Raw genomic sequence first — 46,660 nt, forward strand, 5'->3', positions numbered from 1 at the left:
TGTGCCTGATCCTCAGCCTGACGCTGCTGTGGTACGACGGCCTCTTCGCCATGCCGGAATGGCTGGAAGATTTCGTCGGCTACCTGTGGTTGCTGCTGTTTCCCGAGGCTTTTATCAACGGCATGGTCGTCAGTGCATTGGTGGTGTTCTGCCCGGAGTGGCTGGAGACCTTCAACCGCACCCGTTACCTTTCGGCGCCGTGGAAGGACGACGATCCGAAGTCTTGATCCACATCAAACCGGCCATGCCGCAGAGATTTCATGCTCGCGCAAATTCCTTCAGGAGCAGTGGCATGGGCGTTTATGAATGGGCGCGGCAGGAAACCCGGCAGAGTCTGGAGCTGGCGCAGGAAGTGGGCTTTGACCCGGGCCTGAGTTTGCGCGCCCTGCTCAGCGCCGTGGTGCAGCAAAGCAAGGCAGTGCGCAATGCCGAAGACCTGGCCGACGAGTTGCGCTTTCTCGCGGAGAACCTCGACGACAGTCAGGACTACGGCTTTATGCGGCCCTGATCAGCGATCAGTGACGCGGATCGAAATCGCCGGAAAACAGCTCGTCCTCGGCATCCGGGGCGACCGGAATCTTGTGTTCTTCCGAGGCCCAGGCGCCGAGGTCGATCAGTTTGCAGCGATCGGAGCAAAACGGACGGAATTTGTTCGCCGGGGTGAATTCGACGGGGGCGCCGCAGGTTGGGCATTCAACGGTTGGAATCTGGCTCATGCTTGGCCTCCGGATAAAGTCAGATAAAAGTGATGCAGACGCTCGACCTCGCTGTGCAGCCAGGCGAGGTCGCGGTCGTTGACGATCACGTCGTCGGCACGGCTCACGCGGTCTTCACGGCTCGATTGCGCCTTGAGGATCGCCTGCACCTGCGCTTCGCTGGTCTGGTCACGCTGCAAGGTGCGTTCGATCTGCAGTGGTTGCGGCGCATCGATGACCAGAATGCGCTGGGTCATCGCGTATTGCCCGGACTCGATCAGCAACGGTGAAACCAGAATCGCGTAAGGCGATTTTGCCTGCGCCAGATGATGAGCGATTTCTTCGCCGATCAAGGGATGCAACAGCGCCTCTAGCCAACGCCGCTGTTCAGGGTCTTCAAAAATCAGTTTGCGCAGGGCGGCGCGGTCCAGCGTGCCATCGGCCTGCAACACGCCGGAACCGAAATGCTCGGCGATTTTCGCCAGCGCCGAACGCCCCGGTTCGACTACCCAGCGCGCCGCATGATCGGCATCCACCACATGCACACCGAGATCGATGAAGTGCTGCGCCGCCGCACTTTTGCCGCTGCCGATGCCGCCGGTCAGGCCGAGAATCCAGGGTTTTTCCACAGGGGTATTCATTTCAAACCGACAGACTGCCAATAGAAGTCGGTTATTTGACCACCCCAGAGCAAGGCAATCCAGCCGGCAATTGCCAGAAAGGGTCCGAAGGGGATCGGCGTCGAGGTTTCCTGGGCGCGCAGACGCAGCATGACAACGCCCAATATCGCCCCCACCAGGGAAGATAGAAGAATCGTCAGCGGCAGAATCTGCCAGCCACCCCATGCGCCGAGCAAGGCCAACAGCTTGAAATCGCCATGGCCGATACCGTCCTTGCCGGTGAGCAGTTTGAACAGCCAGAACACCGACCACAGCGCCAGATAACCCGCGACCGCGCCCCACAACGCATCGGGCAACGCCACGAACACGCCGAAGCTGTTGACGATCAGCCCCAGCCACAGCAGCGGCAGCACCAGCACATCGGGCAGCAGCTGATGTTCGCAGTCGATCAGACTCATCGCCAGCAAGCCCCATGTCAGCAAGATCAGCAGACCTGCCGGCCAACCGAAGCCGAGATGCCAGGCAATGAATGCCGAGAGGACGCCGCAGGCCAGTTCGGTCAGCGGGTAACGTTTGCTGATCGGCGCCGAGCAGCCTGAGCATCGCCCGCGCAGCCACAGATAACTGAGCAGCGGAATGTTTTCCCAAGGGCGGATCCGGTGTCCGCAATGCGGGCACGCGGAGTGCGGCAGCATCAGGTTGTAGGTCGGCACAGGCGTTTCAGTGGGCAGGCCGAGCACATCATGGGCCTGCTGGCGCCAGTCGCGCTCGAGCATCTTCGGCAGGCGCCAGACCACTACGTTGAGGAAGCTGCCGACCACCAGCCCGAGCAGCAGCGCGCTGACCACAAAGGCCAGCGGATACACGGCAAACAGTTCGTCGATAGGCATGTCAGATCGCTGAGCCAAGCTGGAAGATCGGCAGGTACATGGCCACCACCAGTCCACCGACGATGACCCCCAGCACCACCATGATGAACGGCTCCATCAGGCTGGTGAGGTTGTCGACCATGTTATCGACTTCCGCTTCATAAAAACCGGCGACCTTGTCGAGCATGTCATCCAGCGCGCCCGATTCCTCGCCGATGGCGGTCATCTGCACCGCCATGTTGGGAAACACACCGGTGCTGCGCATGGAGAAATTCAGTTGCATGCCGGTCGAGACGTCTTGCCGCACGCGCAGCACCGCGCGCTTGAACACCACATTGCCGGTGGCGCCGGCGACCGAATCCAGCGCTTCCACCAGCGGCACACCGGCTGCGAAAGTGGTCGACAGGGTGCGGGCAAAGCGGGCGACGGCGGACTTGTACATCAAGGTGCCCACCAGCGGCAGCTTCAGCAGCCAGGCATCGCGACGGTCGCGCAGGGCCTGGGATGTCTTCAACGCGTGGCGAGTGCCGAAAAACGCTGCCACCAGCGCAAAAAGAATCGCCCACCACCACTGCTGCATGAACTCCGACAGGCTGATGATCATCAGGGTAAAGCCCGGCAGTTCGGCGCCGAACCCGGAGAATACCGACTGGAACTGCGGCACCACTTTGACCAGCAGAATGCCGGTCACCACCGCCGCCACCAGCACCACCGCAGTAGGGTAAGTCATGGCTTTTTTGATCTTGGCCTTGAGCGCTTCGCTTTTTTCCTTATAGGTCGCGACCCGTTCAAGCAAGGTGTCGAGGGCGCCAGACTGTTCGCCGGCGTCGACCAGATTGCAGTACAACTCGTCGAAGTATTGCGGTTTCTTGCGCAGGGCCGTAGCGAAGCTGTTACCGGCCGCGACCTCCTGTTTGACCTCGTCGACCAGTTTGCGCATGGCCGGGTTTTCGAAGCCTTCGCCGATGATGTCGAAGGACTGCAACAGCGGCACGCCGGCCTTCATCATGGTCGCCATCTGCCGGGTGAACAGGGCGATGTCCTGCGGTTTGATGCGTTTGCCCAAGGTCAGCAGGGAGGCGGATTTCTTGCGCACCTTGCCCGGGTTTATCCCCTGTTTGCGCAGTTGCGCCTTGATCAGTGCGGGGTTCTGTCCGCTCAACTCGCCGCTGACTTTACTGCCTTTGCGGTCGGTGCCTTCCCAGGCGTAAACGCTGACTTTCGCTGCCTTGACCGCCATGTTCAATCCTTGGTGACCCGGTTGATTTCCTCAAGGCTGGTGATGCCTTGCATGGCCTTGTGCAGCCCGGAAGTGCGCAGATCGGCGAAGCCGTCGCGGCGCATCTGAATATCGATTTCCAGCGAATTGCCCTCGGCCATGATCAACCGTTGCAGGTCCGGTGTGTTCTTTACCACTTCATAAATCCCCACGCGTCCTTTGTAACCGCCATTGCAGTGATCGCAACCGACCGGCTCGTAGATCGTGAAATGGCCGATGCGTTCCTCGGGGAAGCCTTCCTTGAGCAAGGTTTCGTGCGGGATTTCGAGCGGCCGCTTGCAGTGTGCGCACAACTTGCGCGCCAGGCGCTGGGCGATGATCAGGCTGACCGAGGTGGCAATGTTGAAACCGGGAATGCCCATGTTGTGCAGGCGCGTGAGGGTTTCCGCCGCGCTGTTGGTGTGCAGGGTCGACAGCACCAGGTGGCCGGTCTGCGCAGCCTTGATTGCGATCTCGGCGGTTTCCAGGTCGCGGATCTCGCCGACCATGATCACATCCGGGTCCTGACGCAGAAACGAGCGCAGCGCCTGGGCGAAGTCCAGCCCTTGGCGGGGATTGACGTTGACCTGATTGATGCCTTCCATGTTGATTTCCACCGGATCTTCGGCGGTGGAAATATTGATGTCGACGGTGTTGAGGATGTTCAGCCCGGTGTACAGCGACACGGTTTTACCGGAACCGGTGGGGCCGGTGACCAGAATCATCCCTTGCGGCTGTTTCAGTGCGGCCAGGTACAAGGCCTTTTGTTCGGCCTCGTAGCCCAGCGCATCGATGCCCATTTGCGCACTGGACGGGTCGAGAATCCGGATCACCACTTTTTCGCCCCACAGAGTCGGCAGGGTGTTGACGCGGAAATCGATGGATTTGCTTTTCGACAGGCGCATTTTGATGCGGCCGTCCTGAGGTTTGCGCCGTTCCGAGATATCCAGACTGGCCATTACCTTCAAGCGCGCGGCAATGCGCCCGGCCAACTGGATCGGCGGCTTGGCCACCTCGCGCAGCATGCCGTCGGTGCGCATGCGCACCCGATAGTTTTTTTCGTAGGGTTCGAAATGCAGGTCGGAAGAGCCGCTTTTGATCGCATCGAGCAGCATCTTGTGCACAAAACGTACGACCGGGGCGTCGTCGGCATCTAGGCCGCCAATCACGTCCTGTTTGTTGTCATCAATGGACTCGACGTCGAGGCCGTCGAGATCGACATCGGCCATTTCCTCCAGGCCCGAGGCATGGCTGTCGAAGAACTTGTCGATGGCGTCGCTGAGCTTGTCGTCCTCCACCAGAATCGCTTCTGTGCTCAGGCCGGTGCTGAACTGGATGTCGCTGATCGCCTGCTGATTGCTTGGGTCGGAAAGGCCCACGAACAATTTGTTGCCGCGCCGCCAGAGGGGCAGGGCGCAGTGCTGGCGAACCAGTTTCTCACTGACCAGGCCCTTGGGCTGAGTCTCTTTGTCGAGGCAATGTAGATCGAGCAGGGCCATGCCGAAATGTTCCGAGGCGATCTCGGCAATTTGCCGGCTGTTGACCAGTTTGTTGTGCACCAGGTAATTGACCAGCGACACGCGATTGCGCTGGGCCTGCGCCCAGGATTGCCGGGCGCTTGTTTCCGTGAGCAGTTCGGCCTGGACCAATTGCTTGGCCAGACCGCTCAGAGCGATGTCATTCATGGGGATTCCGCACGCTTGCCGTTCATGACTTATAGCCTAGTCAAGTGACAGCGCCAAACACGGCCGGTGCAGGTGACAAAAAGTGTCAGATAGTGCGGTTGCGGGTTGTAGGAAACGGCACAGTGGATTGCGCGCGCCCAGCAGGCGGGGGCAAAAGGGCGTTGGCATGGGCTGTGCTGAGCCTTGTTCAGATCATGAGATTTCGACTCATGCATGGAGCGTGTCTATGAAAAAACAACAAGGTTTCACATTGATTGAGCTGCTGATCGTCGTGGCGATCATCGGCATTCTGGCGACGATCGCTTTGCCGCAGTATTCGAAGTATCAGGCGCGGTCGAAGGTGACGGCGGGGCTGGCGGAGATCAGCGCGATGAAGGTGCCGTTTGAAGACCTGATCAATCAGGGGACAAATCCAAGCTTGGCGGCGGTGAAAGGCGATAACGTCACCACTACCTCCAATTGCGCTCTGACTGCCTCAGGTACCGCTGCAGACGGAGCTGGAACGATTGTATGTACGTTGGCCAACGCGCCAGCGCCTGTATTGGGCAAAACCATCACGCTGACTCGTACGGCGGCCGGCGGCTGGAGTTGTGGCACTACGGTCGCTCCTGACTATTCGCCAAAAGGCTGCGCTGCCAGTGGGACTTGATCCATTTGTTGCACCCAGAATGCCCCGCATCGCGGGGCATTTTCATATCCCGACCACTTAACAAAAGCTCCAATAATTTCAGCAGCTTATGAACTTTCCAAAAAACCGCAACTTGCATGCGAAGATTGAGCGAGTCATGCATTTTGCATGAAAATGAAAATTGGCATTTTTCATAACTCATTGTTTTTAAAAGAATTTATATGGAAAAAAGTTGGCACAGCGTTCGCAATATATCCGGTAACCCTGCTGACAAGCGTTACAGCAGACTTCCAGTAAAAACAGGAGTTACTCGTATGAAGAAGTTCGCTATCACTGCCGCTGCTACCGCTCTGACCCTGACCATGGCTGGTGGCGCTTTCGCCCAGTCCGCTCAGGCTACCCAGTCGCCAATGGTTCTGGCTGCCGGTGAAATGACCAAGGCTAAAGAAGAGACTTCCGATACCTGGATCACCACCAAGGTCAAAGCTGATCTGGTCACCGAAAAAGGCATTCCAGGCACTGATATCAAAGTCGAAACCAACAAGGGTGTAGTTTCCCTGTCGTCGACCACTGCGGTAACCGAGTCGCAGAAAGAAGTCGCCGTAGGCATCGCCAAGAAAATCAAAGGCGTTAAAGCGGTCTCCGCTGACGGCCTGAAAGCCGAGTAAGGCAAGACTTCTCGCCTGAACCGGGAGAAGACGCGACAGACGGGCCGAGCAATACGTCTGCCGCAACTTTAGAGTTCATGCGAACGGTCACACGGATGTGACCATTACAGGCCCCGGCACTTGTGTCGGGGCCTGTTCTATTTTGGGCAATACCAATGTGGGAGCGAGCCTGCTCGCGAATGCGTAGTGTCAGCCGACAAGTTCGTCAGTAGACAGACCGTATTCGCGAGCAGGCTCGCTCCCACAGGGTGAATTTCGTTCGGCTTAGTTACCGCGTTTGCTGTTGATCTGCCTCAAGCGATTACCTTCAAAGCGCAGGTACTGGTACATGCCGTTGTTCGGCCCGTAGGTCCATTCCTCGACCTGAAACTCTTCGCGGCGATTGGCACTGCGCTTGTAGCCGAGCACATCGCGACTGACCGGCTCACCACATTTTTGCAGCACTTCGCTGGCGCGGTCGCCGAGGCTGATCAATTGGCTGCCGCAGCGCAATGTATCCGAAGCCGACGCATGGCCGGCGGCGCACGTGAGAGCGAGCGCCATCAACCAGTTACGCACGGTCATTCGGCATCCAGGTGCATTTGCGTGACCACGCGGCCATCGCTTTCGGCCTCGCCGAGGTTGGCGTCGATGAAATACACGCGGTCATCCTCGAGCTTGCCCTTGTCGACCAGGTAATCCTTGATGGTGCTGGCGCGGTCCTGGCCCAACTGTCGCAACAGCACGTCGCTGCCACTCCAGAATGCGATCACGCCTTGGCGCATTTTCGCCGTGCGTTCTTCTTTGCCGAGGTCTTTCCATTCTGCCGGTGGCTGGGTTTTCAAGCGGGTGCGGTAGATGCCTTCGAGCAACGCGCCTTTCTCGCTTTCGGGCACTTGCAACAGCGAGGCCTGGGCCGGGACTTTGTCGCCACGGCGCTGGAGCATCTTGTAGTAGTTGTACTGATATTCGCGTTCCAGACGTTGCTCGGCCAGCAGTGGCCCATCGCTGCTCTTCGCAGCAGTGCCTTCGATTTCCAGGCGCAGCGCCGGACGTTCCTTGAGTGCCTGCGACAGTTTCACCAGCGCCGCTTCGGCGTCTTTGCTCAGATCGCTGGAGCCCGGCGCGAAGGACACCGTGCCGAGGTCTTCGGAGCCGCCGCCACTGACCAGCCCGCCGATCATTTTGAACGGTGCGGCGGCCGCTTTGACGATCAAATTGCGCAGGGTTTGCCAGACGATCGGCATCACGCTGAACTGTGGATTATTCAGGTCGCCGGTCACCGGCAATTCGATGGAGATCTTGCCGTCGACGTCCTTGAGCAGGGCGATCGCCAGTTTCAGCGGCAGACTCACTGCATCAGGGCTGTCGACCTTCTCGCCCAGTTGCAGCTGCTCGACGACGACCTTGTTCTCGGCTTTCAGCTGGCCTTTGGTGATCAGGTAGTGCAGATCGAGGTTGAGCCGGCCCTTGCGGATGCGGTAGCCGGCGAATTTGCCGGAGTAGGGCGTCAGGGTCGTCAGTTCGACGCGCTTGAAGCTGGTGGCGATGTCGAGGCTGGCCATCGGGTCGAACGGATTGACCGCACCCTTGATGGTCACCGGCGCATAACGGTCGACCTTGCCTTTGATATCGACGCTGGCCGGCTTCGCCTGACGACTGTCAATGGTGCCGATCTGACCGTTGAGCTGCTGCACGGCGGTGGCGAAATTCGGCGTCAGGCTGAAGTCGGCGAAGTTGGCCGAGCCGTCGTTGATCGCAATCGCGCCGATGTGAATGCCCAGTGGTTTGTCCTTGCCGGCCGGTTTGGCTGCGGTGCTTTTTGCTCCGCTGTCGGCCGGTTGCGGGATCAGCAGGTCGTCGACGTTGGTGGTGCGATCGTCGTTGATCATGAAGCGCACATACGGCTGCAACAGATTGACCTTGTCGATCGACAGGCTGTCGCCGTGCTGATAATTGATGCCGTCGACCACGACTTGCTGCCATTTGAGGAAGTCGCGGGTCTTCAGCGTATCGAGGGTGTGCAGTTGATCAATCTGCGCGCGGCCGGTGACGCTGAGGGCCAGTGGCTCGGTGCTCTTCAGGTTGACCTTGAGGTCACTGCCGAGCATGCCGCTGCGCAGTTCCAGGCGAATGAACGGGTTGATATAGGACTGTGCGACACGCAAGTCGACGTCCTGGGTTTTCACGTTCAGCTGTGCGTTGACCGGGGCCAGATTGACCGTGCCGTCGGCGCTGATCTTGCCTTGCTTGCCCAGGCCGCTGTCGAGCTTGAGCTTGAAAGGCGAGCCGTTGAGGCTATCGAAATCCTGCAGATCGACGTTCAGCGGGGTGATGTCCAGCGCCACCGCTGGTTGCGCCGAGCGGTCGGCGAGATGAACCGTGTAGTTGCGCAGTTGCACATCCTTGACCAGCACCTGCCATGGCTTGCTCGGGGCGCTTGGCTCAGGTTTCGGCGAGTCGGCGGCGGCCGGTGCATCCGCCGGTTCGGCAGCGGCTTTGGCAGCCGGTTTCGACGGCTGGCTGGCGAACAGCTTCTGCCAGTCCAGTTGGCCGTCAGCTTCCAGCGCCGCCCAGGTTTCCAGTTTGTTGCTGCGGATCTTGCCGACCACCACTTGCTGCTTGGCCAGGTCCAGCGAGGTTTCGCTGACGTCGAGGCGTTCGAGCCTGGCCAGCGGACGTCCGTCCGGAGCCTTGATGGCGAACGGCGCAATGCTCACCGCGACGTTGTTCAGCAGCAGTTCGGTTTGTTTCGACAGGTTGAGTTTGTACTCAGTGCTGAGGCTGACCACGCCGTTTTCCAGCACCAGCGGCACGGCGTCACGCACGTAAGGCCAGAAGGATTTCATCTGGCCATCGGTGACTTTCAGGGTGCCTTCGGAGGTGAACGGGATCAGGCTGAAATTGCCGGTCCAGTCGATCCTCCCGCCAGCGGGGCCGATGGCGACGAGGGTCATGTCGGCGCTGTCCTCGGGCAAAGTGCTGAGGTTTTTCAGCTCGAAACTGAGGTCGTCGTAAAGAAATTCGATCGGCTCGCTGGGCCGCATATCCTCGAAATGCACCACGCCGCCGGCCAGTTTGATGTTGTCGATACGCAGCGGGAATGGCTTGGCGTCGGGATCGGCGGGTGTCGGCTCGCTCGGCGGCACGTTGAACAGGCCCAGCAGGTTGAGCTTGCCGTCCTTGGCGAAGAGGATTTCGCTTTTGGGTTTGTCCAGTTCGATGTCGGACAGATGCAGCGCTTTGGTCCAGAGGCTGTCGATTTGCAGATTGGCATAGAGGCGATCGAAGCCGACCTGCTCCTTGCCCGGCTCGCCGATGACCAGGCCCCAGAGGGTGACCTCAAGGCTGAACGGGTTGAGTTCGATGCGCTGCAGATGCGCCGGCACCGTCGCGTAGTTCGCCAGTTGCTGGTTGGCCACGCGCAAGGCAATGCCCGGCAGGATCAGAAACCCCAGCAGGCTGTAGAGGGCCAGGGCTGTCAGCAGTGCGCCAATCGCGCGAATCAATCCTTTGGGCATGTGCGGCTTCATCTGTCTGAATCGGAGTGCCTTGGAGTATGGCACGCGATTCTGGTTCCGAAGTGCTTGATGTGGGACAGGATTGTTCAGAAATTTCTGTAGGAACAGATACCCATTGTAGGAGTGAGCCTGCTCGCGAATGCGCTGGTTCAGTGAAAAACAAGTCGACTGACACTGCGCTTTCGCGAGCAGGCTCGCTCCCACAGGGGAATGTAATCGCTCATGCTTGAGGGATTAGAGCTGCAAAATCAGTGTCTTCAACGGTGGCTGCTGGTCCCGCGAGGGGAAGTCCGCACCCGGGGTCATCACGCTCCATTCGCGCACCGGGCGGCCGGCCTTTTCGGCGCAGCGCAGTACTTGTTCGCGCCAGTCGTCCATGCTGACTTTCGCCAGGTTGTTGCAGCAGATCAGTACGCCATTGTCGGCGGTGGTCAGCAGCGCGGGTTTGAGCAGGCTCTGATAATCGCGCAGCAGATCGACGGTGCCGAACGCACTTTTGGCCCACGCCGGCGGGTCGAGCAGGACCAGATCGTATTGGCGCTGTTCGAGGCGCTGATAGCTCGGCAGCTTCTGCCCGCGCCGCACGCTGATCGGCAGGCCAGCGAGCTGGCGGATCGCCGGGAAGTAATCGGACTGAATGAATTGCATCTCCGGCAGTTGCGGGTTGAGCAATCCATTCTCGCGACCGACCGCCAGATTGCCTTCGGCAAAGTCCAGGTTGCACACCTCGCGCGCACCGCCTGCCGCAGCACTGAGACCAACGCCACAGGTGTAAGCGAACAGGTTGAGCACGCTTTTGCCTTGCGCGTGGTCCTTGACCCAGCCACGGGTGTTGCGCAGGTCGAGGAACAGCAGCGGATCCTGCCCGGCATGACGCCCGCGCACGCGGTAGTTCAGACCCCATTCATGCCCGACCAGATCGGCCAGTGCAGCGTCATCGGCTTTATAGACGCTGTCTTCGCGATCGATCCGCGAGTTGCCATGGGAACGGTCGTTGTAGACCAGCAGGCTGTCGAAGCCCAGCGTCTGGTTGACCATGGCATGCAGTTGCAGCAGGTCGTCACGTTCGAGCGTCTGGTGAAAACTCTGTACCAGCAATTGCGGGCCGTAGCGGTCGATGGTCAGGCCGCCGGCGCCTTCCTGGCTGCCGTGGAACAGCCGATAGCAATCGGTGCCCTGGCTGTGCAGCACAGCGAGCAGGTCCTGGCGTTGATCGAGGGCGGCGCGCAGCGCCTGATTCAAGGAAGACATGCGGGCGCCTTGCTGAAAAAACGCGAAGCTTAGCAGTCGCGGAGCTACAAGCGGCAAGTTTCTAGCTGCAAGCTAAAAGCGAAAAGCGAAAAGCTGCGCGGACCGCTTTAGCTTGCAGCTTGTAGCTAGAAACTTGCAGCTCTCAAGTATTGAGCCGTTTATCAACGAGGTCCTGCACCACACTTGGATCAGCCAGAGTCGAAGTATCGCCCAGACTGTCGAGCTCATTGCAGGCAATCTTGCGCAGAATACGCCGCATGATCTTGCCCGAACGGGTCTTTGGTAGCGCCGGCGCCCACTGGATCAGGTCCGGTTTGGCGAAGCTGCCGATCTCCTTGCTGACATGCGCCAGCAGGTCTTTCTTCAGCTCTTCGTTGGCCTCGGTGCCGTTCATTGGCGTCACGAATGCGTAGATGCCCTGGCCTTTGACGTCGTGGGGATAACCAACCACGGCGGCCTCGGCGATGCTGTCGTGCAGCACCAGTGCGCTTTCCACTTCGGCGGTGCCGATGCGGTGGCCGGAAACGTTGATCACGTCGTCGATGCGTCCGGTGATCCAGTAATCGCCGTCCTCGTCACGGCGGGCGCCGTCGCCGGTGAAGTAATAGCCGGGGTAGGGTTTGAAGTAGGTGTCGATCATCCGCTGCGGATCGCCGTAGACGCTGCGAATCTGCGCCGGCCAGCTGGATTTGATCGCCAGCACGCCGCTGCCGGATCCTTTGATTTCCTTGCCGGCTTCGTCAAGCAATACCGGTTGCACGCCGAACATCGGTTGCGTCGCGCAGCCGGGTTTGATCCGTTGGGCGCTGACCAGCGGGCTGAGCATGATGCCGCCGGTTTCGGTCTGCCACCAGGTGTCGACGATCGGGCAGCGCTGTTCACCGACGGCATTGAAATACCATTCCCACGCTTCCGGGTTGATCGGCTCACCGACGCTGCCGAGCAATCTGAGGCTGGCGCGCGAAGTTTCCTTCAATGGTCCGGCGCCTTCGCGCATCAGCGCGCGCAGGGCGGTGGGTGCTGTGTAGAAAATGTTGACCTTGTGCTTGTCGATGACCTGCCAGAAGCGCGAACTGCTCGGGTAGCTCGGCACGCCTTCGAACATCAGTGTGGTCGCACCGTTGGCCAGCGGCCCGTAGACGATGTAACTGTGGCCGGTGACCCAGCCCACGTCGGCGGTGCACCAGAACACTTCGCCGTCGCGGTAATCCAGCACGTACTTGAAGGTCATCGCCGCTTGCAGCAGATAGCCGCCGGTAGTGTGCAGCACGCCTTTGGGTTTGCCGGTGCTGCCGGAGGTGTAGAGGATGAACAGCGGATCTTCGGCGTCCATCGGTTCCGGCGGGCAGTCGTCGCTGACCTCGCGCACGGCCTGGTGATACCAAAGGTCACGGCCTTCGACCCAATCGACTTGGCCCTGAGTGCGCTCGACGACCACCACGGTGCTGACGTTCGGGCAGCTTTGCAGGGCTTTGTCGACGTTGTTTTTCAGTGGCACGAAGCGGCCGCCACGTACGCCCTCATCGGCGGTGATCACGGTACGGCAGTCGGCGTCGAGAATTCGATCACGCAGGGAATCCGGGGAAAATCCGCCGAACACCACCGAATGAATCGCGCCGATTCGCGCGCAGGCGAGCATGGCGTAGGCGGCTTCGGGGATCATCGGCATGTAGATGCACACCCGGTCGCCTTTCTTTACGCCACGGCTTTTCAGCACGTTGGCCAAACGGCAGACGTGGTGATGGAGTTTGTTGTAAGTGATCTGCGCCGACTCGGCAGGATCGTCGCCTTCCCAGAGCAGGGCGGTCTGCTCGCCGCGTTGCTTGAGGTGACGGTCGATGCAGTTGTAGCTGACGTTGAGCTTGCCGCCGGCAAACCAGGCGGCTTCTCCGGTTTTCAGGTCATAGCGCTGAACGGTCTGCCACGGCGTGCTCCAGTCGAGGAAACGCGTGGCCTGCTCGGCCCAGAAGGCGCTGGGGTGTTCAATCGATTCGCGGTACAGGCGCCGATACTCGTCCTGGCTCAACTGAGCGGCCTGGCGCACGGCATCGGCTTTGGGGAACGTGCTGATATCGAACATGACGGTTCCTTATTCTTGTGGTGCGACACGAATAAAGATGCGCCGAGCGCTGCACAGGTTCAAGTCATGTGCCAAAACAACTGTGGGAGCGAGCCTGCTCGCGAAGGCGGAATGTCAGTCAACGAAGGTGTTGAATGAAGAACCGCTTTCGCGAGCAGGCTCGCTCCCACAGGGGAACAGCGTTGTGCCAGAAGGCTTTTATCAGCCGCGATGGCGCCCGCGGAAATAGTTGATCAGGCCTTGAGTCGAGGCATCGTCAGCCACGGTCTCGTCGCTGCCGACCAGACGGTTGTATACGCCTTTGCCCAGCTCCTTGCCCAGTTCCACACCCCACTGGTCGAAGGCGTTGATGCCCCAGACCACGCTTTGCACGAACACTTTGTGCTCGTACATCGCAACCAGGGCGCCGAGGCGACGCGGGCTGATGCGTTCGACTACCAAGGTGTTGCTCGGGCGATTGCCCGGGATCACCTTGTGCGGCGCCAGTTTGCGCACGTCGTCTTCGCCCATGCCTTTGTCGCGCAGTTCGGCTTCGGCTTCCGGCAGGGTCTTGCCGAGCATCAGCGCCTGGCTCTGCGACAGGCAGTTGGCGTACAGCCACTGGTGATGGTCGGAAACCGGGTTGAAGCTGACGATCGGCACGATGAAGTCGGCCGGGATCAGTTGGGTGCCCTGGTGCAGCAGCTGGTGATAAGCGTGCTGACCATTGCAGCCGACGCCGCCCCAGATCACCGGGCCGGTATCGGTCGACACCGAGGTGCCGTCCTGACGCACGCTCTTGCCATTGGACTCCATGTCCAGCTGTTGCAAGTGCTTGGTGATGTTGCGCAGGTAGTGGTCGTACGGCAGGATCGCGTGGCTCTGCGCACCCCAGAAGTTGCCGTACCACACGCCGAGCAGGGCCAGCAGCACCGGCATGTTCTGTTCGAACGGCGCGGTCTGGAAATGCTGGTCCATGGTGTAGGCACCGGACAGCAGTTCCTTGAAGTTGGACATGCCGATGGCCAGTGCGATCGGCAAACCGATGGCCGACCACAGCGAGTAACGCCCGCCGACCCAGTCCCACATCGGGAAGATGTTTTCTTCGCGAATCCCGAAAGCCACAGCGGCGGCGTTGTTGCTCGATACGGCGATGAAGTGGCGATACAGCTCGGCTTCCGAGCCGCCCTGCGCCAGGTACCAGGCGCGTGCGGCCTGTGCGTTTTTCAACGTTTCGAGGGTGTTGAACGACTTCGACGAAACGATGAACAGCGTGGTCTCGGCGCGCAGTTTTTGCGTCAGCTCATGGAACTCGCTGCCGTCGATGTTCGCCAGATAGTGGCAACGTACGCCTTTCTGCGCGTAGGACAGCAGTGCTTCGGACACCAGCTCAGGGCCGAGGAACGAGCCGCCGATGCCAATGTTGACCACATCGGTGATCGGCTTCTCGGTGTAACCGCGCCACAAGCCATCGTGAATTCGGCCAACCAGATCGGTGATCTGGTTCAGCACCTTGTGCACTTCCGGCATCACGTTGACGCCGTTGACCGACAGTTTGTCGCCGACCGGGCGGCGCAGGGCGGTGTGCAGTGCCGGGCGGCCTTCGGAGGCGTTGACGATTTCGCCGTCGAACAGCGCCTTGATCGCGCCCTTCAGATCGACTTCATTGGCCAGGCCCACGAGCAGGTTGCGGGTCTCGGCGTTGATCAAATTCTTCGAATAGTCGAGAAACAGACCGCAGCTACTGAGGGTGAACTGATTGAAACGCTGCGGATCGGCGTTGAAGGCTTCGCGCATGCTGAAATCCTGCATGGCTTGGCGGTGGTCTTTCAACGCTTGCCAGGCGGGCAGAGCGGTAACGTCGTGAGGAGTGCGGTAGTACGCCATCGCTGCGGTTTTCCTTTTACTTGAACGGCCTTTTGAACACGGTACAGATCAACCACGGGTTTTTAGCGCATGGGATCAACTGCGTCGACACGAGATCTGGACACAGGGCGAATACAGTAAACCTCGCGCTGCGTTCTGTCTTGACTTTGTCTGACCAGATCCCTGTACTTTTTTAACATCCGCAGAGGAATCTGGCCGACAAACGGAGGTGCCCGGAAGACTTTCGCCCAACCGGCATGCACCGGAAACACATGTGGGAGCGAGCTTGCTCGCGAAGGCGTGGTGTCAGGCAACTTATAAGTCGCTGATACACCGCCTTCGCGAGCAGGCTCGCTCCCACAGGGAAATTCGTTGCTGCTTAAATCGGGCTATCGAGATTCAGGTGCAGGTTGTCGATCAACCGCGTGGTGCCGAGGAACGCCGCTACCAGAATCACCAGATCGCGATCCTCCGCCGTCGCCGGACGTAAGGTCAGGCCATGACGGATTTCCAGATAATCCGGACGCAGCCCCGCCGCTTCCAGCACCTGCAACTGCGCAGCGATCAGCGCCGGGTAATCACGCTCACCTTGTTTGATCGATTCGGCGATGCTGCTCAGCACGCGATACACCACCGGTGCCACGGCGCGCTGGTCTTCACTGAGGAAGCCGTTGCGCGACGACAGCGCTAGACCGTCCGCAGCACGTACGGTTGGCTCGCCGATGATCTGGATCGGCATGTTCAGGTCATGCACCAGTGCGCGGATCACCGCCAGTTGCTGGTAATCCTTCTGGCCGAAAATCGCCAGGTCCGGCTGGACCATATTGAACAGCTTGCTGACCACCGTCGCCACACCTTCGAAGTGCCCCGGACGGCTGGCACCACACAGGCCTTCGGACAATTGCGGCACGCTGACCCGGGTTTGGCCGGCCATGCCGTCCGGGTACATCTCTTCAACCGTCGGCGCGAACAACAGGTCGCAACCGGCTTCGAGGAGCTTTTCCTGATCGGCGGCGAGGGTGCGCGGGTATTTGTCGAGGTCTTCGCCGGCGCCGAACTGCAGCGGGTTGACGAAAATACTCGCGACGACGAAATCGACTCGCTGCGTAGCCTTGGTGATCAATGCGACGTGGCCGCTGTGCAGGTTGCCCATGGTCGGCACGAAGCCGATGCGCTTGCCTTCACTGCGCGCGCGGGCGACGGCGGCACGCAGTTCGCGTACGGTTTTGACGGTGTTCATGCAGAGAATCCGTGTTCGATGCCGGGAAACGTGGTGGCTTTGACTTCACTGACGTAAGCCTTCAGCGCGGCCTGGATGCTGTCCTGACCTTGCATGAAGTTCTTGACGAATTTGGGTACGCGGCCGGTGATCGACAGGCCGAGCATGTCGTGCAATACCAGCACCTGGCCGTCGGTGGCGTTGCCGGCACCGATACCGATCACCGGAATGCCCACGGCCTGGCTGATTTCTGCCGCCAGTTCGCTCGGCACGCACTCAAGCAAGAGCATGGCCGCACCGGCCTGCTCCAGCGCGATCGCATCGGCACGCATCTGCCGCGCCTGGTTCTCATTGCGGCCCTGCACCTTATAGCCACCGAGGATGTTCACCGCTTGCGGGGTCAGGCCCATGTGCGCGCACACCGGCACACCGCGCTCGGCGAGCAGGCGGATCGACTCCGCCAGCCACAGCTGACCTTCAACCTTGACCATGTGCGCGCCGGCCTGCATCAGCATGGCGCTGTTGTTCATGGTCTGTTCGAGGGTGGCGTTGGCCATGAACGGCAGGTCGGCGAGGATCAGGGCATCGCCATTGCCACGCTTGACGCTGGCGACGTGATAGGCCATTTCCGCCGTGGTCACTGGCAGGGTGCTGTCGTGCCCCTGCAGGACCATGCCGAGGGAGTCGCCGACCAGCAGCACTTCGACACCGGCCTCATTGCAGGCATGGGCGAAGGTCGCGTCATAGCAGGTCAGCATGGTGATTTTTTCACCTTTCTGCTTGAGGCTCTGGAGCGTGGTCAGGGTGATGGCTGGCATGTAAAAATCCTCGTTCAGGCGCTCTGGAAACTGCTGCGAGTCACGCGCGTGATTCTTCATCTACTCAGGCGCACGGTCTTGTGTCGTGCTTTGAAAGGCCTGGATTGCGCCCGTTCATGCCGGGTTGGCGGCAGCGGGACGCCTATAGTCGTGATGAGCCAACAGGAAGTCAATTGCGTGTGTTACCGCCTTGTTACGCGGGCGGTGTTACCGGCGTTACTGATGCGATTCAGCGGCTTGGCGGGCCTGATTCGAAGGATTTTTGTCTGACAAAAATTGAATGTTGAACGCTGCATTTTGTAGGAGCTGCGGAACGCTGCGATCTTTTGATCTTGATTTGAAAGATCAAAAGATCGCAGCCTCGTTTCACTCGACAGCTCCTACAGGGGATTTGTGTCAGGCGTGGGAGATGCGTTCGAGGCCGACGAACGGGCAGGCGGCCAGCAGGTCTGTCAGCGTGCGGCCATCGGCGAGACGCAGATCCTGCGGCGCCAGCTCAGCCAAGGGATAGAGAACAAACGCCCGCTCCTGAATCTGGTAATGCGGGACCTTCAGCCGTGGCTCATCGATCAGGCGATCGCCGAACAGCAGAATATCCAGATCCAGCGTGCGTGGTCCCCAGCGTTCCAGACGTTCGCGGCCCTGAGCGTTTTCGATCGCCTGCAAGGCGTCGAGCAACTCGATCGGTGCGAGCGAGCTGTCGAGGGCGGCGACAGCGTTGGTGTAGCGCGGCTGGCCCGGCAACAGTGAATCGCTTTGATAAAAGGCTGAAACGCCGGCAAGACTCGTCTGCGGCAATTGCCCCAGTGCCGCGATGGCGCTGCGCAACTGGTCGTCCGGGTCAGCGAGGTTGCTGCCCAGACCAATGTAGATGCGTTCCATCGCTTACTCGCCCGTCGCGCTCGAGGCGCCGGCGCGCTTGCGCTTGGAACCGCCGCTGCGGCGACGTTTGCGTGGCGCGCCGCTGGCATCGTCACCCTTGCCGCTGAGGTCGCGGATCATGTCGCGACGCTCGCTGTCGTTGGCGTCCTGATAATCGGTCCACCATTCGCCGAGGCCATCGGTCTCCTCACCGGCGCTTTCACGCAGCAGGAGGAAATCGTAGCCGGCGCGGAAGCGCGGGTTGTCCAGCAACAGATCGGCGCGTTTGCCACTGCGCCGTGGCAGGCGTTCCTGCATGTCCCAGATTTCGCGGATCGGCATGGTGAAGCGCTTCGGAATCGCGATGCGCTGGCACTGTTCGGCAATCAGCTCGTGAGCGGCTTCCTGCATCGCCGGAATCGGCGGCATGCCACGTTCCTGCAGACGCAACACGCGGGCCGGCAGTGCCGGCCAGAGCAGGGCGGCAAACAGGAACGCCGGGGTCACCGGTTTGTTCTGCTTGATGCGCAGATCGGTGTTGGTCAGCGCTTCGCTGATCAGCGTGTGGGTGTATTCCGGGTTGTATTCCAGCGCCTCGGCACTGGCCGGGAACAGCGGGGCGAACAGTTGCAGATCAACCAACATTTCAAAGGTGATCGCGCCGTGCCCGGAGAGGAACAGCTTGAGCACTTCTTCGAACAGCCGCGCCGACGGAATCTCGCGCAGCATCGGCGCCAGCTCACGGATCGGCTGCACGGTGTGCTTCTCGATGCCGAAGTTGAGCTTGGCGGCGAAACGCACGGCCCGCAGCATGCGCACCGGGTCTTCCTGGTAACGCTGCTTCGGGTCGCCGATCAGACGGATCAGGTGATTGCGAATGTCGTGCACGCCATTGGCGTAATCGAGAATGCGCTCGCTGACCGGATCGTAATACAGAGCATTGATGGTGAAGTCGCGGCGTTGCGCGTCTTCTTCCAGGGTGCCGTAGACGTTGTCGCGCAGAATCCGCCCGCTCTCGTTGCGCGAAGACTGGTTGCTGTCTTCCTCGTCTTCGTTGATCGGGTGATTGGCGCGGAAGGTCGCGACTTCAATGATTTCGCGACCGAAATGGATGTGCACCAGTTTGAACCGGCGACCGATGATCCGCGCATTGCGGAATTCGGCACGGACCTGCTCGGGGGTGGCGCTGGTGGCGACGTCGAAATCCTTGGGCGTGATGCCCAACAGCATGTCACGCACGCAACCACCGACCAGATAAGCCTGGTAACCGGCACCTTGCAGGCGTTCGACGATATTCACCGCATAGCGGCTGAACTGCGTTTTCTGCAGCGAATGTTGGCCGCTGTTGAGCACTTCAGGGGTGCTGCGGATGTGTTGCGTACGACGCACGGGAGTTCGGAATGACTGGAACAGCTTCTTCAGCATGGGATGCACTGTTTGAAGGAATGTTCGGCCATACCAAAAGAATGACCGCATGATGGGCGCAGATTCTAGCATTTAGTCGGGGGATGGTGTAGGACGCCGCAGATATGAGCTGCAAGCCGCAAGCTGCAAGGGTCGAACGCGGGAAACGGGGGATTTCACGGAGGGGAGAAACTACAAGGGGAGCCGAAGCTCCCCAAGAAGTAGTTGCGTGCTCTTTTTATTATTGATTCGGGCTTCTTGTTTTTGTTGAGTGCCCTCGCCACGAAGCGTTTCCTTCGTGACCCTCCCAATCGGGAGCCAAGAGCAAACGGATTGCTTTGGTCGCTGAATTGCAGTGATCTGTCGATCCAACCAGTACAGGCTCTGTCTTAGGACAGTTTTTGTTGTTCTCGGCCTGGTCGTGGGGCAAGCCCCAAATACAACGCCTCTCCAAAAGAATCAGTTAGCTGCGCCTCTCGCCGTCTTGTTTTTATTGTGCGTGAGTCGATTCGTCTTATTTTTATTGTCTTGTGCATTGCTTGTTATTGTTCTTGTACCAAACATATAGCAGGGTGCGTGCCAACTTTCGCCAAGCCCAGTAAAACAAGGGGTTAGGTCGATATAACCGTTTTGCAGGGGCGAAAAAAGCCGGGGTTGCGTTACCGATAACCCCGGCTTCTGTTACGTGAATCGACTGCGGTAACAGTTTTTTCACATTGTCATGCGTTACCCGCGCACGCGGTGGGTAACGCTCAGCTTTCGCTGGCGACCCCGGTCTTGCGTCGTGGAATGCCCAGACGCTGGCGGCGTTCCCACAGGCATTTGCGGCTGACGCCCAGTTTGCGTGCCAGTTCGGTCTCGGTCATGTGGTCCTGATGCTCGAGGACGAAGTGCTGGAAATAGTCTTCCAGCGACAGATCCTCGGTCGGCTCATGGCTGCTGTTGCTGGCGTTACCGCCGGTTTGCGGCGGCAGACCGATGAACTCGTCGTCTTCCAGATCGCTCAGCTCGATGTCGATGCCCAGCAGGTCGGCCGAAATCTCCGGGCTTTCGCTGAGAATCACCGCGCGCTCAACCGCGTTTTCCAGCTCACGCACGTTACCGGGCCACGAATAGTGCCGGATCGCCTGTTCGGCATCGGCAGCGAATTTCAGGTCGGTGCGATTGATCCGCGCGCTCTGGCGAGCGAGGAAGGCATTGGCGATTTCGTTGACGTCGGCGCCACGCTCGCGCAGCGGCGGCAGCTTCAGGGCAATCACGTGCAGACGGTAATAAAGGTCTTCACGGAACTGGCCGATTTTCGCCAGGCTCTTCAGATCTCGGTGCGTTGCAGCGATCAGGCGCACATCGACTTTCTGCGACTGCACCGAACCTACTCGGCGGATCTCGCCCTCCTGCAGAACCCGCAGCAAGCGAGCCTGGGCTTCGAGGGGCAGTTCGCCGATCTCATCGAGGAACAGGGTGCCGCCGTCCGCCGCTTCGACCAGACCGGCGCGACCGGCGCTGGCCCCGGTGAACGCGCCTTTCTCGTGGCCGAACAGTTCGGACTCGATGAGGCTTTCCGGAATCGCCGCGCAGTTCACCGAAATCATCGGCGCCTTGGCGCGTTTCGACAGATTGTGCAGGGCGCGGGCCACCAGTTCTTTACCGGTGCCGGACTCACCCTGAATCAATACATTGGAATCGGTTGGCGCGACTTTGCGGATCTTGCTGTACAGGTCCTGCATCGGCGGGCAGGAGCCGATGATGCCGATTTCGCCATTGCTGTTATCCACAGCGGCTTTGCCATTGCCGGCGGCAGGCTTGCTCGCCGTGGTTTCGCCGGCAGCTGGCGCCGACTGACGATCACGCAGGATCCGCGCAACCGCCTGGAGCATTTCATCGTGGTCGAACGGCTTGGCGATGTAATCGACCGCGCCCATTTTCATCGAGTCGACCGCCGAGCGCAGGCTGGCGTAACTGGTCATGATCAGCACCGGTGTGCCTTGCCCGAGCTTGATCAGCTCGGTGCCCGGAGCGCCCGGCAGGCGCAGGTCGCTGACGATCAGATCGAACGTAGGAATGGTGAAGCGTTCTTGTGCTTCCTGCACTGATCCGGCTTCGCTGACCTGATACTGGTTGCGTTCCAGCAGGCGGCGCAAGGCGGAGCGGATAATGGTTTCGTCTTCGACGATCAAAATGTGCGGCATTGATTCGATACTCTCGACGGTCTCAGTTCACAGCGGACGTCGCTTCGACATGACGCGGTAAGGTCACCCGGATACGGGTGCCGCGTTGGCTTTGTACATCAGCCGGGCTGTCGATGGTGATTTGTCCATAATGCTCTTCAACGATGGAATAGACCAGTGCAAGGCCCAGACCGGTGCCTTCACCCGGATCCTTGGTGGTGAAGAAAGGTTCGAACAATCGGTCCATGATGCTCGACGGAATACCGCTGCCTTCGTCTTCGACGATCAGATCGACCGTGTGTTCGCCGGCTTCGCTCTTGACCCGTACCGCACTGTGCGGCGGCGAGGCGTCGCGGGCGTTGGAGAGCAGATTGATCAGCACCTGGGCGAGCCGTTGCGGGTCGCCTTCGACCCAATGATCGGGATCGCACAGGTTGTAGAACTGCACTTCGAAATTGCGCCGGTTCAGCGCCAGCAGGCCGATGGCATCCTGCGCGACTTCGGCCAGACACACCGGTTCGTCGTTGTGCTGATGACTGCCGGCATGGGCGAAGCTCATCAGCGACTGGACGATGCGCGAGACGCGTTTGGTCTGCTCGAGAATCTGCCCGCTGATTTCCGTCAGCTCGCCGTCGTCTTCGCGCTCTTCGCGCAGGTTCTGCGCCAGGCAGGCGATGCCGGTGATCGGGTTGCCGATTTCGTGGGCCACCCCGCTGCGAGTCGACCGATGCTGGCCAGCCGTTCGGAATGCACCAGTTTATCTTCGAGCATCTGCGTTTCGGTCAAATCCTCGACCAGTAACACCAGGCCGCTGTTACCCGGTGCCAACGGTTCGTCGATTGCCGCTTTGTGCAGATTCAGCCAGCGGGTCTGACCATCGAGGGCCAGATGCTGTTTGTGCAAATGCTCGTCGGGCAGGTTGATGAAGCCTTGCAGCAACTCTTTCCACGGGTTGGCGATGGTACTCAGACGCGAACCGACCACTCGCTGCGCGGCGATGCCGGTCAGCTCTTCCATGGCCTTGTTCCACATCAGGATCTCCTGATCCTTGGCCAGAGAGCAGACGCCCATCGGCAGTTCCTGCAAGGTCTGGCGGTGGTAGCGGCGCAGGGCGTCGAGCTCGGCGGCCAGGCCGGTGAGGCGCGAGTGGTAATCCTCGAGACGGCTTTCAATGAAGTGAATGTCTTCGGTGACGTAGTTTTCGCCGCCAGCCTTATAGGGCAGGAAGGTTTCCACCATATCCTGCGCAACGCTCGGGCCCATCAGGCCGGACAGGTTGGCCTCGATGCGGTCGCGCAACCGGCGCAAGGCATACGGCCGGCGTTCATCGAAGGGCAGATACAAGTCGCGCAGCGCTTGCTCGACTTCTTTCTGCGCAGCCTTGGCACCCAGCGGCTTGGCCAGTTGCGTGGCGAACTCCTGCGGCGAGGCGGCGTGCAGTTCGCGGCGTTGCGGGCGGCGCACGTTGTCCACGGCGCAGGCTTCGGCGGCGCTGGCTTCTTCCGGGCTGGCGTTGGTGAACAGCGAGATCAAAGTGAACATCAGGACGTTGGCGGCCAGCGAGGCGATGGCCGCCATGTGCCAACTGGTGTCGTCGAGCACGTAGATCATGTTCAGCAGCGGGATATAGAAACCCTGCAGATTGCCGACCAGCGGCAGCAGCATGGTCACCACCCAGACCGTGATCCCCGCCAGCAGCCCGGCAATGAAACCACGGCGGTTGGCGGTCGGCCAGTACAGCACCGACAACACCCCGGGCAGAAATTGCAGGGTCGCAACGAACGCGACGATGCCGAGATTGGCCAGATCCTGCTCGACGCCGAGCATCAGATAGAAACCGAAACCGGCCATGATAATCGCCACGATCAGCGCCCGACGCGTCCATTTCAGCCAGCGGTAGATGTTGCCTTCGGCCGGCGGCTGATAGAGCGGCAGCACCAGATGGTTCAGCGCCATGCCCGACAAGGCCAGGGTGGTGACGATGATCAGGCCACTGGCGGCGGACAGGCCACCGACGTAGGCGAGCAAGGCCAGCGGTTTGCTGTTGGCGGCAATGCCGATGCCGAGGGTGAAATATTCCGGGTCGGTGGTGGCGCCGAGTTTCAGGCCTGCCCAGAGAATCAGCGGTACGGCGAGACTCATCAGCAGCAGAAACAGCGGCAGGCCCCAACTGGCGCTGACCAGCGAGCGCGGGTTGAGGTTTTCCGTAAAGGTCATGTGATACATGTGCGGCATCACGATCGCCGAGGCGAAGAACACCAGCAGCAGCGTGCGCCACGGGCCTTCCTGCAACGGCGTGTGCAGGGCGGCGAGGGCCGTCTGGTTTTGCAGCAGCCACAGTTCGAGCTGTTGCGGGCCGTCGAATACGCCATACAGCGCATACAGGCCAACGCCGCCGAGGGCGATCAGTTTGATGATCGACTCAAAGGCAATCGCGAACACCAGCCCTTCATGTTTCTCGCGCGTGGCGATATGCCGGGAACCGAAGAAGATTGTGAACAGAATGATCAGCGCACAGAACGCCAGCGCCACGCGGCTCTGCACGCGTTCGCCGGTGAGGATGCCGATCGAGTCGGCCACTGCCTGAATCTGCAGGGCAAGCAATGGCAAGACGCCAATCAGCATGAAAATCGTGGTCAGCGCGCCGGCCCAAGTGCTGCGAAAGCGGAAGGCAAACAGATCGGCCAGCGACGACAGTTGATAGGTGCGGGTGATCTTCAGGATCGGATAAAGCAGCACCGGCGCCAGCAGGAATGCACCGGACACGCCGAGATAACTGGACAGAAAGCCGTAACCGTACTGATAGGCCAGGCCCACCGTGCCGTAGAACGCCCAGGCACTGGCGTAAACCCCCAGCGACAGGGTGTAGGTCAATGGGTGGCGAATGATCGCGCGCGGGATCATGCCCCGTTCGCTGACCCAGGCAACGCCGAACAGCGCCGCCAGGTACGCGGCGCTGATCAGGATCATCTGGGTCAGGCTAAAGCTCATCGGCATCTTTTTGGCTCTGCAGGATGAAGGTCACGACAATCAGGATCAGCCAGAGCAGATAAGGGCGATACCAGGCGCCCGTCGCGTCGATCCACCAATCCATGATGGCGGGGGAGAACAGGTAGATCCCGACGACCAAAAGCAGGACCAAGCGATAGATGTACATCCCGGCCTCTCTTTTTATGCGCGTGCCCGAAAACGTGCGGCGATGGTAACGGATGGGCGCGCGACTGCAAGTGTCGTCATTGCAGTTGCGCTTCGGGCAGGGTCAGTGTGCGCGGGATCTTGGCAGCATCCCAATGTGCGCTGCCCCAGGCCAGCAGTTCGCGCGGCGAAGCGTGAGCCAGTACGGTGCCGGGATGCTGCCCCAGCGCGCGCAAGGCCCGCAGCAGCAACGGCGTGGCCTGATCGGCTTCGAGCGGCGGCGAACGGTAGGACTTGCCGAGTTTGTTGCCGTCCGGCTGGGTGATCAGCGGCAGGTGCAGATAGCGCGGCTGTTTCAGGCCGAGCAGTTCTTGCAGGTACAGCTGACGCGGCGTCGAATCGAGCAGATCGGCGCCGCGCACAATATCGGTAATGCCTTGCCAGGCGTCGTCGAGCACCACCGCCAATTGATAAGCGTAGAGACCATCGCGCCGACGGATGACGAAGTCGCCGACGTCGCGGCCCAGGTGCTGACGGTATTCGCCCTGCACGCGATCGATGAAGTGGTATTCCAGCTCAGGCACGCGCAGGCGGATCGCGGCGTCGTGCTGATCATGGCCGGCATTGCGGCAAAACCCCGGATAAATCCCGTGATAGGGCTCCAGTTGTTTGCGCGAGCAGGTGCAGGCGTAGGCCAGACCGTGGTTGAACAGGCTGTCGAGCACTTCGGCATAAGCCGCGCGCCGATCGCTCTGGCGGACCATTTCGCCGTCCCATTCGAAGCCGTAACTTTCCAGCGCCTTGAGAATCGCCGCTTGCGCACCGGGCTCTTCGCGCGGCGGATCGAGATCTTCCATGCGCACCAGCCAGCGCCCACCGACGGAGCGGGCGTCGAGGTAAGACGCCAACGCAGCGACCAGCGAACCGAAGTGCAGGTGGCCACTGGGGGTAGGGGCGAAGCGGCCGATGTAGGCGGGGGATTTGGCAGTCATGGAGGCGATAAAGGCTATTCAGAATTTAAGCAGGTTACCCCTGTGGGAGCGAGCCTGCTCGCGAAAGCTGTGTCAGTCATGAAAGAGTTATCTGAGAGGACGCTTTCGCGAGCAGGCTCGCTCCCACAGAGGCAGAAGCAGGTTCCGCGGGCAAAACACAGAAACAAAAACGGAGCGTTCACACGCTCCGTTTTTCGTTCAGGTCGAGATTACTTGCCGACCTGCTTTTCCTTGATTTCCGCCAGGGTCTTGCAGTCGATGCACAGATCCGCGGTCGGACGGGCTTCGAGGCGCTTGACGCCAATCTCGATGCCGCAGGACTCGCACCAGCCGTACTCTTCGTCTTCGATCAGTTGCAGCGTCTTGTCGATTTTCTTGATCAGCTTGCGCTCGCGGTCGCGGGCGCGCAGTTCGAGGGAGAACTCTTCTTCCTGGCTGGCACGGTCGGCCGGGTCAGGGAAGTTGGCCGCTTCGTCTTTCATGTGATCAACCGTACGGTCGACTTCCTGCATCAAGTCCAGTTTCCACTTGTTCAGGATCTTGGTGAAGTGCGCGCGCATCGGAGCGCCCATGTACTCTTCACCCGCCTTCTGAACGTAAGGTTCGAAGCCGCTGATCGACGTTTGCTGCTGTTGCTTTGCTTGGGTGGGCATGAAATGGACCGCCTCTACTCTTGTAATCCATTGCGCAGGATTGCTCCATCACCGACACCTGCCGGCCCTGCGGCTGCAAGCGGGCGAACTTACCAGATCAAATCAGCCTGCGCTACTCCCGGATGTCGAGCCCCCGGCGGGTGGCGCTTGCAGATGTCTGACAAGCCGTGTCTGTGGGAAGGGAGACCTGTTCAATCACTGATTTTAGTCAATCCTGGAGCGTACGTTCAGATCGTTACGGTCCAGCGTTCTTGAGGCTGTGACCTTCACGGGTTCTCGCTCGTTCCGGCAGACAGGTAGAATCGTCTCTTTTTTCCGTCGAAGGCAGTCCAATGGCCCCCTACAGTGCGCGCAGTCGTGCGATCGAACCGTTCCATGTGATGGCGCTGCTGGCGCGGGCCAATGAATTGCAGGCCGAAGGCCACGACGTGATCCATCTGGAAATCGGCGAGCCGGACTTCACCACCGCCGAGCCGATCATTCGCGCCGGACAAGCTGCGTTGACGGCGGGCAAGACCCGCTACACCGCGGCCCGTGGCATTCCCGAACTGCGCGAGGCGATCGCCGGTTTCTATCAATCGCGTTACGGCCTGAATATCGACCCACGGCGGATTCTGATCACGCCGGGCGGCTCCGGCGCGTTGTTGCTGGCCAGTGCCCTGTTGGTCGATCCGGGTAAACACTGGCTGCTCGCCGACCCGGGCTACCCGTGCAATCGGCATTTCTTGCGGCTGGTCGAAGGCGCGGCGCAATTGGTGCCGGTCGGGCCGGAGGTGCGTTATCAACTGACCCCGGATCTGGTGGCGCGGCATTGGGACCACGACAGTGTCGGCGCCCTCGTCGCTTCGCCGGCCAACCCGACCGGAACCCTGTTGACCCGCGATGAACTGGGCGGATTATCCACAGCCATCAAGGCCCGGCACGGGCACTTGGTGGTGGATGAGATCTACCACGGCCTGACCTACGGCACTGATGCTGCCAGTGTGCTGGAAGTCGATGACGGCGCTTTTGTCCTCAACAGTTTCTCCAAGTATTTCGGCATGACCGGTTGGCGCCTGGGCTGGCTGGTGGCGCCAGACGCGGCGGTCAGCGAATTGGAAAAGCTTGCGCAGAACCTCTACATCAGCGCGCCAAGCATGGCGCAATACGCTGCGCTGGCCTGTTTCGAGCCCGCCACCATTGCGATTCTCGAAGAGCGCCGCGCCGAGTTTGCGCGCCGTCGCGATTTTCTCCTGCCGGCGCTGCGTGAACTTGGTTTCAACATTGCCGTTGAGCCTGAAGGTGCGTTTTATCTGTACGCCGATATCAGCCGTTTCGGCGGCGATGCATTCGCATTCTGCCGACATTTCCTCGAAACCGAGCACGTTGCCTTTACGCCGGGACTGGATTTCGGTCGTTATCAGGCCGGGCATCACGTGCGCTTCGCTTACACACAAAACCTCGCACGTTTGCAGGAAGCGGTGGAGCGCATCGCGCGCGGCTTGAAGAGCTGGCAAGGCTGATGCGCTTTTATCCTGCTCTGGAAGAAGCGCGGCTGATTCGACGTTACAAGCGTTTTCTCGCTGATATCGAGACCGTTAGCGGCGAGTTGCTGACCATTCACTGCCCCAATACCGGCTCGATGCTCAATTGCCAGGTCGAGGGCGGGCAGGTCTGGTTCAGCCGCTCCAACGACCCTAAACGCAAGTTGCCCGGCACTTGGGAAATTGGCGAAACCCCGCAGGGCCGACTGTTTTGCGTCAACACCGGGCGCGCCAACGGTTTGGTCGAAGAAGCCTTGCACGCTGGGGTGATTACCGAGTTGAACGGCTTTACCGCGTTGAAGCGTGAGGTTGCCTACGGACAGGAAAAAAGCCGCATCGACTTCCGCCTCGAATACCCCAGCGGCCCGGCGTATGTCGAAGTCAAAAGCGTCACCCTCGGCTTCGACGGCACGGCGGTGGCGGCGTTTCCCGATGCGGTGACCCAGCGCGGCGCCAAACATCTGCGCGAGCTGGCGCATCTGGCGCGCGACGGCATTCGGGCGGTGCAGTTGTACTGCGTGAACCTCACCGGCATCGATGCCGTGCGCCCGGCCGAGGAAATCGATTGGGCTTACGCCGAGGCGCTGCGTGAGGCGGTCGCGTGCGGTGTCGAGGTGTTGGCGTATGGCGTGCGCCTTGACCATGAAGAGATGGTCATCGATCGCCGACTCGACGTGCGGCTCAACGGTTAAACGTCGATCCACACGCCTTGTGTATCCTCCCGGCATTCAATTGCCGTGAGCGACTGCCCGGCGCAGGGGCCGGCGACGCATTCGCCGTTCTCGATCAGAAACAGTGCGCCATGGGTGGCGCACTGGATCAGGCTGTTGCTCGGATCGAGAAACTGGTCGGGCTGCCATTCCAGCCCGACGCCCCGGTGCGGGCAGCGATTGAAATAGACAAAGACTTGGCCACCTCGACGCACGGCAAACAGCTTTTTGCCTTCGATTTCGAAACCGCGACTGCCAGCTTCGGCCAGATCGCTGCCGGCGCAGAGAAACTTCATGGCTATCCTCTAATGTCCGCTCGTGTCGGGATATGTCCGAGCTTGACGTTCAAATGCAAACAATTATCAAATAGCGACCTTCTCCCACAGGAAGTCTGGCCGTTGCCGAGGATACTTGGCTCGCTGCGCCGATGCCCGGGAAACCTTGTTCAAGGAAGCTGCGTATGCGCCTGAAAACCCGCGTTGCCGTACTGTGCGTCGGCCTTTTTCTCAGCCATCAGGCGAGCGCAGCGGATTTACCGCAACGCTGGGTCAGCGCCGGCGGTGCGCTGTCGGAATGGGTCAGCGCACTGGGCGGCGAATCGAAGCTGGTAGGGGTCGACACCACCAGTCAGCATCCCCAATCGTTGCAGACGCTGCCGAGCATTGGTTATCAGCGCAGCCTGTCGGCCGAAGGCATCTTGAGCCTGCGCCCGGACATTCTGATCGGTACCGAAGAAATGGGGCCGCCGCCGGTTCTGGCGCAAGTCAAAGCAGCCAAGGTAAAGGTCGAGTTGTTTTCAGCCCAGCCTGATCTGCCGACGCTGGAAAAGAATGTCACTCATCTGGGTCAGTTGCTCGGTGCGCAAGAGAAGGCTGCGCAGTTGCTGGAGAATTATCAACAGCAGCTCCAGGCGCAGACAGTGCGAGTTGCCCAAGTGCAAACCACACAGAAAGCCCCCGGTGTGTTGCTGCTGCTCGGGCACGCCGGCGGCAAGCCGTTGATCGCCGGCAAGGACACTGCCGCCGACTGGTTGCTGCAACAGGCCGGCGGGCACAACCTCGCGACGCATACCGGCTACAAACCGTTTTCTGTCGAATCCCTCGCCAGCCTCGATCCCGAAGTGCTGGTGTTCGCTGACCGAGCGTTGACCGGTGAGGCGGCAAAAGCCGCGTTGTTCAAGCAAAACCCCATCCTCAATTCCAGCCGCGCGGCCAAGAGCGGGCGGGTGATGGAGCTGGACCCGACGCTGCTGGTTGGCGGTCTCGGGCCACGGTTGCCGGCTGCTTTGCAAACCCTGACGGACGGTTTCTACCCGGCCAAGGGCGGCCAATGACCACACTGGTCAAACCCCGTGGCTTGTTCATCGGCCTGACATTGTTGTGTCTGCTGGCGATCTGGCTGTCGCTGGCATTGGGGCCGGTGAGCCTGCCGCTGTTTGACACTTTGCGCGCCGCGCTGCGTCTGGTTGGCGTGCCGCTGGCGCCGGAGGGGCTGGAGCAGGCCGAGCTGATTCTCGGCCAGATCCGCCTGCCGCGAACCTTGCTCGGCTTGGCGGTCGGTGGCGTGCTGGCGCTGTCCGGCGTGGCGATGCAGGGTCTGTTTCGTAATCCGCTGGCGGACCCGGGGCTGGTCGGGGTGTCCAGTGGCGCGGCACTTGGCGCGGCGATTGCGATTGTCGGCGGCTCGTTCTTTGGCGGCCTGCCGGAGTGGTTCGGGCCGTATCTGTTGTCGGTGTGCGCGTTTCTTGGCGGGCTCGGGGTGACGGCGCTGGTCTATCGGCTGGGCAGGCGCAACGGTCAGACCCACGTGGCGACCATGTTGCTGGCCGGTATCGCGCTGACGGCGCTGGCCAGTTCGGCGGTCGGTCTGTTCACTTACCTGGCCGATGACGCCACGCTGCGCACCCTGACATTCTGGAACCTGGGCAGCCTCAACGGCGCCAGTTACGCGCGGCTGTGGCCACTGCTGATCATCACCATCGGCGTGGCGCTGTGGTTGCCGCGTCGGGCCAAGGCATTGAATGCCTTGTTGCTCGGTGAATCCGAGGCCGGTCATCTGGGCATCGATGTCGAACGGCTCAAGCGCGAACTGGTGTTCTGCACCGCGCTGGGTGTCGGCGCGGCGGTGGCCGCTGCGGGCATGATCGGTTTTGTCGGGCTGGTGGTGCCGCATCTGGTGCGCCTGCTGGCCGGCCCGGATCACAAAGTGCTATTGCCAGCCTCGGTGCTGGCGGGTGCGAGCCTGTTATTGCTCGCCGATTTGGTGGCGCGCTTGGCGCTGGCGCCGGCGGAGTTGCCGATCGGCATTGTCACCGCGTTTATCGGCGCGCCGTTCTTCCTTTATCTGCTGCTGCGAGGGCGTGCCTGATGTTGTCCGCGCACGATCTGCATGTCCGCCGTGGCCGCAAAGCGGTGCTCAGTGGGGTTACGCTCGGGCTCGAACCCGGCGAGGTGCTTGGGGTGCTGGGGCCGAACGGCGCCGGGAAAAGCACGTTGCTTGGCGCCTTGTGCGGGGAGTTGCTCGCCAGTGACGGCAACGTTTCGCTCGATGGTCAGGCATTTAGCTATTGGAGCGGAACACAGCGGGCACAACGACTGGCGGTGTTGCCGCAGGTGTCGACGCTGGATTTTGCCTTCGCCGTCGAAGAGGTCGTCGGCATGGGCCGTTTGCCGTACCAGACCGGGCGCGTACGTGATGACGAAATCGTCGCGGCAGCGCTGGCCGCCGCCGATGCCGGGCACCTGAGTGGGCGCAGCTATCTGGCGTTGTCAGGTGGCGAGCGTCAGCGCGTGCATCTGGCGCGGGTGCTGGCGCAACTCTGGCCGGGTCAGGCCGGGCAAACCTTGTTGCTCGACGAACCGACATCGATGCTCGATCCGCTGCATCAGCACACCACCTTGCAAGCGGTGCGCGAGTTCGCCGATCGCGGCGCGGCGGTGCTGGTGATCCTGCATGATCTGAATCTTGCGGCGCGCTATTGTGATCGCGTGCTGTTGCTGGAGGAGGGGCGCCCGGTTGCGCTGGATACCCCGCAGCAGGTGCTGCGTCCGGAAACGCTAAAAGCGGTGTTCGGCCTGGAGGTTTTGGTGCAACCGCACCCGGAGCGTGGGCATCCGCTGATCATCGCCCGCTGATCAATCATCGAGGTGTCGCATGCGTGGATTGTGGTTGTTGGCACTGGTGTTGCTCGCGGGGTGTCAGCACGTGGTGGCTCCACCGGTGGGCGGCGATATCCGCGATCTGCGCAGCGGCGAGATGCTCACCGCGCAGCAACTGCTGGTGCGTCTCGCTGAACCTGAGCGTTTGATCATCGGTGAGCAGCACGACAATGCCGATCATCATGCTGCGCAATTATGGCTGTTGCAGTCGCTGGGCAAGCTCCGGGCGCAAGGCAGTCTGCTGCTGGAAATGCTCACGCCGGATCAACAAGCGAAAGTCGATGCGCTGCGCCAGTCGAAGTCCGTTGCGGCTGATTTGCCTGCGGCATTGGCCTGGCAGGAGGGCTGGGACTGGAATCTTTACGGGCCGATCGTGCGTTTCGCTCTGACACAGCCATATCCGCTGCTGGCGGCCAATCTCGATGACAGGGAAATCCGTGCGTTTTACCGAAATCCACCTGCGCTGAACGGTCCTCGCAGTAATGCGTTGTCCGTGCAGAACACGTTGCTTGGACAAGTCAGTGAATCCCACTGCGGCCTGCTGCCCGAATCACGGATGCCGGCGATGCTGGCAATTCAGCAACAGCGTGATCGACGCATGGCCGAACGCATGCTGTCGGCGCCAATGCCTTCGATCCTGCTGGCCGGTGCCTGGCATGCGCGCAAGGATGTCGGCGTGCCGCTGCATTTGCTGGATCTTGGCGCTGACAAACCACCGATCGTATTGATACTCGCCGAGCAGGGCGATGCAGTCACGGCAGCGATGGCCGACTACGTCTGGTACACGCCGGCCACGCCGAAGCCGGATTACTGCGAGCAGATGCGTCAGCAATTCGCCAAATGACTTTTCGGCAGGCAAAAAAAGACCCGGTAAAAACCGGGTCAAATAACCGTGATTAGCCTGATGAGGAGATAATCTGAGAGTCCGAACCAAGGGCTTTTCAGAATATCGACTGATCTCGCGACCAGTTGTGATAATCATAGCGATTCTCATTACCGAGTCAACCGCTGTTTTTGCCAATCTGTAATTTAGTTTTGCGAGTGGTGGTGAGGCCCTGTGAATAAAGGGCTATGCGCTAGGTGCGCTGCGTCGTCAACTGCGTGATCTGGCGATTCAACTGTCCGATGCGTCGAGCCATACCCTCAATCAGGCCATGGGCGATCTTCGGGTTGCTGCGGGTCATGCTCAAAAATTGATCACCGGGAATCAACATCACCGTGCTCGGCTCGGACGTCACCACCGAAGCGTTGCGCGGCTCGCCGGTAAACAACGCCATGGCGCCGAAAATCTCGTCCTTCGGCACGTCACCGACCTTGTGCCCGTCAACAAATGCCTCGGCGTGCCCGTCGATGATCACGAAGACATGATCCGCTGCATCGCCCTGTTGGATCAGCACGGCGCCGGCCTCGACCCGTTTGAAGCCGTTGGTGCTGCGGAACTCCCGGGGTTTCAACTCGGCCACAGCGTGGGCGAGCAGCGCCATTTGCCCGAGCAGATAGCTCAGAAGCTGCTCGGCTCGATCAGGGTCGGCATACAAATGCTGCAAAACCTCTGCGCGACCATAGGGCAGCAGGCGCACAGTGCTGTCGCTGCATACGCGACAGTCGCTCCATTGCTCGCCACGTTGCAGGCCGAGCAGATCACCTTCCTGCCAATAGAACAGAGGGCGGCCCGCGATGCAGCCATGCACAACGCCCTCGCTCAGCAAAAACAGCTGATCGTCCGGCAACTGCGCAAACAAATCATCCGTGGCCTCCAGTTCGACAACAGTCGCGCATGGCGATAAATCCTGTAGCCACTGCCCGGGAAGACTCTGCAAGCGATTGATCAATGCGTCGGCGTGCGCCGACTGTTCCCCCAGCAAATACATGGCGTCAGCGCCTGTTCAGTTTTTATGGCGCGCGGAAATGGCTTCGAGCTGCTTGTTCAAGGCGTCCTTGCGCTCGGCAGGGATGTCGTTCCAGTGCACGTCCATCAACGCCCCTTCGATCGCATACAACAACACCTTTGAAGCGCGAAAGCCTCGAGTACGCACGGCCCGGTAGGCATCCACTGCACCGAGGCGACGCAAGTCCGAGGCGCTGTGGATGCCCACGGCATGCAGCCATTGCGCCGATGTCTTGCCAAGATTTTTCAGGTGTTGCAGTTCATCATTCATCAAGCCTCCTTGCGACGGCCGAATGGTGCGTGGGCGAGCTTCTCAGCAGTGTAGCCATCAGTAGGAAAAGCGTGGTTGTTTGGTCGGATTCGACGCAAAAGCTTCTAAGAAAGGGGGTAAAGGACCTGCGAACGCAGAGGGAAGGGAGGTAAACGATTATCAATGGGGGAGCGAGCCTGCTCGCGAAGAGGGCGTATGAGACACAATCAATATCGACTGACACTACGCCGTCGCGAGCAGGCTCGCTCCCATAGGGGCAAGGCGTGGTGTCAGGAAGATTTCCGGATATCAGCGAGTGCGATAGCGCAACCGTGTACCGAAATTCATTGACATCAGGATCTCGTCGGCACTCAGCTCCGGCGGAAAGTACGCACCGGAAATCTGTGCATGGGCTAGGCTGGCGCCTTCGAGCGAAGCCTTGCGGAAATCGATGCCACGCAAATCGGCGGAGCGGAAATACGCATCGCGGAAATCCACGTTATCGGCGTTCAGTTCACGCAGGTCGAGGCCACGAAAATCGCCGCCGACCATGTCGATCAGACCATCTTGTGGACGTTGTTTGTTGAAGCCTGCAACGTCATCTTTGTGCAGCAGGGCGTAAAGCGGAGTGTCGAGCAGTTTAGGCTGGCTCATGTCAGATCACCTGTTGGTTTTATGACGCCAGTATAGTGCCACTATTTGCCGGCCGTGAAGCGAGCGAGGGCTTCACGGCCGAAATAGTTTTTACAGGCCCGGCAGGCGCTGACGGATCTGCGCGACCACAGTGTCCAGCGTGCCGGATTCATTGGTCTGCACGCGTTTGCTGCGCAGAATCTCCTCCGGGGTCAGCGCTTCGCGGTTGGCCTGCTGCGCTTCGATCACTGCCAGGGTGGCGTCGGACGGATCCTTCTGATCGGCCTGGCGCATCGCCAGCCAGCTCTCGATCACGGCTTGCGGGGCGTTGCAGTCGAGGATCAGGAACGGCGTGCCGGTGGCTTCGGCAATCTTCGCCGCGTTATCGCGCTGCTCACGCTTGAGGTAAGTCGCGTCGATCACCACCGGGAACCCGGCGTGCAAAATCACCTCGGCGATTTCATGCAGACGTGCGTAGGTCGCGGTGCTGGCGTCGGCACTGTAAATGCCGGCCTGCACATCGTTGGCGACGGTCTGCTCGCCAAACAGGCGCTTGCGTTCGACATCGGAACGCAGGCGAATCGCGCCCAGCGCTTCGACCAGGCGCATGGCCACATGGCTCTTGCCGACGGCGGAAACACCGTGGGTAATGGCCATGAAGCGCGAAGGAATGGTGCTGTAGCTTTCCGCCAGGTTGGCGTAGTTGCGGTACTGGCGCAGGGTGGTGGCGCGCTGCACCGCAGTCGCGTCCGCCGGCATGCTGAACAATGCCACCTTGGCCCGCACCAGCGCGCGGTAGGCTTTATAGAAGTTCAGCACTTCCAGGCCCTCATAGTCGCCGGTCAGTTCCAGATACTGGCTGATGAGGCGACGCGCCAACGATTTCAGGCCACGGTCTTCCAGGTCCATGGCGAGGAAGCCGGTGTCGGCCCAGACATCAGTGAAACGGAATGGCTCGTTGAACTCGATGCAGTCGAAGATCACCACATTGCCGTCGATGACCGTGGCGTTGCCCAGGTGAATGTCGCCGTGGCATTCACGGGTGAAACCTTGTGTCTTGCGCTGGGCGAACAGGGGCTTGAGGCGCTCGAAGCTGCTTTCGGCCCAGGCTTTCAATGCCTCAAGTTGCAGCAAATCGTTCTTGTCGCTGAGGAACGGCAGGATCTGCTCGAAATTTTGCGCGACCGGCGCCATCACGCTGTCCGGTGTACCGGCGTCGTGTTCGGCCGGGACTTTCGGGGCGTTGAGATGGAAATGGGCGATCTGCTCGGCCAACGCGTCGATGTGCTGAGTGGTCAGTTCGCCATTGGCTTGCAGGGTGCTGAGCAAGCCGCTCTGCGAGAACTGGCGCATTTTCAGCACGTATTCGATAGCCGGGCCGTCGCCGCCCAGTTGCGGTGCCTCGACGCTGCCGGTGACCGGCAACACGTCCAGATACAAATCATCGGTCAGACGCTGGTTCAGCCGCAGCTCTTCTGCGCAGAAATGCGCGCGCGCATCGAGGCTGGTGAAGTCGAGGAAGCCGAAATTCACCGGCTTCTTCACTTTATAGGCAAAGGGCCCGGTGAGAATCACCCACGAGATGTGGGTTTCGATGACCTGAAACCCTTCGACGGGATGCGGGTAGAGGGCCGGGTTTTGCAGGGCAGCGATCAGGGACTGGCTCACGGGCGATCCTTCAGAGGCGGGGGAATTCGAGGCGGCCATTATGGCTGCTTGCCCGCCTGACGCAAACCTCCGCGCGTGCCTGTTGAGGATCGATAAAGTGCGTATAATCCGCCGCCATGACTCGATCCCGATCCCCCCGTACCAAGAAAAACCACCAGCCAAGGGCCTCAGCCCATGGTTGAGCTGGGCCATTAAACTCAGCCTGGTCGGCCTTGTAGTGCTGGCCGGCTTTGCCGTTTACCTGGATGCCGTGGTGCAGGAGAAGTTCTCCGGCAAGCGCTGGACCATCCCGGCCAAGGTGTACGCGCGCCCGCTCGAGCTGTTCGTCGGACAGAAGCTCAGCAAGGACGATTTCCTCACCGAACTCGATGCCCTCGGCTATCGCCGCGAAGCCGTGAGCAACGGCCCCGGCGCCGCAGCCGTCAGCGGCAATACGGTTGACCTGAACACCCGTGGCTTCCAGTTCTATGAAGGTCTGGAAAAGCCGCAGCCAGTGCGTGTGCGCTTCTCCGGCGACTACGTCGCCGAACTGTCCTCGACCAACGGTTCGAAACTGTCGGTGGTGCGCCTCGAGCCGCTGATGATCGGCGGCATTTACCCGAAAAATCTCGAAGACCGCATCCTGATCAAACTCGATCAGGTGCCGCCGTACTTGCTCGAAACCCTGATCGCCGTCGAAGATCGCGACTTCTACAGCCACTGGGGCGTGTCGCCGAAATCGATCGCCCGCGCCGTGTGGATCAACACCTCCGGCGGCAAGATGACCCAGGGCGGCAGTACGCTGACCCAGCAGTTGGTGAAGAACTTCTACCTGACCAGCGAACGCAGCCTGACCCGCAAGCTCACCGAAGCGATGATGGCGTTGCTGCTGGAACTGCATTACGACAAGAAGGAAATTCTTGAGGCCTACCTCAACGAAGTCTTCGTCGGTCAGGACGGCCAGCGTGCGGTGCACGGTTTTGGTCTGGCCAGTCAGTTCTTCTTCGGCCAGCCATTGTCCGAGCTGAAACTGCATCAGGTTGCGATGCTGGTCGGCATGGTCAAGGGACCGTCCTACTACAACCCGCGCCGCAACCCGGAACGCGCGCTGGAGCGGCGCAATCTGGTCCTCGACGTGCTGGCGCAGCAAGGCGTGGCAACCCCCGAACAGGTCGAAGCGGCGAAGAAAATGCCGCTCGGTGTAACGACTCGCGGCAAGCTCGCCGACAGCTCGTTCCCGGGCTTTATCGACCTGGTCAAACGCCAGTTGCGCGAAGACTACCGCGACGAAGACTTGACCGAAGAAGGCCTGCGCATCTTCACCAGTTTCGACCCGATTCTGCAGATGAAAGCCGAAGCCTCGGTCAACGACACATTCAAGCGTCTGGCCGGGCGCAAGGGCTCGGATGACGTCGAAGCGGCGATGGTCGTGACCAACCCGGAAACCGGTGAAGTCCAGGCGATGATCGGCAGCCGTCAGGCCAGTTACGCCGGTTTCAACCGCGCACTCGATGCGGTACGCCCGATCGGCTCGCTGATCAAACCGGCGGTGTATCTGACCGCGCTTGAGAAACCGAGCCAGTACACGCTGACCAGTTGGCTGTCGGACGATCCACTGTCGGTCAAGGGCGCCAACGGTCAGGTGTGGAAACCGCAGAACTACGATCGCCGCTCCCACGGTACGGTGTTCCTCTATCAGGGCCTGGCGCATTCCTACAACCTGTCGACCTCGCGCCTGGGCCTGGAAGTCGGCGTGCCGAACGTGCTCAAGACCGTAGGTCGTCTGGGAGTTACCCGTGAATTCCCGGCGTTCCCGTCGATGCTGCTCGGTGCTGGCGGTATGACGCCGATCGAAGTGGCGACCATGTACCAGACGCTGGCCAACGGTGGTTTCAATACGCCGATGCGCGGCATTCGCAGCGTGCTGACCGCCGAGGGCGAGCCGCTCAAGCGTTATCCGTTCCAGATCGAACAGCGCTTCGACCCTGCCTCGATTTACCTGATCCAGAACGCCATGCAGCGGGTGATGCGTGAAGGTACCGGCAGTTCGGTTTATAACGTGCTGCCCAAGACCCTGACACTGGCGGGCAAGACCGGTACCAGTAACGATTCGCGCGACAGCTGGTTTGCCGGTTTCAGTCAGGATCTGCTGGCAGTGGTCTGGCTGGGTCGCGACGACAACGGCAAGACGCCGTTCACCGGGGCCACCGGTGCGCTGCAGGTCTGGACCAGTTTCATGCGCAAGGCCGATCCGCTGCCGCTGGACATGCCGCAGCCGGACAACGTCGTGCAAGCGTGGGTCGATTCGCGCACCGGCCAGGGTTCCGATGCCAACTGCCCCGGCGCGGTACAGATGCCGTATATTCGCGGCAGCGAGCCGCCACCCGGCGCCGCGTGTGCAAGCGAAACACCTGCCTCGCCGGAATCGGTGATGGACTGGGTCAAGGGCTGGATGAATTAAGCAAAGAGGGTTTCAAGTGAACAAGTGGTTGATTCCAGCGGTGACCGCCGTGGCTTTGCTCAGCGGCTGCTCCACCGTACAGCGTGGTTCGATTCCGGTAGTGGATTCGGGTACGGCCGTGTCCAATAGCGAACGCATCGGCGCCAATGGCGGTTTCCGCCAGACCACGGTCAAGCGCCCGGCGCAGGGCCAGACTCAGGCGATTCCGCAAGGCGATACCGGCGTGGTGGTGATGGTGCCGGGCGGCGGTGCTGCGGTGTCAACACCGATCAGTTCTTCGCCGATCGTCCCGGGGCCTGCATCTGGCGGTATCACGTCGGGGCCTTACAACCCATCGGCGGTTGAGTCGGCACCGATCAACTCCGGCAGCTACAGCATGCCGTCGACGCCAAGTGGCATTCCTTCGGCCAGCAGCGGTGGCGGGCTGTCGGCGGATGAGCAACTGGACGGTCCGGTACTCGCCTTGCTGACCACCGCGCAACAGCAGCAGGCCGGCGGCGACCTCAACGGTGCCTCTTCCAGCCTGGAGCGGGCGCAACGTGTCGCCCCCGGGAGCCACAAGTGCTTTACCGTCTGGCGCAGGTGCGCATGGCCCAGGGTGATGCGCCGCAAGCCGAGCAATTTGCCCGTCGCGCGTTGACCATGGCCAACGGTCGTCCGGATCTGCAAGCCAGCCTGTGGGAAATCATCGCTCAATCTCGTGAGAAACAAGGCGATTCCGCCGGCGCCGCACTGGCCCGTCAGAAGGCCAAGGTTTCCCTGTGATGGATGTGCGCTTCCCGAAAATCGCCGATCAGCTGTTGTTGATTGAACGCGAGCTGCGCACCCAGGGCTGGTGGGATGAGGTTCAGCCGTCGGTCGAAGCCCTGAGCAGTGTCGAGCCGTTCTCGGTCGACACGCTGGACTTCGAGCAATGGCTGCAATGGATCTTCCTGCCGCGCATGAAGATGATCCTCGAACAGGATCTGCCCTTGCCGAACGCCTCGGGCATTCAGGAAATGGCGGAAATGGTCTTCGCCCAGCGCAACCTTGGCGGCAAGGATCGGCAGTTGCAGGTGCTGCTCAAAGAGTTTGACCTGCTGATCACTGCCTCCCGCTGAGCGCGGTTGTGTAGGAGCTGACGAGTGCAACGAGGCTGCGATCTTTGATCTTGCTTTGAAACAAGTCAAAGATCGCAGCCTTCGGCAGCTCCAACACAGCTCCTTCGCAGCGATTACGAGCAATTCTCGGCAATCTGCTTCTTCGCTTCGACGATGCGTTCCTGACGCTGTGTATCGTCGAGCCTGCGCAAATCCCCCTCGACCTCCTCACGCAAGCGCGGATTGTTCTGCAGTTGCGCCAGGTTCGTGCGTGCCTGTTCGCAAAAGGCCTTGAGCTGCACCTGCTGCTCGGCGACCTGTTTCTTCACCTTGGCATCAATGGCTTTCTGATCGCCGAGTACGCCGCCGTCCGGCAGCGGCGCGGCTTTCGGCGCGGGTGAGGAGGGCGTTTGCACGGTCGTCGCCGGTTGGCCCTGCGGCGGTTGTGCATCGAAATGCGTGACGCCTTGGGCATCGACCCATTTGTAGATTTGAGCGGCTGAGCACCATGGGCTGAGACCGATCAGCAAAGTGAGGAGGAGCGTTCGCATGCTGATTCCTTGGCAAAAATGCGCAATTGACGCTAACAGAGTAGCGCTTTTCAGGTTTTTTCTTGCGTTCTCATGTGCTTACCCACAATTAACCCCACAGACGACTTGACTTGCAGAGGGCGAAACAGAAGAATCCAAAGTCCGCTGTAGAGGGACTGCCAGAAGCAGACCCACTCGGTAGATCATGAGGCGCACATCCGCGCCGACCTGTTACACCCGCAACGCGTTACCTCGCGCTGGGTGGGAAAGGCCCGCAACACTTGGGACGATCCCAATACTTGCTCAGTCAGTGCTGACGTAGTCGGCGACCACCGTCGCTCATGCTCTGCCGAGAAGTAAACCTATTAAGACCCGCCCCTTTTTTGTGGACGGTATTCTGGCGTTTTAGAGGTGAACAACGTGGAGCTTTTATCTGGCGGTGAGATGCTCGTCCGCTTTTTGCGTGACGAAGGCGTCAAATATATCTACGGGTACCCGGGTGGTGCTCTCCTGCATGTTTACGATGCCCTGTTCAAAGAACCGGAAGTGACCCACATCCTGGTTCGTCACGAACAAGCGGCGACCCATATGGCTGACGGCTACGCCCGTGCCACCGGTAAAGCCGGCGTGGTATTGGTGACATCCGGTCCAGGCGCCACAAACGCCATCACCGGTATCGCCACCGCCTATATGGACTCGATTCCGATGGTGATCATTTCCGGTCAGGTGCCAAGCACAATGGTCGGCACCGACGCGTTCCAGGAAACCGACATGATCGGTATCTCCCGGCCGATCGTGAAGCACAGCTTCATGATCAAGCACGCTTCGGAAATCCCGGAAGTCATGAAGAAGGCCTTCTACCTGGCGCAGTCCGGTCGTCCGGGCCCGGTCGTGGTCGACATCCCGAAAGACATGACCAATCCGGCCGAGAAATTCGAATACGTTTTCCCGAAGAAAGCCAAGCTGCGTTCCTACAGCCCGGCCGTTCGCGGTCACTCCGGGCAGATCCGCAAAGCAGCGGAAATGTTGTTGGCGGCCAAGCGCCCGGTGCTGTACTCCGGCGGCGGCGTGATTCTCGGCAATGGCTCCGCGCAACTGACCGAACTGGCGAAAATGCTCAACCTGCCGGTGACCAACACCTTGATGGGGCTGGGTGCTTTTCCTGGCACTGATCGTCAGTTCATCGGCATGCTCGGCATGCACGGCAGTTACACCGCGAACCTGGCGATGCACCATGCCGATGTGATCCTCGCCGTCGGCGCACGCTTCGACGATCGGGTGATCAACGGCCCGGCGAAATTCTGCCCGAACGCCAAGATCATCCACATCGACATCGACCCGGCGTCGATCTCCAAGACCATCAAGGCTGACGTGCCAATCGTGGGTCCGGTCGAGAGCGTCCTGACCGAAATGGTCGCGATCCTCAAGGAAATCGGCGAGACCCCGAACAAGGAGTCCGTGGCCAGTTGGTGGAAGCAGGTCGATGAATGGCGTGGCGATCGCGGCCTGTTCCCTTATGAAAAGGGCGACGGCAGCAAGATCAAACCGCAGACCGTGATCGAAACCCTCTGCGAAGTGACCAAGGGCGACGCCTTTGTGACCTCCGACGTGGGTCAGCACCAGATGTTCGCTGCGCAGTACTACACGTTCAACAAGCCTAACCGCTGGATCAACTCCGGTGGTCTGGGCACGATGGGCTTCGGTCTGCCAGCAGCGATGGGCATCAAGCTGAGCTTTCCGGACGACGACGTTGCCTGCGTCACCGGCGAAGGCAGTATCCAGATGAACATCCAGGAGCTGTCGACCTGCCTGCAATACGGCTTGCCGGTAAAGATCGTCATCCTCAACAACGGTGTGCTGGGCATGGTTCGCCAGTGGCAGGACATGAGCTACGGCAGCCGTCACTCGCACTCCTACATGGAATCGCTGCCTGACTTCATCAAGCTGGCTGAAGCCTACGGCCATGTGGGCGTACGCATCACCGAATCGAAAGATTTGAAGTCGAAGATGGCCGAAGCGTTCGCCATGAAGGATCGCCTGGTGATCATCGATGTTGCGGTCGACACCAGCGAGCACGTCTACCCGATGCAGATCAAAGACGGCTCCATGCGCGATATGTGGCTGAGCAAGACGGAGCGTACTTAATCATGCGGCACATTATTTCCCTGCTTCTGGAAAACGAACCCGGCGCTCTGTCTCGTGTAGTCGGCCTGTTCTCGCAGCGCAACTACAACATCGAAAGCCTGACCGTGGCGCCGACCGAAGACCCGACCCTGTCGCGTCTGACGCTGACCACCGTGGGCCACGATGAAGTGATCGAGCAGATCACCAAAAACCTGAACAAGCTGATCGAAGTGGTCAAGCTGGTGGACCTGTCGGAAAGCGCTCACATCGAGCGTGAGCTGATGCTGGTCAAGGTCAAGGCCACTGGCGCCCAGCGCGCCGAGATCAAACGCACTACCGATATCTACCGTGGGCAGATCGTCGATGTCAGCGCCAGCGTGTATACCGTTCAGTTGACCGGTACCAGCGACAAGCTCGACAGCTTCATTCAGTCCATCGGCACCGCATCGATTCTGGAAACCGTCCGTAGCGGCGTGACCGGCATTGCTCGCGGCGACAAAGTACTCAGCATCTAAACCAAATTAGCGCATGGCCTGAACGGCCGGATATAAGGGGAAATTCATGAAAGTTTTCTACGATAAAGACTGCGACCTGTCGATCATCCAGGGCAAGAAAGTTGCCATCATCGGTTACGGCTCCCAGGGCCACGCTCAGGCGTGCAACCTGAAAGACTCCGGTGTCGACGTTACCGTCGGTCTGCGTAAAGGTTCGGCCACCGTTGCCAAAGCCGAAGCTCACGGCCTGAAAGTGACCGACGTGGCTTCCGCTGTTGCCGCTGCCGACCTGGTCATGATCCTGACCCCGGACGAGTTCCAGTCCTCGCTGTACAAGAACGAAATCGAGCCGAACATCAAGAAAGGCGCCACTCTGGCCTTCTCCCACGGCTTCGCGATTCACTACAACCAGGTTGTTCCGCGTGCTGACCTCGACGTGATCATGATCGCGCCGAAAGCCCCGGGCCACACCGTGCGTTCCGAGTTCGTCAAAGGCGGCGGTATCCCTGACCTGATCGCGATCTACCAGGACGCCTCGGGCAACGCCAAAAACGTTGCACTGTCCTACGCCGCTGGCGTCGGTGGCGGTCGTACCGGCATCATCGAAACCACCTTCAAGGACGAGACCGAAACTGACCTGTTCGGCGAACAAGCCGTTCTGTGTGGCGGTACCGTTGAACTGGTGAAAGCCGGTTTCGAAACTCTGGTTGAAGCTGGCTACGCGCCGGAAATGGCCTACTTCGAGTGCCTGCACGAACTGAAGCTGATCGTTGACCTCATGTACGAAGGCGGTATCGCCAACATGAACTACTCGATCTCCAACAACGCCGAGTACGGCGAGTACGTGACTGGCCCGGAAGTGATCAACGCCGAATCCCGTCAGGCCATGCGCAACGCCCTGAAACGTATTCAGGACGGCGAATACGCCAAAATGTTCATCAGCGAAGGCGCAACCGGCTACCCTTCGATGACCGCCAAGCGTCGTAACAACGCCGCTCACGGTATCGAAATCATCGGCGAGCAACTGCGCTCCATGATGCCGTGGATCGGTGCCAACAAGATCGTCGACAAAGCCAAAAACTAAGTCGTCGTCCCTTGCACGAAAAACGCGGCCTAGGCCGCGTTTTTTCGTTTGGGCCGGTGCTTCTGGTATAAAGCTGCATCGTTTGTGGCCGAACTATCGTCCTCAAGCCTCTGTCGAATTTTTTCCAAACCGTTGCAAGGTAATGTCCATGAGCGAACGTCCCGAAGAGCCGAACAAGGCTTCCGACGCCGAAAGCCTGTTGCCCATCGATGAACACATCGAAGAAGGGCACGACGCCGAAGGTCGTAAAGTCCGGCATCGTGGTATCTATCTGCTGCCGAACCTGTTCACCACTGCCAACCTGTTCGCAGGCTTCTATTCCATCATCAACTCGATGAGCGCGCAGGCCGCGTTGAGCGCCGGCGACTCGGTGAATGCGAGCAAGTATTTCGCCTTCGCTGCGATCGCGATTTTCGTGGCGATGGTGCTCGACGGTCTCGATGGTCGCGTAGCGCGCATGACCAATACGCAAAGTGCTTTCGGCGCCGAGTATGACTCGCTGTCGGACATGGTCGCCTTCGGTGTCGCGCCGGCATTGCTGGCCTTCGGCTGGGCGTTGGGCGATATGGGTAAGGTCGGCTGGATGGTCGCTTTCATTTATGTAGCGGGTGCGGCGTTGCGTCTGGCGCGGTTCAACACCCAGGTTGGCACGGCGGACAAACGTTACTTCATCGGTCTGGCCAGCCCGGCGGCGGCAGGCGTTGTGGCCGGCATTGTCTGGGCGTTCAGCGATTACGGCATTCAGGGTTCGAAGATGTCGTTCCTGGTGGCGTTGATGGTGGCGGCGGCCGGCATGCTGATGGTCAGCAACATCAAGTACAACAGCTTCAAGGAGCTGGATCTGAAAGGTCGCGTGCCGTTCGTGGCGATTCTCGCGGTGGTGCTGGTATTCGCTGTCGTGTTCAGTGATCCGCCGCGCATTCTGCTGCTGGTGTTCCTCGCCTATGCGGCGTCCGGTCCGGTGCAGTATCTGTTGCGTCTTCGTCGTCACAAAAACGCCGAGTGATGTAATTTCCCGCATACTCCGCAGTCTATGGGTGCACCTGTCCTCCAAAGCTGCGGAGTTGTCATGTTGATCAAGATCCCCAAAGCATCCGACTGCCATGAGTCGGATGTCACGCCTGAAGCCATTTATCTCTCCCGTCGCCAATTGCTCGGCGCCACTGCTGCCGGTATTGCCGTGAGCAGCCTGCCACGCTGGGCCAGTGCCGCTGATGCCCCTCGCTACTCTGATGTTGAATCCGGCAAGGCTCCGGCCTGGTTTGCCGAAAAGCTTCCTTCTACTCAATGGGGTGCGGTCAACGTCAAGGACGAGGCGATCACGCCTTATAAAGACGCCACGAACTACAACAACTTTTATGAATTCGGTACCGGCAAGGGCGATCCCGCGAGGAACGCTGGCGACCTGAAAACCGAACCCTGGAGCGTGGTGATTGACGGGGAGGTGGGTAAGCCGGGGCGTTATGCGCTGGAAGACTTCATGAAACCGTATCAACTGGAGGAACGTATTTATCGTCTGCGCTGCGTCGAGGCGTGGTCGATGGTCATTCCCTGGATCGGCTTTCCCATCTCGGCCTTGCTCAAGCAGGTCGAGCCGACTTCCAAGGCCAAGTACATCCGCTTTGAAACCCTGCAGGATCCCAAGAGCATGCCCGGCCAGCGCTCCGGTTTTGCCTTGATCGACTGGCCGTACGTCGAAGGCTTGCGTCTGGATGAGGCGATGAATCCTTTGGCGATTCTGGCGGTGGGCATGTATGGACGCGAACTGCCGAACCAGAACGGCGCGCCTTTGCGTCTGGTGGTGCCGTGGAAGTACGGCTTCAAAAGCGTGAAATCCATTGTGCGCATCAGTCTGGTCAGCGAGCAGCCGAAGACCACTTGGCAAAGCATTGCTGCCGATGAGTATGGCTTTTATGCGAACGTGAACCCTACGGTCGATCATCCGCGCTGGACCCAGGCGCGCGAGCGGCGCCTGCCGAACAGTCTGTTCAAACCGAATGTGCGCGATACCCAGATGTTCAACGGCTACTCGGATGAAGTCGCTTCTTTATATACAGGGCTCGATCTGCGGAAGAACTACTGATGCGTTATCCGTTCTGGCGAGTGGGCGTGTTCATTGCGGCAGCGATCTGGCCATTGCTGTGGTTCTATCAGGCGTTCGCCGATCTGCTCGGGCCTGATCCGGGCAAGGTGCTGGTTGATCGTCTCGGGCTTGGCACGCTGGTGTTGCTGTTGATTACGCTGAGCATGACGCCGTTGCAAAAGCTGAGCGGCTGGGCGGGGTGGATTGCAGTGCGCCGGCAGTTAGGGCTTTGGTGTTTTGCTTATGTGACGCTGCATCTGTTCAGCTATATGGCGTTTATCCTTGGGTTCGACTGGTCGCAGTTGGGTGTTGAGCTACGCAAGCGGCCTTACATTATTGTCGGTGCACTGGGCTTTCTCGGATTGCTGATACTGGCAGTGACGTCGAATCGTTATAGTCAGCGTCGTTTGGGTGCTCGCTGGAAGAAGCTGCATCGCTTGGTTTACGTGATACTTGGGCTGGGTTTGCTGCATATGCTCTGGATCGTGCGGGCTGATCTGGAGGAGTGGGCGATTTATGCCTTTATAGGTGGTGTGCTTTTGCTGCTTCGTCTACCGCCGGTGATGAGACGAATCCCGCGTTTACTGGGTAAAAAGCAGAATCTGCAAGAAAAGCGAAATTAACGGTTGACGGCAGATTCCAGAGGT

General features: G+C 60.2%; 41 protein-coding genes and 3 pseudogenes (1 of these 44 only partly in view). 19 read left to right on the forward strand and 25 right to left on the reverse strand.

The features are described from left to right. Together ACZZ0K_RS01435 and ACZZ0K_RS01440 are read left to right on the forward strand one after the other, a co-directional pair. Positions 1-227 carry the final stretch of an energy-coupling factor ABC transporter permease gene (locus tag ACZZ0K_RS01435; protein ID WP_041477814.1) on the forward strand. It extends 463 nt beyond the left edge of the window, so the window shows 227 of its 690 coding nt (coding positions 464-690); its start codon lies beyond the left edge, outside the window; it ends in the stop codon at positions 225-227. A 65-nt stretch (positions 228-292) separates the two neighbouring features. Beyond that, complete coding sequence (locus ACZZ0K_RS01440; RefSeq protein WP_016773148.1) at positions 293-508, forward strand: hypothetical protein; 216 nt, start codon at positions 293-295, stop codon at positions 506-508. Between the two features lie 7 nt (positions 509-515). Here ACZZ0K_RS01440 and yacG read toward each other — a convergent pair whose 3' ends face one another. From yacG to pilB, 5 genes are read right to left on the reverse strand one after another with little or no spacing between them, the layout of a single operon-like run. Continuing rightward, positions 516-716 carry a DNA gyrase inhibitor YacG gene (yacG, locus tag ACZZ0K_RS01445; protein WP_016773149.1) on the reverse strand — a complete coding sequence of 67 codons (201 nt, stop codon included), beginning with the start codon at positions 714-716 and terminating at the stop codon, positions 516-518. Then, positions 713-1,336, reverse strand: a complete 624-nt coding sequence (coaE, locus tag ACZZ0K_RS01450) for a dephospho-CoA kinase (protein WP_236168694.1) — start codon at positions 1,334-1,336, stop codon at positions 713-715. Before coaE ends, yacG begins: the two co-directional genes overlap by 4 nt. Next, positions 1,333-2,205, reverse strand: coding sequence for a prepilin peptidase (locus ACZZ0K_RS01455; RefSeq protein WP_252878912.1), 873 nt, complete (start codon positions 2,203-2,205; stop codon positions 1,333-1,335). Before ACZZ0K_RS01455 ends, coaE begins: the two co-directional genes overlap by 4 nt. Position 2,206: 1 nt before the next feature. Continuing rightward, positions 2,207-3,424: a type II secretion system F family protein gene (locus ACZZ0K_RS01460; protein WP_095181835.1), complete on the reverse strand. Its 1,218-nt coding sequence runs from the start codon at positions 3,422-3,424 to the stop codon at positions 2,207-2,209. Positions 3,425-3,426: 2 nt separating this feature from the next. Then, complete coding sequence (gene pilB / locus ACZZ0K_RS01465; protein ID WP_056790439.1) at positions 3,427-5,127, reverse strand: type IV-A pilus assembly ATPase PilB; 1,701 nt, start codon at positions 5,125-5,127, stop codon at positions 3,427-3,429. Between the two features lie 226 nt (positions 5,128-5,353). Here pilB and ACZZ0K_RS01470 point away from each other — a divergent pair, with 226 nt between their 5' ends. Continuing rightward, positions 5,354-5,776, forward strand: a complete 423-nt coding sequence (locus tag ACZZ0K_RS01470; protein ID WP_252876912.1) for a pilin — start codon at positions 5,354-5,356, stop codon at positions 5,774-5,776. Between the two features lie 293 nt (positions 5,777-6,069). Further along, positions 6,070-6,423: a BON domain-containing protein gene (locus ACZZ0K_RS01475; RefSeq protein ID WP_071173629.1), complete on the forward strand. Its 354-nt coding sequence runs from the start codon at positions 6,070-6,072 to the stop codon at positions 6,421-6,423. Positions 6,424-6,687: 264 nt separating this feature from the next. Here the strand turns inward: ACZZ0K_RS01475 and ACZZ0K_RS01480 are convergent, their stop codons facing one another. The 14 genes and pseudogenes from ACZZ0K_RS01480 to dksA form a co-directional block, all read right to left on the reverse strand. Then, entirely contained in the window at positions 6,688-6,987 is a 300-nt protein-coding gene (locus ACZZ0K_RS01480) for a DUF2845 domain-containing protein (protein WP_252878910.1), read from the reverse strand. Continuing rightward, positions 6,984-9,935, reverse strand: coding sequence for a DUF748 domain-containing protein (locus tag ACZZ0K_RS01485; RefSeq protein ID WP_258707210.1), 2,952 nt, complete (start codon positions 9,933-9,935; stop codon positions 6,984-6,986). The genes ACZZ0K_RS01480 and ACZZ0K_RS01485 overlap by 4 nt, the downstream gene beginning before the upstream one ends. A gap of 222 nt (positions 9,936-10,157) precedes the next feature. Further along, complete coding sequence (locus tag ACZZ0K_RS01490; protein WP_252882696.1) at positions 10,158-11,174, reverse strand: class I SAM-dependent rRNA methyltransferase; 1,017 nt, start codon at positions 11,172-11,174, stop codon at positions 10,158-10,160. A gap of 142 nt (positions 11,175-11,316) precedes the next feature. Then, entirely contained in the window at positions 11,317-13,254 is a 1,938-nt protein-coding gene (gene acs, locus ACZZ0K_RS01495; protein ID WP_252884844.1) for an acetate--CoA ligase, read from the reverse strand. Positions 13,255-13,455: 201 nt separating this feature from the next. After that, a complete protein-coding gene (gene pgi / locus ACZZ0K_RS01500; RefSeq protein ID WP_016773160.1) occupies positions 13,456-15,120 on the reverse strand; it encodes a glucose-6-phosphate isomerase in 1,665 nt (554 codons plus the stop codon). A 358-nt stretch (positions 15,121-15,478) separates the two neighbouring features. Next, positions 15,479-16,339 (reverse strand): pantoate--beta-alanine ligase, encoded by an 861-nt coding sequence (panC, locus tag ACZZ0K_RS01505; protein WP_056790423.1) that lies wholly within the window; start codon positions 16,337-16,339, stop codon positions 15,479-15,481. After that, complete coding sequence (gene panB / locus ACZZ0K_RS01510) at positions 16,336-17,136, reverse strand: 3-methyl-2-oxobutanoate hydroxymethyltransferase (RefSeq protein WP_041477826.1); 801 nt, start codon at positions 17,134-17,136, stop codon at positions 16,336-16,338. The genes panC and panB overlap by 4 nt, the downstream gene beginning before the upstream one ends. 396 nt (positions 17,137-17,532) lie before the next feature. Then, positions 17,533-18,018 (reverse strand): 2-amino-4-hydroxy-6-hydroxymethyldihydropteridine diphosphokinase, encoded by a 486-nt coding sequence (gene folK / locus ACZZ0K_RS01515; RefSeq protein WP_252882693.1) that lies wholly within the window; start codon positions 18,016-18,018, stop codon positions 17,533-17,535. Between the two features lie 3 nt (positions 18,019-18,021). Then, the gene (locus tag ACZZ0K_RS01520) at positions 18,022-19,422 is read right to left on the reverse strand and encodes a polynucleotide adenylyltransferase PcnB (RefSeq protein WP_056790418.1); all 1,401 of its coding nucleotides are present in this window, start codon (positions 19,420-19,422) and stop codon (positions 18,022-18,024) included. 731 nt (positions 19,423-20,153) lie between these two features. After that, positions 20,154-21,590 (reverse strand): sigma-54-dependent transcriptional regulator, encoded by a 1,437-nt coding sequence (locus tag ACZZ0K_RS01525; RefSeq protein ID WP_041477828.1) that lies wholly within the window; start codon positions 21,588-21,590, stop codon positions 20,154-20,156. Positions 21,591-21,612: 22 nt separating this feature from the next. Further along, positions 21,613-24,566 (reverse strand): annotated as a pseudogene (locus ACZZ0K_RS01530) (sensor histidine kinase). Next, positions 24,550-24,726 (reverse strand): hypothetical protein, encoded by a 177-nt coding sequence (locus ACZZ0K_RS01535; RefSeq protein ID WP_003176118.1) that lies wholly within the window; start codon positions 24,724-24,726, stop codon positions 24,550-24,552. The pseudogene ACZZ0K_RS01530 and the gene ACZZ0K_RS01535 overlap by 17 nt, the downstream one beginning before the upstream one ends. Before the next feature lie 76 nt (positions 24,727-24,802). Next, on the reverse strand, positions 24,803-25,696 hold the full coding sequence (gene gluQRS / locus ACZZ0K_RS01540; protein ID WP_252884842.1) for a tRNA glutamyl-Q(34) synthetase GluQRS: 894 nt from the start codon (positions 25,694-25,696) through the stop codon (positions 24,803-24,805). A 209-nt stretch (positions 25,697-25,905) separates the two neighbouring features. Continuing rightward, on the reverse strand, positions 25,906-26,349 hold the full coding sequence (dksA, locus tag ACZZ0K_RS01545; RefSeq protein ID WP_041477831.1) for an RNA polymerase-binding protein DksA: 444 nt from the start codon (positions 26,347-26,349) through the stop codon (positions 25,906-25,908). Between the two features lie 332 nt (positions 26,350-26,681). Between dksA and ACZZ0K_RS01550 the strand changes: the two genes are divergently transcribed. Both ACZZ0K_RS01550 and sfsA read left to right on the forward strand, forming a co-directional pair. Then, on the forward strand, positions 26,682-27,851 hold the full coding sequence (locus tag ACZZ0K_RS01550; protein WP_056790414.1) for a pyridoxal phosphate-dependent aminotransferase: 1,170 nt from the start codon (positions 26,682-26,684) through the stop codon (positions 27,849-27,851). Further along, positions 27,851-28,564, forward strand: coding sequence for a DNA/RNA nuclease SfsA (gene sfsA, locus ACZZ0K_RS01555; RefSeq protein ID WP_258707209.1), 714 nt, complete (start codon positions 27,851-27,853; stop codon positions 28,562-28,564). Before ACZZ0K_RS01550 ends, sfsA begins: the two co-directional genes overlap by 1 nt. Here sfsA and ACZZ0K_RS01560 read toward each other — a convergent pair. Then, complete coding sequence (locus ACZZ0K_RS01560) at positions 28,561-28,878, reverse strand: Rieske (2Fe-2S) protein (RefSeq protein WP_122506697.1); 318 nt, start codon at positions 28,876-28,878, stop codon at positions 28,561-28,563. The two genes, sfsA and ACZZ0K_RS01560, sit on opposite strands and share 4 nt — an antisense overlap. A 164-nt stretch (positions 28,879-29,042) precedes the next feature. Between ACZZ0K_RS01560 and ACZZ0K_RS01565 the strand changes: the two genes are divergently transcribed. From ACZZ0K_RS01565 to ACZZ0K_RS01580, 4 genes are read left to right on the forward strand one after another with little or no spacing between them, the layout of a single operon-like run. Then, the gene (locus tag ACZZ0K_RS01565; protein ID WP_258707208.1) at positions 29,043-29,915 is read left to right on the forward strand and encodes a heme/hemin ABC transporter substrate-binding protein; all 873 of its coding nucleotides are present in this window, start codon (positions 29,043-29,045) and stop codon (positions 29,913-29,915) included. A 50-nt stretch (positions 29,916-29,965) separates the two neighbouring features. After that, positions 29,966-30,949: a FecCD family ABC transporter permease gene (locus tag ACZZ0K_RS01570; protein WP_162999784.1), complete on the forward strand. Its 984-nt coding sequence runs from the start codon at positions 29,966-29,968 to the stop codon at positions 30,947-30,949. Next, positions 30,949-31,716 (forward strand): heme ABC transporter ATP-binding protein, encoded by a 768-nt coding sequence (locus ACZZ0K_RS01575; protein ID WP_258707207.1) that lies wholly within the window; start codon positions 30,949-30,951, stop codon positions 31,714-31,716. Before ACZZ0K_RS01570 ends, ACZZ0K_RS01575 begins: the two co-directional genes overlap by 1 nt. 19 nt (positions 31,717-31,735) lie before the next feature. After that, positions 31,736-32,584 carry a ChaN family lipoprotein gene (locus ACZZ0K_RS01580; protein WP_258707206.1) on the forward strand — a complete coding sequence of 283 codons (849 nt, stop codon included), beginning with the start codon at positions 31,736-31,738 and terminating at the stop codon, positions 32,582-32,584. A 232-nt stretch (positions 32,585-32,816) separates the two neighbouring features. Here ACZZ0K_RS01580 and ACZZ0K_RS01585 read toward each other — a convergent pair whose 3' ends face one another. The 4 genes from ACZZ0K_RS01585 to ACZZ0K_RS01600 all read right to left on the reverse strand — a co-directional run bounded on the left by ACZZ0K_RS01585 (position 32,817) and on the right by ACZZ0K_RS01600 (position 36,179). After that, positions 32,817-33,611 (reverse strand): Crp/Fnr family transcriptional regulator, encoded by a 795-nt coding sequence (locus tag ACZZ0K_RS01585; RefSeq protein WP_252882689.1) that lies wholly within the window; start codon positions 33,609-33,611, stop codon positions 32,817-32,819. Between the two features lie 15 nt (positions 33,612-33,626). After that, entirely contained in the window at positions 33,627-33,899 is a 273-nt protein-coding gene (locus ACZZ0K_RS01590; protein ID WP_016773175.1) for a TfoX/Sxy family protein, read from the reverse strand. A gap of 288 nt (positions 33,900-34,187) precedes the next feature. Then, entirely contained in the window at positions 34,188-34,532 is a 345-nt protein-coding gene (locus ACZZ0K_RS01595) for a pentapeptide repeat-containing protein (RefSeq protein ID WP_150742227.1), read from the reverse strand. A gap of 90 nt (positions 34,533-34,622) precedes the next feature. Next, positions 34,623-36,179: a bifunctional aminoglycoside phosphotransferase/ATP-binding protein gene (locus ACZZ0K_RS01600; protein ID WP_258707205.1), complete on the reverse strand. Its 1,557-nt coding sequence runs from the start codon at positions 36,177-36,179 to the stop codon at positions 34,623-34,625. Positions 36,180-36,295: 116 nt separating this feature from the next. On the opposite strand from ACZZ0K_RS01600, the pseudogene mrcB reads away from it, so the two are divergent. From mrcB to ACZZ0K_RS01615, 3 genes and pseudogenes are all read left to right on the forward strand, one after another. After that, positions 36,296-38,619 (forward strand): annotated as a pseudogene (gene mrcB, locus ACZZ0K_RS01605) (penicillin-binding protein 1B). Between the two features lie 16 nt (positions 38,620-38,635). Continuing rightward, positions 38,636-39,384 (forward strand): annotated as a pseudogene (locus ACZZ0K_RS01610) (tetratricopeptide repeat protein). Then, complete coding sequence (locus ACZZ0K_RS01615) at positions 39,384-39,719, forward strand: YqcC family protein (protein ID WP_041477845.1); 336 nt, start codon at positions 39,384-39,386, stop codon at positions 39,717-39,719. The pseudogene ACZZ0K_RS01610 and the gene ACZZ0K_RS01615 overlap by 1 nt, the downstream one beginning before the upstream one ends. A gap of 113 nt (positions 39,720-39,832) precedes the next feature. Here the strand turns inward: ACZZ0K_RS01615 and ACZZ0K_RS01620 are convergent, their stop codons facing one another. Continuing rightward, positions 39,833-40,249, reverse strand: coding sequence for a DUF4124 domain-containing protein (locus tag ACZZ0K_RS01620; RefSeq protein WP_258707204.1), 417 nt, complete (start codon positions 40,247-40,249; stop codon positions 39,833-39,835). Positions 40,250-40,648: 399 nt separating this feature from the next. Between ACZZ0K_RS01620 and ACZZ0K_RS01625 the strand changes: the two genes are divergently transcribed. The 6 genes from ACZZ0K_RS01625 to msrQ all read left to right on the forward strand — a co-directional run bounded on the left by ACZZ0K_RS01625 (position 40,649) and on the right by msrQ (position 46,636). After that, positions 40,649-42,373 carry an acetolactate synthase 3 large subunit gene (locus tag ACZZ0K_RS01625; protein ID WP_039761986.1) on the forward strand — a complete coding sequence of 575 codons (1,725 nt, stop codon included), beginning with the start codon at positions 40,649-40,651 and terminating at the stop codon, positions 42,371-42,373. Positions 42,374-42,375: 2 nt separating this feature from the next. Further along, entirely contained in the window at positions 42,376-42,867 is a 492-nt protein-coding gene (gene ilvN, locus ACZZ0K_RS01630) for an acetolactate synthase small subunit (protein WP_003176102.1), read from the forward strand. 46 nt (positions 42,868-42,913) lie between these two features. Beyond that, positions 42,914-43,930 carry a ketol-acid reductoisomerase gene (gene ilvC / locus ACZZ0K_RS01635; protein ID WP_003228216.1) on the forward strand — a complete coding sequence of 339 codons (1,017 nt, stop codon included), beginning with the start codon at positions 42,914-42,916 and terminating at the stop codon, positions 43,928-43,930. Between the two features lie 148 nt (positions 43,931-44,078). Then, positions 44,079-44,936 carry a CDP-diacylglycerol--serine O-phosphatidyltransferase gene (gene pssA, locus ACZZ0K_RS01640; protein WP_016773182.1) on the forward strand — a complete coding sequence of 286 codons (858 nt, stop codon included), beginning with the start codon at positions 44,079-44,081 and terminating at the stop codon, positions 44,934-44,936. 63 nt (positions 44,937-44,999) lie between these two features. Next, a complete protein-coding gene (gene msrP, locus ACZZ0K_RS01645; protein WP_024014317.1) occupies positions 45,000-46,013 on the forward strand; it encodes a protein-methionine-sulfoxide reductase catalytic subunit MsrP in 1,014 nt (337 codons plus the stop codon). After that, positions 46,013-46,636 (forward strand): protein-methionine-sulfoxide reductase heme-binding subunit MsrQ, encoded by a 624-nt coding sequence (msrQ, locus tag ACZZ0K_RS01650; RefSeq protein WP_252878896.1) that lies wholly within the window; start codon positions 46,013-46,015, stop codon positions 46,634-46,636. The genes msrP and msrQ overlap by 1 nt, the downstream gene beginning before the upstream one ends. Positions 46,637-46,660: the final 24 nt, after the last annotated feature.

Source organism: Pseudomonas sp. AC255 (assembly GCF_979258175.1).

Bases quoted from the DNA above. Each gene is read 5' to 3' on its own strand.
- ACZZ0K_RS01440 (WP_016773148.1), top strand. From the start codon at position 293: ATGGGCGTTTATGAATGGGCGCGGCAGGAAACCCGGCAGAGTCTGGAG.
- yacG (WP_016773149.1), bottom strand. From the start codon at position 716: ATGAGCCAGATTCCAACCGTTGAATGCCCAACCTGCGGCGCCCCCGTC.
- coaE (WP_236168694.1), bottom strand. From the start codon at position 1,336: ATGAATACCCCTGTGGAAAAACCCTGGATTCTCGGCCTGACCGGCGGC.
- ACZZ0K_RS01455 (WP_252878912.1), bottom strand. From the start codon at position 2,205: ATGCCTATCGACGAACTGTTTGCCGTGTATCCGCTGGCCTTTGTGGTC.
- ACZZ0K_RS01460 (WP_095181835.1), bottom strand. From the start codon at position 3,424: ATGGCGGTCAAGGCAGCGAAAGTCAGCGTTTACGCCTGGGAAGGCACC.
- pilB (WP_056790439.1), bottom strand. From the start codon at position 5,127: ATGAATGACATCGCTCTGAGCGGTCTGGCCAAGCAATTGGTCCAGGCC.
- ACZZ0K_RS01470 (WP_252876912.1), top strand. From the start codon at position 5,354: ATGAAAAAACAACAAGGTTTCACATTGATTGAGCTGCTGATCGTCGTG.
- ACZZ0K_RS01475 (WP_071173629.1), top strand. From the start codon at position 6,070: ATGAAGAAGTTCGCTATCACTGCCGCTGCTACCGCTCTGACCCTGACC.
- ACZZ0K_RS01480 (WP_252878910.1), bottom strand. From the start codon at position 6,987: ATGACCGTGCGTAACTGGTTGATGGCGCTCGCTCTCACGTGCGCCGCC.
- ACZZ0K_RS01485 (WP_258707210.1), bottom strand. From the start codon at position 9,935: ATGAAGCCGCACATGCCCAAAGGATTGATTCGCGCGATTGGCGCACTG.
- ACZZ0K_RS01490 (WP_252882696.1), bottom strand. From the start codon at position 11,174: ATGTCTTCCTTGAATCAGGCGCTGCGCGCCGCCCTCGATCAACGCCAG.
- acs (WP_252884844.1), bottom strand. From the start codon at position 13,254: ATGTTCGATATCAGCACGTTCCCCAAAGCCGATGCCGTGCGCCAGGCC.
- pgi (WP_016773160.1), bottom strand. From the start codon at position 15,120: ATGGCGTACTACCGCACTCCTCACGACGTTACCGCTCTGCCCGCCTGG.
- panC (WP_056790423.1), bottom strand. From the start codon at position 16,339: ATGAACACCGTCAAAACCGTACGCGAACTGCGTGCCGCCGTCGCCCGC.
- panB (WP_041477826.1), bottom strand. From the start codon at position 17,136: ATGCCAGCCATCACCCTGACCACGCTCCAGAGCCTCAAGCAGAAAGGT.
- folK (WP_252882693.1), bottom strand. From the start codon at position 18,018: ATGGAACGCATCTACATTGGTCTGGGCAGCAACCTCGCTGACCCGGAC.
- ACZZ0K_RS01520 (WP_056790418.1), bottom strand. From the start codon at position 19,422: ATGCTGAAGAAGCTGTTCCAGTCATTCCGAACTCCCGTGCGTCGTACG.
- ACZZ0K_RS01525 (WP_041477828.1), bottom strand. From the start codon at position 21,590: ATGCCGCACATTTTGATCGTCGAAGACGAAACCATTATCCGCTCCGCC.
- ACZZ0K_RS01535 (WP_003176118.1), bottom strand. From the start codon at position 24,726: ATGTACATCTATCGCTTGGTCCTGCTTTTGGTCGTCGGGATCTACCTG.
- gluQRS (WP_252884842.1), bottom strand. From the start codon at position 25,696: ATGACTGCCAAATCCCCCGCCTACATCGGCCGCTTCGCCCCTACCCCC.
- dksA (WP_041477831.1), bottom strand. From the start codon at position 26,349: ATGCCCACCCAAGCAAAGCAACAGCAGCAAACGTCGATCAGCGGCTTC.
- ACZZ0K_RS01550 (WP_056790414.1), top strand. From the start codon at position 26,682: ATGGCCCCCTACAGTGCGCGCAGTCGTGCGATCGAACCGTTCCATGTG.
- sfsA (WP_258707209.1), top strand. From the start codon at position 27,851: ATGCGCTTTTATCCTGCTCTGGAAGAAGCGCGGCTGATTCGACGTTAC.
- ACZZ0K_RS01560 (WP_122506697.1), bottom strand. From the start codon at position 28,878: ATGAAGTTTCTCTGCGCCGGCAGCGATCTGGCCGAAGCTGGCAGTCGC.
- ACZZ0K_RS01565 (WP_258707208.1), top strand. From the start codon at position 29,043: ATGCGCCTGAAAACCCGCGTTGCCGTACTGTGCGTCGGCCTTTTTCTC.
- ACZZ0K_RS01575 (WP_258707207.1), top strand. From the start codon at position 30,949: ATGTTGTCCGCGCACGATCTGCATGTCCGCCGTGGCCGCAAAGCGGTG.
- ACZZ0K_RS01580 (WP_258707206.1), top strand. From the start codon at position 31,736: ATGCGTGGATTGTGGTTGTTGGCACTGGTGTTGCTCGCGGGGTGTCAG.
- ACZZ0K_RS01585 (WP_252882689.1), bottom strand. From the start codon at position 33,611: ATGTATTTGCTGGGGGAACAGTCGGCGCACGCCGACGCATTGATCAAT.
- ACZZ0K_RS01590 (WP_016773175.1), bottom strand. From the start codon at position 33,899: ATGAATGATGAACTGCAACACCTGAAAAATCTTGGCAAGACATCGGCG.
- ACZZ0K_RS01595 (WP_150742227.1), bottom strand. From the start codon at position 34,532: ATGAGCCAGCCTAAACTGCTCGACACTCCGCTTTACGCCCTGCTGCAC.
- ACZZ0K_RS01615 (WP_041477845.1), top strand. From the start codon at position 39,384: ATGGATGTGCGCTTCCCGAAAATCGCCGATCAGCTGTTGTTGATTGAA.
- ACZZ0K_RS01620 (WP_258707204.1), bottom strand. From the start codon at position 40,249: ATGCGAACGCTCCTCCTCACTTTGCTGATCGGTCTCAGCCCATGGTGC.
- ilvN (WP_003176102.1), top strand. From the start codon at position 42,376: ATGCGGCACATTATTTCCCTGCTTCTGGAAAACGAACCCGGCGCTCTG.
- ilvC (WP_003228216.1), top strand. From the start codon at position 42,914: ATGAAAGTTTTCTACGATAAAGACTGCGACCTGTCGATCATCCAGGGC.
- pssA (WP_016773182.1), top strand. From the start codon at position 44,079: ATGAGCGAACGTCCCGAAGAGCCGAACAAGGCTTCCGACGCCGAAAGC.
- msrP (WP_024014317.1), top strand. From the start codon at position 45,000: ATGTTGATCAAGATCCCCAAAGCATCCGACTGCCATGAGTCGGATGTC.
- msrQ (WP_252878896.1), top strand. From the start codon at position 46,013: ATGCGTTATCCGTTCTGGCGAGTGGGCGTGTTCATTGCGGCAGCGATC.